The organism is Fibrobacter sp. UWR4 (assembly GCF_003149045.1).
Lineage (GTDB): Bacteria > Fibrobacterota > Fibrobacteria > Fibrobacterales > Fibrobacteraceae > Fibrobacter.
In genome coordinates, this window is the sequence record NZ_QGDU01000022.1 from 1 (window position 1) to 57,671 (window position 57,671).

Consider the following 57,671-nt stretch of genomic DNA (forward strand, 5'->3'; position numbering starts at 1 on the left):
ATTAAATTTTAGAAAATAGCCCATTTTTTGTTTAATTTAGGCGAAAGTCAACAAAAAAGGGTGGCGAAGCCACCCACACATGTTGATGAAGAGCCAATTTTTTTCTTCTTTAATCTCCTTGTCATTCATTTCGTTAACAAAAAGATCAACCTTTGAAAGATTGGCTAGGGATAATTTTTTTGCGTACAATGAGGTTTTGTGTTCTTTTGTAGTTGTATAACCTTTAATCACTCTGCGCACGCGTTCTGCGGTAATGGAATCCGCGTAATCTTCCATTTCTACAAGAATAAACTTACGATTTCCGCCATCTTGTTTATTAAGGTTTAAAACTGCGTGAGCCGTTGTTCCTGATCCAGCAAAACTGTCAAGGATAATTGAAGATTTGTCGCAAAGAAAATTCAATATATATTCTACCAATGACGGAGATTTTGGATAATTAAAGACCTTGTCTTTACCGAAAATTTGGTCAAGTTGCTTTCCGGCTTCTTCTGTTGTGTCAACTCCGACAGAGGCGTCTATTAGATTTGGAGGAACCTCTGGAGCATAATCTTGTTTTTTATAAGAAATAACGAGTTGCTTTGAACAACTAACCCTAGTTCCTGCACGAAGTTCTTCTTCTAGTTTTTCTTGCAGCCAAGTAAATCTATTTTCAAATGATATTTCATTTTTATTGACACCGTTTTCTACTATAGCATCGTTTAGGAGTTTATTTGGATATTTTTCTGTTCCATAAATGCCTGCAGAAATAATACCGTCAGGAGTGTCTTTGAAATAGATGGTTCCTGGTGCGAAGGTAAGAATCTTCATTGAGTTCTGTGGCTTTATTATCGGATCGTCGCTTTTACTTTCTTTTTTTATGCCGCGGTAAATAACATTGTTCTTTCTTTTTTCATAGGCAAGAATGTATTCAAGGTTCTTTTTTATCTTATGAGATAAGTTTGGAGGCGTTGCCGATTTAAACCAATGCCATTCACCAACAAAATTCCCTGCACCAAAGATTTCGTCACATATCAGTTTTAGATTAGCAACTTCATTGTCATCTATGCTGATGAATATTGCACCATCCTCGCAAAGTAGTTTACGTAGTAGCTTTAGACGTGGGTACATCATACAAAGCCATTTATCATGACGCGAAAAATCCTCAAATTCTTTTCCAACAACTTTGCCGAACCATTTTCGTATTTTTGGACTATTGACATCGTCATAATAAATCCAACCACCTTTTTCGGGGGATTCTCCGGTGTTATAGGGTGGATCGATGTAGATGCATTTTATCTTGCCTTCGTATTCCGGCATCAAGGCTTTGAGGGCTTCAAGGTTGTCGCCATGAATGATCTTGTTTTCAGAAGAGCCTTTTTCGCAGTTGAAGGAATCCTTCAGTTCCAGGGTCTTGTATGGAACATCCAGGTGATGATTCAGAACAGCATCTTTTCCGAGCCAGTGTAAGGAGGGCAAGGGAACCTCGGGGCAAAAGTGAAACTTGGGGCTTTGCTCCGAAATTGAAAGACTTTGAATCCGCTTTTTCGCAGAAAAGAAAAAGGTGTGGAATCGCGAGCCTTCTGCAGTTGAGGTTCTGGTAAACCCTTGCGCAAAAAGACGAAACGACCCACACCCGATGGGGTGTGAGTGTCCGTCCATAATTCTTGCGCAATAAAAATTTACCAGATTTCAACTGCAAGATTAAGGACAAATACCCTAAAATCAAACGCCCGGCATTTCTGCCAAGCTATGTCAAGGAGAATATAGTTAAACGTTTTTCTTTCCTTTGTTGCCATTGTCGAATAATGTTATTATATTTAGGTAAAGAAAGTAAGGGAAGTAAAGAATTATGGAAACAGCAAAAGTATCTTCAAAAGGACAAGTAACCATTCCCATCGAAATCCGCAAAAAACTGGGTCTTCAAGAAGGCTCCCATGTGGCTTTTGTTGAGCAAGGCAACCTGATTGTTCTTGTGAATTCATCAATGCTGGCTCTGCGTCAAGCCCAGTCTGAATTTTCCGGCATGGCAATGGCCGCCGACATAAAGTGCGAATACGATGTCACAAAGATGATCAAGGAAGAACGGGGTTAGTATTGCGAGTAATGCTCGATACCAACGTCTTGCTTTCCGCGCTTTTATTCCCCGGGCAGAAATTTGACTCGCTTCTTGAAAATGTTTTCTCTTTTCATGAACTTGTGATTTCAAATTTTCTGCTTGATGAATTGCGTAAAATCGTCAAGAAAAAGTTTCCAACAAAGATCGAAGCCTTAGAAAGATTCATCTCGGCCATATCTTTTGAATTTGTGATCATTCCGGAAAAATACGAACAAGTTGTATCAATCCGAGATCCAAATGACTATCCGGTGCTTCTGAGCGCGTTTACAGGAAATGTTGATGTTCTTGTCACGGGCGACAAGGATTTTATGGACCTGAATCTTCCAAGGCCCGAGATTCTGACACCGGCGGCGTACATAGAAAAATATGTAGCAAAATAAGGTGAGCTGGCTGACGATTTAGACTTCTCTGAATTTCTGTCACTGAGCTTCACCCACCACATGGAAATTCTTCTAAAAACATCCACGCTAGAAGAACGTGCATTTTACATCCATCAGGGGCAAATGCCCGAGAAATTAAAAGCAATTTTGCCTGATGAAAAAATGCTTTTGAGGCAATGCGAAAACAATCTTAATGTCACTCTATACGCAGAATCAGCTTTTCTTCTTGCGCTTAGGGAGCTTGGCCTTTTGACCCGCCAGGCCCTGGAAATAGAAAGTGGCGACGATGACAAGAATTGCCGCACTGTAAATTCCAGCCTTCATAAGGATGCTAGGGGCAAAGGCAAAGGTCTGGTGATTCAAAAGAACGTATAGACCAACAAGGCACAAAATCCACAGTCCCTGAATGGAAAGGGACAACCTGTAAGGGAAGAAACCAATCATGCGACGGACATAAATGTTCATCCAGACGCACTGCAGAATCTGGTAGCTCATGCTGGAAAGGGCGGCACCTGCAATACCGAGTCTTGGAATCAGCAGGTTGTTCATCCCTATGGCAAAAACCAGGGAGACGGCGTTCATCAGGAGCATGAACTTGCTCTTGCCCAAACCGTTAATCACGGGACCTGCCAACCCGAACATGCCATTGATCAAGTTCCCAATCATGAGGATACCAAGAACCGCCACCGGATTTTCCTTGGTAATAAAGGACTTGCCCGCAATCATCATGGTCTGTTCCGGGAACAGCACGATGAAAAATCCAATGGCCAGCTGGATAAGCGTCACCATGGAAACGCAATAGCTAAAGACAGGCTTCAGGTCCGTCTTGATGCGGTCAGCGCTCATGCCCGCTACCACGGGAGTGAGAATGGGGTTGTAGCTCTGGCGAATGGTCTTAAGGCCGTTGGAAATGGTTACCATCACGGCGTAAATGCCGGCGGCCTCGGGGCCAATCAGAGCCAGCACCATCCACAAGTCCATTCGCAACAGGAAGGAGGTGACCACTTCGGAAAAACCCAGCGGGAGAGAGTAGGAAAGTAATCCCGGAGGAAGTTTTTCCTTAGTGCGCCAGGGCATTTCGGGGAACTGTTTCCTGATGATGAAATAGTAGGCAACAACCCCCAGGCAGTTTGCAATCAATAGGCCGATGGGAAGCGCTAGTTTATCTGTAGCCCCCGCAAAATAAATCACCAGGGCGATCATAGGCGCCAGGGCGGACACCGCAAAATCGTTGATGAACATCTTGTATTGCGGGTGGCGATTTCCCTCGCTGGCTCCTGCAAAAATATGAAGCAGTGACCAGGGAACTAGAGACAAGATGAACAGGGAAATCTCGGCAGTCCCCAACATGGAAAGGCCGGAGCTTAGCCGTTGCAGCCCGAACTGAGCCGCAATGAGAATCACCACCGTAATGATGGCAGCAAAGAGCACCGTTCGCTTGGCGGAAGCCATGACGCCCTCGTAACGAGGGCGGCCCTGCACCAGGTTCTGGGGCAGGTAACGGTGCAAGCCCTTGTCCAGCCCGAGAACAGAAACGCGACTCATGGTCAGCACCCAAAGCTGGGTACTGACGAACACACCAAACAGGGCCTTGTCAAAAACGCGGGCCACCACAATCATAAGGACAGGCGCCAGGACTTTCAGCACCGTTCCCGCCAAATTGTAGAAAGCGCTCTTTACCAGATATTTCTGGTCCTGCTGGACAGAAGTCTGGGTACTGTTCTGAACATTTTCCTGTGAGCCGTTTTCTGCCATACCAAGGTCCTTGAGTCCGCCGAAGGGACGAACAGCAATTAGCGCGACTTTCCTGCGGAAAGAATTTCCGCAAACTTGTTCAGCTGGATTTCGATATTCTTGTGGACGTCAAAATGTCCGTACACAAATTCCTGGGCGTTCTTACCCCGACGAATCAAGCCTTCCCGATCGGAAAGCAAACGCTTCATGGCTTCGGCAAGGCCATCCACATCGGCACAGTCCACCAGGGCGCCCGTATTGTCGTTCACCACTTCGGGAATACCGGAAAGTCTGGTGCCAATGACAGGGCGGGCAAGAGCCATGGCTTCCAAGGTCACATTGGGAATGCCGTCGATGTTTCCGTCCTTATCCTGGATGGAGGGAGCGGCAAGCAAGTGTGCCTTGTTGACGCAGTTCAAGGTCGACCTATTATTGAGGGAACCTGTAAAGGTGACCCGTTCCTCCAGGTTCAAGTCTTCCACCTGATTCTTGAGGGCAGATTCCAGAGGGCCATCCCCAACGATGGTCAGATGCACCGGGAATTTTTCCCGGGCAAGTTTAGCTACTGCATCAATGAGGAAATTAAAACCCTTCTTGGGAACAAGACGCCCAATGGCAATCACCTCGGGCAACACACCGGCGGCGCCATCGCAAGGCAGGGGCGCAAATTCGGCGGGCACGGGCAAGCGGGAAAAATCCAGACCATGATAAGAAAGCCGAACCTTGTCCGCCACGTCGCCGGCAACATCCACCAGGTGGTCCGCATTGTACTTGGTGCAGGTAAACACCACTTCGGAATGACGGATCTTGTCCGGGAGAATGTTCGCATCCTTCCAGATATCAACAGCGTGCCAGGTTCCACCGTAAGTACACTTGATCATCCAGGCCAGAGCCATGGCAAGCTCCGTCTGGTAACTGCCGAAATGGGCCTGCAAGTGGCGGGTGCCGGAAGCCTTTACCTTGTGGGCAACGCTTGCCGCCGCAACCGTCATGGCCATGGCGCGCAGCTTGTGGCTAAAGTCCTTATGCTTGAACTTCATCATGCGGCAGAGTACTCGCCAGAAAGGAAGACCGCTAAAGGTTCCAACCAGCAGCCCCTTCAGGAACCACACTACGGGATTACCCAGATAGATGGTATCGTTCTTCACGATTTCCTGAATGTCCTCAGGCTGGACGCTCATGTCTCGCTTGGCACCCGCAAGTATCTGGACCCGAAGGCCCTGCCTGACCATTTCCTGAAATTCACGATGGATGAAGGTCTGGGTAGGTTCCGGAAAACCCCACATGACAAAGCGGACCCCTTCGAGACGATTCAGGGTCTGTACGCCTTCGCCCTTTTCCAACTTCTCGGAACTAGCAGAACCTGCACAAGCTTCGCACATTACTGGACGCCCTTGGCCTTCAACACGTTCACGAAATCCATCACGCGAAGTTCGTAGCAGCGCTTCACGTTATAGTAGCCTTCCTCGAACTTGTATTCGCCATTTTCATAGCGGTAGCAACCGTCCTTGCCATCAATATTCAGCAAGGAACGCTCCACACTTCCGAACAGAGCCTGCATTTCGTTGATCAGGTACTGACCATCACCCGTTTCAAAAATATCAATGGCGATGGAGCGGAAACCAAACTTGTCGGTAATGTTACGAACCATTTCAAGAACTTCGTGAGGAGGCTCGCCCCAGGCGGCAAGTCCGGAGCCGCTGGCAAATCCATGCTTACCAACCACCTTCTTATAACCCAGGAAAGTATCGCCAATGCGAATGATACGATGTTCCCAACGAACGTCGCAGAAATCCTGGCAGATCATGTAATGCTTCTGTTCTGTACCGAGAATGGGCAGCAGGTATTTTTTCTTGACCCAGCTCCAGTAAGTCTTGCCGGTAGTAAAGCCGGAAACAAACCAGCCAAAGAACTGGTTTACCAGCAGACGGGCCTGAAGCTTGTTCTTCACGATAATCACGCCACTGGAAGCAGAGCCAATGGCTCGTTTGGAAACGAAGGGATACTTGGCGGTCTTGATAAAGTCCATGGCTTCCTGACGGCTAGCCAACACCACCGTCTTGGGATGGGGAAGCTTGTAATAATCCAGCCAGTTTACCAGGGAACGCTTATTTTCGTAGAACAGGCATTCGTCAACACCAGGGTAGACAGGCTTACCCATCTGACGATTCAGGAACATGAGACGTTCGTCATACATGGCCTTGCGTTCCAGATAGTCGCAAGGGGGACGTGCCATAAAGCCATCGCAGCCACTTTCTTCACAGGCCTTCATCCAGTCCTTGCCCGTAAAATCCACAACCTCGTAATTGACGCCCAGCTTTTCACAAGCTTCTGCATAAAGCTTGTAATCCTTGTTGAAGCTCTTTAAAATACCAATCTTCATAATACCCAATATAGAAAGTAAACTATCACTCGTTTAAACGGTAACGGACAATCTTCGCCTCGTCGGTCTTTCCATTGCGAAGCTGGAGGTGCAACAGGTACTCCTGACCATTTTCCTCTATAATGTCCAGGTCTTCCATTTCCCAGAAACGGTCTCCCGGCTGGTTCCCACGATATTTGATGGAAATAAACGGAGTCTTTTCGCCTCTATTATTCAAACCGGAAACATCCAGTTCATCGGCACCATCGTCATGAATGAAAAAGGCGTGAACTCCGGTAAAAGGGTTCATGTCTGCATCCTTGACATCCAGCACATAGAAGAGCAGGCCCGACTTGGTAAAGACACCGCCCTGGTTAGGGACATTAGCCCATTGTTCTTCTTTCAAGCCACCATGTCTGTACAAGATATCATAGGAACGAACCAGCTTCAGTTCCTCCCCATTCTCAAAATCCAACGTATACTCGAGCAGTTTACGGTGAGGGCTGGAAGAATAAAGATGACCGTTTACAGGATTGATCGCAAGCCATCCTGCACCGGGCTGAATCTTTCTCGGAAACTTTCCATACTTTACAAAATTCAGTTTTTCATCAAAAACGGCCACGATGGAGCCCGACCGTTCCGAAGAGAACGGATGGGTACGCCCTGTCACGGCCACGTAAATGTACCCGTCATAATAGGACATCCCACCAAAATGTTTGTAAAATCCATCCTTCAGCAAATGCTGAATTTTCATCAAGTGATTTTCTGCGAGAATTTCCGGTGGATTGGATTTTGACAACTTATAGATTTTCCACTGAGTCGTATAGTACCAGCTATTCTCATCGTGGGTAATCCCTTGAGCCTCATCCTGGTCAACATTTCCCCATTCCCCCTCCCCAAGCTGCACTCCGGCATAGGTAAAGCTTGCCGGTATACGGATGGCCGGGAAACGTTGTTCCATTTCCTCGTGCAGTTCATGCTTCGTCGGAAGTTCATAATAGGAGCCGTCGTACAGCAATCCGTCTTCTGCGGCAGATACAGAAAGCGCAAGAAAAAGAATCGCTGCAAACAAGAATCTCATAGGGACAAAGATAGCCATCCCACAGGCTCTTTACCCTAAAAAGTCCTTTTTTTAAGACGAAGCCCCAAATTCAAATGACAAAAGGGCTATTGCTATGACAAAGCATCAGTTCGAGGGCATTACTTTATTCTGATTAACCACATATTCCCAGGCGAAAGCGGCGGCCCGAGCCTTCCTGACGGACTCTTCCGCGATGGCGGGGACGCTTGGGAGCTTGCGGTGAGATGCGAAACCTTCTACGGGACGGGAAACGTCCCAATCCGGATTCGTCATGGTGCCGAACACCGTCCAGCTGGCTTCATCTTCCATATTGACGTAGAAGGTGTAATCCTTATTGCTCATGGCCACGTCATCCATACGGAAGCCGAACACGTTGCGGAATTCCCGAGGCGCCGTAAAGCGATAGGCAGGCGCTGCGGTCTTGACGGAATCGACAGCGGCTGAATCGACGGAATCGGCCTTAGGTTCTTCATTCATTACGAGTGGTTCGAGGAGCGGCGCTCCAACAAAATGATTGGAAAGTTCAAGGCCCAAATACTTTAGAACCGTGGGTCCGATATTTACGTGAGAAACGGGTTCCGTAACCACCTGGGGCCTGATTCCTTCTCCCGCTACAATGAGGGGAACCCAAGTGTAACCATCCTGTGCGCCGCCGGTAAATTCCGTTACCCCGTGCTGAGCCTTGTTGGCAAAGGCATGGTCGCCAGTAAGCACGATCAAGGTGTTGTTTCCGCGAGGGCTCTTGGAAATTTCATCCAGCACAATGCCCAGGGCACTATCCAGGTAAACCATGGTACGGAGGTAAGCCTCTTCAGGATCCTTGGGCGTGGGGCCGTATTCGCTGGGCAGCGTAAAGGGAACGTGGGTGGAAGTGCTCATCCAGTCAAAGAACAGGGGCTTATCCTTGGGGCGTTCGTTATAGAGATCGCGGAAACGGTCGGCGATAGGAACGTCGTGCTGATTTTCCGGCTTGTATTCGGAGTAGTCGAACCAGCGTTCAAACCAGGGATTCAGATTGTCAAAGCTGGGCTCCGTTGCCGTAAGCACCATGCGATGGTAGCCCGCATCCTTCAGCATGTCCGGAAGGGCACGCATCTGGGTGTTGGGCACATCGGACAGGAAGGTGAATCGGGGGTGGCTCCACAAGCCGGTAAGGGTCCCCAGGAAACCTTCGATAGAGGGATACCCCACGCTGTGGGCGTTAGGAAAGTAAAGTCCGGATTTCGCCAGCTTGCACAAGTTGGGCAGACGCCTGCAGGTTTCAGGAACGCGGATGTCCGCAGTCCAACCGCGGAATGTTTCCACCGTAAAGAAAATCACGTCGGGCCTTTCATCCAGCGGTCGCTTCCTGAAGGATTCCAGATTCTGGGCGTCCTCGGGAACTTCATGCCAAAACGGGTATTCCCCATTAGGATTTCCGCCCAACGCCACGACGCCTTCGGCGTAATCGTCCCGCTTATCCCCGGAGGAAAACTTGTAGGCCAGTTCCTCCCCTACGTGCCATGCGAAGGGGGCTATTCTTTTCCAGCGCATCTTGCTGGGAGCAAACCAGTAACGGCTTGTAAGACCAGTGGCCGCAAGCAGTGCCAGGACCACGGCAGAAACAATCGCCTTCCTGGACCTGTCAGGAGAAGAACCCCTGAAAATCCTTACGTACAGGAAAACAACCGCGACAGAGGTAAGCAGCGCCCAGAAAAAATCCAGCGCGAAACGCCCGAGGCCCCCCACCACAATGCGTCCTACAAGACCTAAGTCAGAAGCGGCGTTGGAATACGTATCCAGGAAGCTGAGGGATAAATGCTGACCCATCCAGCGCATGGTTTCGTCATCGCAGCAGCCTGTCCAGATATAGAGGGAACCAAGAACCACAAACAGCACGCCCCAAATCTTACGGAGGCTAGCCTTCTGGATCAGGAGGGCGCCCACAAAGCCTATCAGGGCAAGGGCCATGGCAACGCCAAGTTCCGCCACCAAGCTGTGAGGGAAGAAACGGTACCAGCGATCCACAATGGGGCCGCCCGTAGGCAAATCCATAAAGTAAAGGAAACTGAGCTGGGCAAGTCTTGCAAGCCACAGCAAAAGTCCATAAACCACCCAGTAGAAACTCTTCATGAAAAGCAAATTTAGCTTTTATGGATAAAAAAATCCGGAATCCTAGGGAGGACTCCGGATAAAAGCGCGATTTTTAAGGATAAGTTGAATTAGCCCTGGAGCTTACGTTCCTGTGCAGCGCACAGATCCTTCAGCTTTGCAATTTCTGCATCCTGTGCGGAAACCTTGGCGTTCAGTTCTTCGCAGCGTGCGGCGTAAGTCTGTTCGGATTCAATGCGTTCACCAAGCTGCTTGCTGAAGCAGTCCACGGAGCTACGGAGGGAATCAATGGTTGCGTTTGCCTGGGCAAGATTTTCGTCGGCGTTAGCTGCCTTGCAACGGCTGCTGCAGACCTTCTTGCAGATCAGGGCGGAAGCGACTGCACCCACTGCCATACCAACTACAAAATTGGAAATCTTCATAGATGCTCCTTTAAAAATTAGATGTTTTCAGGAACGGATTCGTCTTCGGAAGACTTTTCTTCGGAGGATTCGTCCTGGGAATCAATGTCGCAATCATCGTCGCAGTCGCATTCATTCAGCTTCTTGGAAACAAACAAAGCAGCAACAGCGCCAACAGCCAAACCGGTGATAAAACTAGACAATTTCATGGAAAACTCCTCTAAAATGAAACATTTCCCGTATAATATCACAATAAAAGTCCCAAAAGTCAAGCAAAAATATGGGAAACGTCCCTAAAAGTGCCTTTTTTCAAGGAAACTAGTGCAAATTTTCACAAAACACAAAATTCATACTACGATTCAGGCTATTTTCAGCACGAATGAGACCCAATGCTAGTACGAATCGACATATTTCATTTTTTCCGTACTACAAGTACCCCATAAAAAGCCAAAAACATAGTACAAATACACCATTTCTCGAACATTCGTACCAGAAAACCCCCAAAAAACCCCTCCCCCTTGCAGTTCAAACGCCACCCTAGCCGATTACGAAACTTCCAGACGAAGTATTCTGCAGGCTAGCATGGGGGACTGGTGCGTAGGGCGAGAGTCGCGGCAAAGTTCACTTTGCCATGACCGAGCCCAGCATCCTGGCGCTTGCGCCGTCCAGAGGAGAACTGAGGCAACATCCCCATAAACCACTTGCAAGGGGGAAGTCCTGACGTATCGCTAGCCGACACGTTCTCTTCTAACGAAATCATCCACAGGCTAGCTGGGGCGGGAGTCCTAAATGCAAACCTGAAATGAACATCCCGAGCAACCAAGTGGCGGAGTCCTTACCCGCATACGTAGCCACTTGCAAGGAGGACTGGTGCGTAGGGCGAGAGTCGCGGCAAAGTTCACTTTGCCATGACCGAGCCCAGCATCCTGACGCTTGCGCCGTCCAGAGGGGGAACTGAGGCAACATCCCGATAAATCTCTAGCCGAGAACGTTCCAATCGGGATGAATACACCAGCAGGCTAGCATGGGGGAGTCCAGAGATGGACCTGAGTTCTTCCCCTTGCTACACCCTAGCCGAACACGAAACTTCCAGACGGAGTATTCAGCAGGCTAGCATGGGGGAGTCCAGAGGGGGAACAGAGTTCCCCCTCTGCATCTTTAACAAAAAACCCCAGATCTTTCGATCTGGGGCTTTTCAGCGGGAAGAGCGAGATTCGAACTCGCGATAGGATTAAGTCCTATACGTCCTTAGCAGGGACGCGCCTTCGGCCAGCTCGGCCATCTTCCCATCTTTGGGGCTCTAATTTTAGATATTTATCTTGATTTTTTCAAGGGGTAATCCGAAAATACCTAAATTTTACCATATATATACGGATATTTCCCATGGCCGACCATAAAAAGAAGAAAAAAGTGGCTGCAAAGACCAAGTTCTTCAGCTTTGCCACCCTCAGAAAGTTTTTCAAGATCATTGCCGCATTCGCCCTGGTAGGGCTGATTTGCTGTATCCCAGCCTATATCGTGGTATTCAAGATTCTGCCCGCCCAGGATCCTGACAACCAGTTCAATCGCGAGACCATCATGCAGGTGCTCTCCGGCGAAACCCGAGTTTTCTATAACGACGGAGACTCCCTCCTGGGTGCCTTCTTCGATGCGAACCACCGCCTGTACCTGCCCTATGGCGACATCCCCTCCGGTGTGGTAAATGCGTTGATCGCCGCCGAAGACGCCAACTACTGGAGTCATGTGGGCTTCGACTTCTCCGGCTTTACCCGCGCCATGGTCAGCAACCTTAAAAACGGCAAGATGCGTCAAGGCGGTTCTACCCTGACTCAGCAGACCGTGAAGAATATTTTCGGACGTGAAGAACGTTCCATCAAGGAAAAGTGGAAGGAACTCATCAATGCCTTGCGCATGGAGACCCACTTCTCCAAGGAAGAAATTCTGGAATTCTATCTGAACCAGTTCCATGTCTCCGGTACGGGTAAGGGTGTGGCCATCGCCGCCCAGTACTTCTTCGACAAGGATCTGTTCAACCAGAAGGATCCCAAGAACAAGTTGACTCTTGGGGAATGCGCCTTTATTGCAGGCTCCGTGAAAGGTCCTTTCAACTACGATCCCTTCATCCAGAAAAATGAAGAACGTAGACAGCGCGCTTTAAAGCGTGGCCAGGAACGTCTGCGCTATGTGCTGGGACGAATGGTGGAACAGAAGTACATCTCCCAGGAAGAAATGGATCACGAACTGAGCAAGCCCCTGGAATTCAAGCACGGCGACTTCCGCTTTACCATGAGCACCATCCTGGAACGCGTGGAAGAACGGCTGAACAGTGATTACTTTACCGAATTTTTCAAGAGCAAGGATATCGATGACTGGCACAAGGCCCAGCTCACCATCGTAACCACCGTGGACCAGAAGGCCCAGGACGCAGCCAAGCGCGCCCTGCAGGCAAACATCAGCAACCTGCAGCTCCAGCTGGGTGGCTACGTGTTCCCCAAGGCCCAGTACATGACCAAGGCCAGCAAGGCTCGCAAGGGCGATTACCTCTACGGTGCCGTGGAAAAGATTACGACCAACGCCAAGGGAAAGATCAGCTCCATCACCGTCAGCTTCGGACAGCTGAAGGGCGAAATCAACGAGGCCGCGCTGAAGAGTTTCAGCACCCAGACAGGTAGCGATGCGGACAAGGTTTTTGCAGGAAACATTTCCACCGGTACCGTTATCCTGGTAAGCATCCTGGATGAAAAGCCGGTCAACGGAGCTGTGCCCTGTAAGATTGAAACGGAGCCTGTGCTCCAGGGCGGCCTCCTGGCCATCAAGGACGGCCAGGTCATTGCAAGCCAGGGCGGTTTCCATAACACCGGTTACGACCGTAGCTTCAAGGCTCTCCGTCAGTTGGGTTCCAGCTGGAAGCCTCTGCTCTACGCCCTGGCCCTTAAGTACAACTGGAACTATCAGGACGTCCTGGAAAATGACTTCAATGTATTCCAGTTCACCAACCAGTTCTACTATCCCCGTCCGGACCACAAGAACAAGGGCGACGTCGTCAGCATCGCGTGGGCGGCCACCCGCTCCGAAAACATCGCCAGCATCTGGCTACTGGAACATTTGCTGGACAAGATTTCTCCAGAAGAATTCCTGGCTGTGGCAGAAGAGAACGGTTACGCCCAGAAACCGGATGAAGACCAGAAGGCATTCTTCATTCGACTCCGCGACAAGTTCGGCCTGACCATGAACGACAACGTCCGTCAGGAAATTGAATTCTCCAAGGCCAAGGAAAAGCTGGTTGACCAGTACAAGTCTGAAGGCAAGGATGAAGCCGCACGTACGCTCCAGAACCTCCGTTTCGGAACTTATAACGACCTGGCCCTGAAGCAGGCAAAGAAGGATCCTGAAAGGACTCGTTACATCAACCACAACTTCAAGCGTTACAGTGAAATTCTCCGTGCCCGCGAAATCAAGGAACTGGACCCGGATGTAGCGGACACCCTGCAGCCCATCAATTCCGTAATCTTGTTCAACAACTTCACTCTGGCAGACTTCAAGCGTCTGAGCATTACCATGGAGCAGGTGGACAAGGAAAAGAATTATCTGGACCCGGACAACATTCGCTACTGGCCAGACTACAGACGCTCTCTCGCAATGGCTGAGTTCGCACGTTTTGCAAAGGAAATCGGCATCCAGCAAAAACTGCAGAAAGTGTTCAGCATGCCTCTGGGCGTAAACGACATTCCGCTGTCCGATATTACCACCGCCTACCAGACTATCCTTACCGGAAAGATTTACAAGTGCAAGAGCGGTGGGGACGTCTGGACCGAGCCCTGCCTGATCAAGGAAATCAAGGACCGCAACGGCAACGTACTCTTCACCGACGAAGTTGAAAGCAAGATTGTCCTGGATGAAAATGTTACCACCCAGATGGCCGCCATGCTTCATTCCGTATTCGTGAACGGTACCGCACGCAGCCAGTACAATAGCATCGTGGTGACCGCTCCGGACAATGGCACCACCTGGCGTTATCCTGCCCTGGGAAAGACTGGTACCACCAACGATTACAAGAACGTGGCCTTCCTAGGCGCCATCCCCACTTACAACAAGGACTTGGGCGGCGCCACTACGGAATCCGTCGTCGCAATCGGTAGCTATGTGGGCTTCGACAACAACAAGCCTATGAAGGTGGGACGCACCCGCATTTCCGGCGCTTACGGCGGTCTCCCCCAGTGGGCTGCATTCGCCACCGAAGAAATCAAGGTACTGGACGCCCCCTATCAAGTGGACTTCCTGGATCTTCCGTCCCAGCTGGCAAAGGAAGTCCCGCTGATTCTGAAAAAGCAGCGCGGCGAACTGATGGTGGACCCCATGACAGGCATTGCAATCGCTGACGCAAACAGCGCAGAAAGACGCCCCATGCCCTGGCTGGATGTACCCGGATTTATTCCTCCCCAGGTTCACGAATTTGCCGCAGAAAGCGCTGCAGAAATCGGCATCATGACCAGCATGGAAATGATGGCCCCGGCAGCACCTGAACCGGTCGCCGCACCTGCAGCTGAAGAAGTCGCTCCCGCTACAGAACAGCAGCCCGCAACGGAAGCAGGCGTTCCTGCAAATGACGCCACAGCACCTGCAGCGTCCGCTACCCAGCCTGCTGAAGCAGCGCCCGTCGCAGCACAGCCTGCACCTGCCGCTCCGGCGCCTGCACCGAAGAAGGTCTCCAGCGATGACGAATGGGATCTGCCTGCGGACTTTGACGGCAAGAAGATGTTCGTTCCCATCGAAGCGGAATAAAGTTTGAAGTTAAACGGATTAGGAAACGTTAAACCGATGAACAAGATTGCAAAGAACGTGAAGAAATTTCAGGGCGCAGCAGCCCTCGCTGCGGCCACCCTGCTTAGCGCTTGCGCCGGCGGCACACCCGCTGTAAGTACCGAAGTTCCAGCACAGAACTATCCCGAGAATAACCGGACGGAAATTTCCGAAGGGACAAGCAACCCGCAGGAAATTCCCGTAGCACAGCAGAACGCCCCCGAGGCAAGCCAGGTTGCCGCTCCCGCTACAAAGCCTGCGGAAAACCAGCAGGCTACTTCCAGGAAGGAAGTTGCACAGCCGGAAACCCAACCCGTTGCAAAGACCGTCGAGACAGTTCCTTGCGAATCCAGGAATAACGAGCAGGCCGCACCCGCGGCACTAGAAGAACAGACTGCCCCGCCGGATCCTTATCAGGCCTTCCCCGCCCTTGCAAACCAGATTTTCCTTCACGCAGATACCTTGTACAAGCAAGGTAAGGTGGATGATGCCGTCGCCTACCTGCAGCGTTTCCGCATTATCAAGCCCTTGTGGAACCAGTGGGAAATGACCGCCGATTCCCTGCTCCAGGAATTTGGAAAGACCAACGCGGAACTGGCCAAGCAGTTCGAGCCGCTGGTCATGCAGATCATCAACATGAACCGCGTGCAGACCGCCTACAGCATGGTGGCGGAAACGGCCGACAGCCTGATTTCCCTGGCACCCGGCGATTCCCTGGTGCAGTTCGCCAAGGACCAGAAACGTGTCGCCTACGAGAACACCCTGAAGCGTGCCCAGAAGGAAATGACAACCATCAAGACGATGGCCGAACAGCGCGCCCAGTTTGCAGAAGCGGAACAACGCGCTCTCGATTTCCAGCTGCGTCATCGCGATTTCGAGGAACAGCTGAAGATCCAGGCCATGATCGACTACATCAGGAGTCTTGCGCAGGCAACCGATTCCGAGGCGGCCAAGTACTGGGAAAAGAACGATCCAGCCGAAGCCATGAAGAAGGCAGACGAACTGATCGCCGCCAAGAAGTACGACCAGGCAAAGGAACTTCTGAACAAGCTGAAGGCAAGCAACCTCCGCAAGGAAGCCATGGACAAGTACATCGTCCTGGCCGACGCCTACTGTAACGCCCAGCGTAAGGAAACGTCCCAGCTGTTCGCCAAGGCCCAGAAGCAAAAGGATGCCGCTAAAAAGAAGGACCTGATGAAGTCCGCCATCGCCCCGCTGGACAAGTGCCTGGGTGAATATCCCGAAAGCACCTTGAACCAGAAGGTTCTGGACAACAAGAACTTCCTGGAAAAGGAAATGGCAAAATGATCGATGCCGGCTGGTGGGAATACGGCCAGTACGCCGTATTCTTTATCCTGGGGGCCGTCGTAAGCCTCATCAACAGCATCGCAGGCGGAGGCAGTTCCTTGAGCCTCCCCATCATGATCTTTCTGGGAATGCCCCCTACAGTGGCCAACGGCACGAACCGAATCGGCCTCATTATCGGAAACATCAGCAGCGTCTATAACCTGGCTAAGCACGGCTACCTGAACAGGAAACTTTTCTGGCAGCTGTTCCTCCCCTCCCTGGTGGGCGCCCTCATTGGCGTCTTCTTTCTGGTGAGCATCGGGGACAAGGCGTTCCAGGCAGTCATCGCGGCGGCCATCTGCCTGGTGGTCATCATGAGCAGACTCCGCAAGGACATTTTCGGCAAGCCCCCTGTAACCCCTCCGGAAAAATTGACCCTAGGCGGCGCCGTCGGTTTCGCCCTGGTATCCATCTACGGATGTATCGTGCAGATTGGCGTGGGATTCGTCCAGATTTTTAGTCTCACCCGATACACAGGCCTGGACCCCATTCACGTAAACGCCCTGAAGAATTGCCTCACCACCGTCTTCCTGGTGGTAAGCACTGCGGCCCTGGCCTTCGCAGGAAAGGTGAACTGGCCCATCGCCATCGTCATGTCCGCAGGGGCCTGGTGTGGCGGATACTTCGGCAGCGCCCTCCAGCGAAAGAAAGGCAACAAGTTCATCGAGAACTTCGTCAGCGTCAGCAGTCTTGCGCTGGCAGCATACCTGATCGTCGATCTGGTGATGCAGTAATCAACCTTATGGACGAACCTTATGGACGCAGGAATCAGGCGCCCGATTTTTTCTTGCGCCTCGGCTTGAGAACTTCCGACAGACTTTCCATAAGAGATGCTTCCAACGTCTCGTCCCCAGCGGCGAGGCGTTCCTTTTCAGCACGCTTCAGCTTCTTGATTCGGGCTTCCAGGCGCAACGCCTTTTCCTTGGATTCCAGCTCGAAAGATTTCAGGATTCCCTCCGGAGGGAACGCCTTGGTAAAGCGGGCTCCCTTGCCTTCCTGATGATGTTTAAAACGGGCCAACACATCCACTGCGTAGCCCGTATAAATGCGGTTGCCTTTGCACCGCAACATGTAGACAAAATGAGGCGTTACTCTTCCTTAGCCGGCTTGGAAACCAGGCTCATGTAGATGGTGCCAAGGATTGCGGCACTGAAGCTACCCAGCAGGATACCCAGCTTTGCGGAGTCCTGACGGTCGCCCACATCGAATGCCAGGGAAGCGACGAACAAGGCCATGGTAAAGCCGATACCAGCCAGCATGCCACCGCCCCACAGAACTTTCCAGCTGTAGCTGGGCTGCTTGGAAATGCCAATCTTTACAGCCAGGAAGCTGAAAATGAAAATACCGATAGGCTTACCGAAAATCAGAGCCAGGGCCACAGCGCCCATGACCGGAACTTCCACGCCACCCAGCTTGATTTCTACACCGGCGTTAGACAGGGCGAACAGGGGCATGATGAAGAAGTTGACCCAGGGAGCCAAGGTCTTGTAAAGGCGTTCCTGCATGGAAATACTTTCGCTGGAAGCCTTCTTCAGGAGACTGAAAACGCGATACTTTTCGTTTTCGTCCTTGGTTTCTCCAGAAAGGACATGGTCCACACCGTTTACGAAACCGCGGATCTTACCGCTAGTCACCACAGCCTTGGCGGGAACGGAAAGACCCAGCAGCACGCCAGCAATAGTGGGATGGACGCCGGACTTCACGAAGAACGCCCAGACAGCCACACCAATGAGGCAGTGGAGCAGAAGGTTACGGACACCAATACGGAACAGGACATTGATCAGGACCAGAAGGGCAACGCCAGTACCGAGGGCCGCAAAGTTCAGGCCATCGCCACTGGGATAGCCAATAGCAATCACCAGGATGGCGCCAATATCGTCAGCAATAGCAAGAGTAAGGATCATGACGCGGAGAGCATGGGGAACCTTCTTGCCGAGAATGGCCATGCAGCCTACAACGAAGGCGATATCCGTTGCAGTAGGAATACCCCAACCGCGGGCGGCGTCAGTACCCGTAGCAGCGTTTACAGCAAGGAAAATCAGAGCAGGGAAAAGCATACCGCCGGCAGCAGCAAGAATAGGAAGGCTAGCAGCCTTAGGATCCCTCAGTTCGCCGTAGGTCATTTCCCCCTTCACTTCAAGACCGATGTTGAAGAAGAAGATGGTCATGAGGGCATCGTTAATGAGCCAGTGAAGATCGCCTACGCCCATCCAGTTACCGATGGTCACCGCAAAAGGCAAGTGCCAGACATGATGGTAGGTTTCCGGGGAGATATTCGCCCAGAGCAGGGCCGCTACCGTCATGATAATCAAAACGATACCGCCGGTGGTTTCCACCTGCATCAAACGTTCGATCGGGGTGAGAATCTTGCGGACCGGAGTTTCCGGGATCAAATCTTCAATCTTGTCGCTACTGGTCACTTTTGCGGACATAATTACCTATGGTTGGAGGTTTACTTCAGCCTTGTGCATTTAAAGATAATCTTTTTTCTAAAAAACGTTGAATGCTTTCACGTAGATTTTGACGAAACCGCAATATCCTAGAACAAGTGATTTTCACAAAACGAAAAACCCCGGACTCTTTCATCCGGGGCTTTTCAATCTTTGTATCGCCGCTTTCGCCGCGCAGTCCATTAGAACTGCTGAGGCGGCCAACGAGGATTCTTGGAGCTCATGTCCACCTTGTAGAAGTCGCGTTCGAAGCGGCCATCGTCCAGACCGTACATCTGCATGATGTGGCGGGCAATCCACTTGCCAAGCTTCAGGATGGTGAGCTTCTTGCGGAGACGGCCCTGACAGTCGCGATTCATGATGTCCGGGAGAGTGGAGGTCGTGAGGATTTCGTCGATGGCGGGGCTGTTCAGCTTTTCACGGGCTTCTGCACTGGTGTGGAAGTGGGTGACGCCGAAGCACACGCGGTTGGGATTACCCTTCTTGATGTGTTCGCAGCACTGCACGATGGTGGTACCGGTACGGACCATGTCATCAAAAACAATCACGTCCTTGCCTTCAATTTCGTCGATGCTAATGTCAGAAAGTTCCGGATTGAAGGTCATGGAGATTTCACGTTCGCCAGTACGAACCTTGTCCATCACCACACGCTTACATTCGGGCAACTGCAGGGCGTCGAACACAGCGTTCATGAAGGGGCGAGCACCCTTGTCCGGAGAAACAATCACCAGGTTGTTGCCATCCTTACCGCACTGTACAAAGTTGCTGTTCTTGATGTAGTGAGCATAAACGTCAGTGGGAATCAGATTGTGGAAATGGCCTTCAAAAATGTCGGCAAACAGGTTCTGAACCTTAATGGAGTGGTTGTGGCAGGTGACCACAGCGTCAACGCCGGACTTCTTCAACAATTCGGCATAAAGAAGGCTTGTGAAAGCCTGACCGTCGAACTTCTTCAGGTCGATATCCGGGCGATCCTTTTCCAGTTCGCCAATGCGATGGGGACCGCGGTCCTGTGCGGAGTAGAACAAGTCCGGTTCAACGAGAACCACACGTTCTGCACCGTTGTCCTTAGCAGCGCGAGCCAGAATCATGTTGCGCATAGCATAGTCGTTACGGCTGCGTTCGTGGTTAGACACAGAGCAAATCAGGACAATCTTGCCTTCCAGACGGCGACCAACGTGTTCAATGTCGTCGGCATCCAGCATGTAGCGGGGGCAGAATTCAGAGTTGGCGAAAGTCTTCAGGGAGACCACGTCGGAAATATCTTCACGAAGACCGATGTACTGGGCCATGTCGATGGCGAACGGATCATCGGTGAAGTTACCGGTCACGATAAAACGATCTGACATAAGATTGCCTTGTTTTAAGGTTTTTTGTTGTTTGTGGCCCAAAATATAGAATGAATTGCCCCAGGTTTCAACTTACAAATACCTTTATATTCATAATCCTATAGGGTTCATTTTTGTAACTTTATGATATGGTTAGGGTTACGAAAATATTATGCATCTTGATATGCTGTTCTGTATTATTAGGCACGGCAGGCTGCGCCTATAATTCCACTAATCCCGTCGCACGATATGCCTCCTACGGCGGCACCTATGGAGCGCTTCCAGGGCTAGCATGCTTCCTGATTGGCGGAGCCGCTGCGGGAGCCGATGACGACGATGATGACGATGGTGCCGGCGAACTCGCAATCCTAGGGTTGGCCCTCATGGGCGTAGGCTACGTAGGCGGAGTTGCCATCGGCGGAACAGTCGGACTTTTCCGATGGATGATACTGGGCGACCTAGAACCTGACAACCAGGAGGAATACGGAATCACCTCCGACCTTTACGAAGGAACCGAAGAAGTTTCAACGAACAACAAGGATTCTGAACCCGATCCCGCCAGAAAACCGCATCCCCCAGAAGACGATCCCTGGCAAAAATCGCCCTTAGCAGAATAAGAAATTATAGTATGGTTAGGATTTCAAAGATCATTTCAATTCTTCTGTGCGCCACCGTAGGCTTCTTTGAATGGCTTGAATTCAACAAGAACTACGATCCCAATAAGCACCCTTAAAAATTTGAAAACAGATTGCACGAAAAAAGCCGACGAGTAAATCGCCGGCCCTTTTAATGTCATGCTGAACTTGATTCAGCATCAGCAGTCTTAACTACAGTTCGATAATGCGATCGTTCTGGAGCATCTGTTCGAAGGATTGTCTTTCTCGGACAACCTTCATTTCGCCGTTGGTGTACATCACTTCGGCAGCGTAACGACGGCTGTTGTAGTTGCTGGACATTGCAGCACCGTAAGCGCCAGCATCGTGGAGAACCAGGAGGTCGCCCACCTTGGCCTTGGGGAGCTTGCGAGTCACGACGAAGCCTCCTTCTTCCTGAGTGAACACGTCACCGGATTCGCAGAGGGGGCCGCCAACCACAGCGTCCACAGTTTCGTTCAGTTCGCGGCCATCGCGGGCGATGACAGAAATCTGATGGTAGGAACCGTAGAAGCTGGGGCGAACGAGATCCGTAAAGCCAGCGTCAACGATGTAGAACAGGTTGTCGCCCTGCTTCTTCACAGCGCGGATTTCAGCCATGAGGTAGCCGCTTTCTGCAACCAGGTAGCGACCCGGTTCCACTTCCAGGTGAACGTCGTGACCGATGCTCTGCTGGATGTTCTTACGAGCCTTGTCCCAGATGCCGAAGTAGGCAGCCATGTCGATGTGGGAACCCTTGTTTTCTTCGTGGTATTCGATGGGCAGGCCACCGCCGGCGCTGATGGTGCGGAGGTGGGAACCGAGACGACGGCTGGCGTCGCACATGGCGTCGGCAACAGATGCCAAATGTTCAAAGTCAGAACCGGAACCGATATGCATGTGAAGACCAGTGATCCACATGCCGTTTTCCTGGGCAAGCTTCACGCAGTCCTTGATCTGTTCGTGCCAAATGCCGTGCTTGGAAAGATCGCCGCCGGTGTTGGTCTTGCGGGAATGACCGTGACCAAAGCCCGGGTTCACGCGGATGGTCAGCTCGGACTTCACACCGGCATCAGCCAGCTGCTGGATCATGTCCGGGGAACCCACGTTCACAGCGATGTTGTGTTCCTTTACCAGTTCCAGAGCATCCTTGTCGAAAATGTCGGCGGTGTAAACGATTTCAGGAACCTTACCCTTTTCGCAGCCACCCTTGTAGCCAGCCTTGAGAGCACGGACAATTTCACCGGCGCTCACAGCGTCCACCACGCAACCCTGCTTGCGGACCAGGGAGATCACGCTCAGGTTCGGGCATGCCTTCTGGGCGAAACGTACGTTATCAAAAACCTTCACTTCCTTGCAACGCTGTTCGATTGTTGCGCGGTCGTAAATCCAAAGCGGGGTGCCGAACTGAGCGGCAGCCTTCACAAACTGTTCTTCGGGGATGTTAGTATTCTTCATGTTTTCCCTTTTCTGGCGCGGCGCGCCTCATTAAATTACAGCGCGAAATTTAGAATATTTTTTTGGCTGTTGCTGGCTCGCGCCAGCCGGGCCCTTGCGCTATAAACGCCTCCGGCGTTTTTCGTTCAACCGGGTTTACGGAACATCATCCCCGCGAAAGCGGGGGTCTTACAAAAAACGTAAACCCGTTCGAATGGCTCCGCCACTTCGGTCCCTAACATTATCAGCAGCGGGTACGTTTTTTTACATCCGCCTCGACACCATCCTTCCAGGAACGATCCCTCCTTCCCTTTCGGAAATTCGTCATCATTGCGTCCTGAGCCTCGTAGCACAAGGCAATGCCTTGCTCGTCGCACATAAAGTTTGCCGCGCACTCTTCCGAAATTCCAAAGCCTCGAGCTGTTTCTACGGCGTCAATATTTGCACCTAGAAAAATGAATTCCCATCCGTACTTGGACTTTTGACGCTCCACCATTTCCTTTACCTGTTTGGCGGTGTAAATGTGACTTGCATTTTCGTAGCCGTCGGTGGTAATCACGAAGATGGTCTTTTCGGGACGATCTTCGTCGCGGGCATACTTGTGCACGTTTCCGATGTGATGAATGGCGCCACCGATGGCGTCCAGCAAAGCAGTACTTCCACGGGCATAATATTCCTTTTCAGTCATGGTAGGCACATTGGCAATAGAAATGCGGTCGTGAAGGACTTCCGTTTGATTATCGAATAGAACCGTAGAAACGAAGGCTTCGCCAGGTTCCTGCTTCTGCTTTTCGATAGTGGAGTTGAAACCGCCGATAGTATCCTTTTCCAATCCTCTCATGGAACCGCTGCGGTCCATGATGAAAACCATTTCTGTCAAACCCTGCTTCATATTTCACCTCGTTTTGTCTGGGCCGGCGGGATTGCCGTTCCCTCTTCACAAAACAAAGATACTCGTTCGCAAGGTCCACGAGGTCGCCTAGCAAGCGACAAAAAAATGCCGGTTTCCCGGCACTTTTGTTAACCTAACTGAGGTTGATGATTGTCGAACAAGGCAATATTTATTCGCGTGAGGTCATAAACATTTTTCTCAATGAACGCAGCAACAATCACGTCAGTCAGGTTAATATCCGGAGTAAATGAATAACCTGCGTGAGAAAGTAAATCCCTTGTTTCAACAACATTCAGTTTCATGCCTACGGCAAGAGCCAAAATAGTTTCGCGTTTTGGCGTCTTGATTTTATCGCTAAGGATTTTTGAAAAATGCTTACGGTCCATAAACGCAGCATTATAAACTGTAGCGGAATCAAGTCCCTTTTGTGTAATGTAATAAACGAGACGCTGACTAAAAGACTGGATCTCGAGACCTTCAATTTTTTTACTCAGGTCTTCTTCCAACTTACCCTTAAAGGAAGTGAATACTGCCTTTGTCTTTTGGGCACTCTCATCCGAAGTTTCTCTCTTACGAGGAGCTTCACAAGTCGGAGCCAGTATGTTGCAAAGCGGCTCCTCATCGGGAATTCTCAAGTTGCGATTTCTGCGCCACCGCCAGCGTTCCTCATCCGGAGAATTCATGGCAGCATATCTTTTCAGCCTGTCATCGATAGTCGCGCCTACATAGTGTTCGTCAATGTAAGCCTCCACGAAATCCGACAAGTCGGAAGTCAGTTCAAAAGACTCATTGTCGTACACGACAAGGATCACGTCCAGTTTATGCTCGCTGGTAAATTCCCTGGCAATTTCTGTAACGATATCCAGAGCCAAATCCTTGGGGAACCTGAATGCGCCTGTTGAAATCAGCGGGAAGGCAATGGACTTTGCCCTTAGGGAAACGGCCTTTGAAAGGCATTCGCGATAGCAACTGCGCAAGGCCTCGGGCTCGCCGGAATTACCATCGATCCACTTGGGACCCACCGTGTGGATCACATACTTGGCAGGAAGCCTGAATGCCGGCGTAACTTCGGCATGGCCCACCTCGATATCGCCAATCTTTTGACGGACGGCAAGCATTTCTTCGAAACCAGCAGCCTCGTAAATGGCAGCATCGGTCCTATAGCCTGCGCAAATAGGTTTAGCATTAGCCGAATTCACCAGAACATCGGCCTTGACCTTAATAATATCGTTTCGAATAATTTTAAAAGCCATACGGCTAATATAAATCAAAAAATACGACAAAAGATGACAAGAGCTCGTTTTTCAAAAAAAGAAAAGGCCCCTCCTCAGAGGAACCTTCTCAAACACGATCTGTAAAATCTACCGTGAATTATGCCTTGATGACCTTGTTGGCACCTTCGTCCCAGTACTGGCCATCGCAAACGAACTTGTATTCGTATTCGCCAGGAACGAGTTCCAGCTTGATCTTCCACATGCCGGACTTCTTGTCCTTCTTCAGCATGTCAACATCAACCATCCAGTTGTTGAAGGAACCAGCAACGGAAACGGTAGTTGCCAGCGGGCAATCAGCTTCGAGATTGACGGCAACCTTCTTGGGAGCCTTAGCAGGAGCAGCCTTCTTAGCAGCGGCCTTGGCAGGAGCCTTCTTTTCGGCAGCCGGCTTTGCAACGGTCTTCTTTTCTTCAGCCTTAGCAGCAACCTTCTTTTCAGCGGGCTTTGCAGGAGCCTTCTTTTCGGTAGCCTTGGCAGCGGGCTTTGCTGCCTTAGGAGCAGCAGCCTTCTTAGCAGCGGCCTTGGCAGGAGCCTTCTTTTCGGCAGCCGGCTTTGCAACGGTCTTCTTTTCTTCAGCCTTAGCAGCAACCTTCTTTTCAGCGGGCTTTGCAGGAGCCTTCTTTTCGGTAGCCTTGGCAGCGGGCTTTGCTGCCTTAGGAGCAGCAGCCTTCTTAGCAGCGGCCTTTGCTACAACAGTCTTAGTACCTTTGGACATGATTTTCTCCTTGTTTTAATTTGCGGACAAATCTAGTAAATAATTGTTTATCTGTCTAATCTTTTGCAAATATTATGCCAAGGCTGTATACAGACTTGCGAGTGAGCATCAAAATTTCTAACTTGCAGGTCATGAAGCAGATTATCGCACCTAGCGTATTGAACGCAAATTTCTTGGAACTGGGTAACGGCCTCAAGGCCATCGAAAACGGCGGCGCAGGCCTCGTTCACTTGGACATCATGGACGGACACTTTGTTCCGAACATCAGCTTTGGCTCGGGCATCTCCGCCTGCGTCAAGAAGGGCACCAGCCTTCCGCTGGATTGCCACTTGATGATTGCCAATCCCGAAAATTACGTAGGTGAATTTGCAAAGGCTGGCGCTCACCTCATCAGCGTCCATGCCGAAACCACCAACCATCTGGACCGTCTGCTGCACCAGATTGCAGAACTTGGCGTAAAGCCCGCCGTTGCCATCAACCCGGCAACCCCGCTCACAACCATCAAGCATGTGCTAGACATCGTGGACATGGTCCTCGTCATGTCCGTGAATCCGGGTTTCGGCGGTCAGAGCCTCATTCCTTACTGTCTGGACAAGATTCGCGAACTTCGCCAGATGAAGCCGGAACTGGATATCCAGATCGATGGCGGCGTCAAACTGGACAACATCCTCGCTTGCAAGGAAGCTGGCGCAAACGTATTCGTGGTGGGTTCCGCAATCTTCGGCAAGCCCAATCCCGAAGAAGTCTGCCGCGAATTCGTCAAGCTCGTTAACGGCTAATAGCCCACACGTCCGATCATCCCCGCCAAGCGAGAACAGACATCGGACGCGGCAATCACGTCATCCTGAGGGAACGTAGTGATCGAAGGATCCAAAAAGCATTAAACCCCGACACTTTTGTGCCGGGGCTTTTTCTATTAAAGCAATCGCCGTGCAGTGGCTTTATCCCAAAACGGCACAGAGCCGTATCTTATTCACAAAGATTAGCTCTACTGATTAAATCTTTTGTTATTACATATGTGTATAATTGCTTTTCCGCATTACCCACCTTTATGGGATTACCAGCTTTATCATAGGAGTTCAAAACCCGGACGTCAATCAATTCATCCTGCACGTCCCCCGAAAAAATCAAGCATTTTTGCGGATTAGATTTAAACAATATTTTCACATCAATAAGAGGTGAGTCACATCCTGCCATACGGAGGCCACAACTATACCCCGGAATACTGACCGCTCTATTTTCATCAAGATAAACAAACTCTTGTCCATCATTCAATTCAATTGATAAAGCAGAATCTAAATCAAATGTCAGCTCGACTTCAACACCAGAAAGATTCTTTACGCTATAAGGTTCATCGATTGTATAAGAATTGCAATCCTCACAATCATAACACCCCCAAAATGCAGCTGCTATTAGAATCAATATTTTTTTCATTTTGATCCTTATAAATTTATCCAGTAGTTAAACAGTTTGTCCAAATCAGAAGGAGAAACCCATCAATGATTTCGTCTTGAAAACAGCATTTTCAACATCAACTAAAGAAAATCCAGAAACATAATCTAACACACTTTTTCCATCTGCCGATTTACCATTATCCTCATTAGGGGAATCTATCAGATTTTGAATCAACCCAGTATAATCATGAAAATAGTCAACATATGATTTACCATAACGATTCTTTTGAAAAAACCATTCTACACCTCGCGTATACGTATTCCGAAAACCATATGGCAGCGTAAAGAAATCTGAAAGAGATTTTGATGTATTCCAATAGTGTGAAGTATGAGCTATTTCATGAATGGTTCCAGCGTAAACGCCCGCAAAAGAACGGCCATATGCTAAAACACATATTTGTTCATGACCAAGGGATGCTTGAAAAATACGAGCGAAGTATCGTATTGCTTCAACGCCCTTTCGCCCTGCTTGCCCTTGGCAAGGAATCTAACGTACAAATAGTTCGGTTCAAGAGAAAGAGCCTCTACACCTGCAGAATCCTCTAGGGACTTGCTTTTTGCAAGCACAGTCTTTTTTAAGGCTATATTCATGTTCTCTACAGAATATGGATCGTAGGCAAGATCACTGACCACAGCAGATGTCATCACTGTAGTTTTTTGTGCTGACCATCTGAATCATCCGATAAGGCTTGAGTTGAATTTTCCGCGCAGCCTAAAAAAATTGCCACTACGGCACAAACGTAAATTATTTTTTTATCCATCCTCCTTTAACAAAATAACCCACACAAATTAAATATAATATCTTTTCGCAATCTTCGGCAAGCCCAATCCCGAAGAAGTCTGCCGCCAGTTCGTCGAACTGGTCAACGGCTAATTGGCCACACGTCACGCTGCACGTCATGCTGACGAAAGTAGTGACAGCCGCGTCATCCTGAGGAAACTCACTTGCGTCATCCTGAGCGAAGCGAAGGATCCAAAAAACTTAAAACCCCGACACTTTTGTGCCGGAGATTTTTTTACTTCACCATTTCCCCGTTCACACGGAATAGTTTGTTGTTGGGTGAACCGTCCACACCGCGATCATTTTGCAAACCGCCACGACCATCGCGGACCTGAATTTTCCGGCCAGCACGCTCCACACGAACTCCGCGGAATCCATTATTACGTAAAACAGGTGAAAAAATCGCTAGAGTATTTCCGTTGCGCATATTCACGACACTGTCCACATAGTCTGATTGAGGAACAGGAAGTTCACCTACATTAGTAAATGCTGGCTGAGAAGAACCATCCAACGACCGTCTATAAGAATACATGAAGAAATAACCAATGTCAAATGTAACGCTATCCAAAGCGGGCTGCAAATCCCTTTTCAAAATGAATTCAATGGAATCCATGCCCGTTTCCGTCGCAACGATTAAACCACAATCATGGTAATGTCTAAATTCATCCATAATCACGTCAAGGATCGAATGCGTGGCATCAGAGAGATGGTAGAAATATCCATTGGCTTCAGAAGTCCAAGCTTGGCTCCAATAAAAAAACACACTGGAGTCCAACAAACTTTGGCACACGACGTTCTCTCTATTGAAGCATCCTAGACTGTCATCTGCATTTTCCAAACGCAGATAGGTTTGACAATCTTCAGTACGGCTATATTCTTCAAAATTCCATAATTCACGAGGAAAAACAGCATCCACCCCTCGATCAATCTTGACCTGGGCAAATAGGCTTGCAGCGATGACTAAAATTACAAGTAAGATTTTTTTCATAAATCAATCCCTATAAGCGATAGCACTACTACTCAACGGATTAAAAACAACGTTTATCACACGAGAATACTGATGAACAGACAAACCATTTCCCAAAAACTGACCATACAAAGATTTATATTGCGTCTGTCCAAGAATCAACTTCGCATTTGGAGCAATAATCGTACCTCCCCAAGAACCTTCAACAAAGAAACGCTCCGTTCCATAATAATATAATTTGAAACCCCTTGCTATAGAAACAATATTTGCTTTTGGGTCAAATTTTCCACGCCAGATGAAACCGGAACTTGATATCCAAATCGATGGCGGTGTCAAGCTGGACAACATCCTCGCTTGCAAGGAAGCCGGCGCCAACGTATTCGTGGTGGGTTCCGCCATCTTTGGCAAGCCCAATCCCGAAGAAGTCTGCCGCCAGTTCGTCGAACTGGTCAACGGCTAATAGCCCACACGTCCGATCATCCCCGCCAAGCGAGAACAGACATCGGACACAACAATCACGTCATCCTGAGGGAACGTAGTGACCGAAGGATCCAAAAAGCATTAAACCCCGACACTTTTGTGCCGGGGTATTTATTATTAAATCCATCGTTGACTTTTTTTACTTCACCACTTTTCCATTCACACGGAAAATTTTATTGTCGAAGTGTTCACCGCCACGAACCTTGATTTGGTAATCATCGCGGAAAATCATAGGCTGGTTATTGTGGCGACGATCGTTCCGCACAATAGGTTTTGCAATAGCCTCAATCACTTCGCCCGGATCAGCTGTCAAGCGCACCGCCACAATGGACTTTGCAGGCACTTCGAGAGCCACCGTACCAGCAGCAACATCAACAGTTGCAGCGCCCTTCTTCAATGCATTGCTTTCGTGAGAAACGAAAGTTTCACCGCTGATTTCTGTCAATGTCAAAGTTTCTGCAGAGGCTCCAACATTCTTCAAGCCCTTCACATTTAAGGTCACGCTTTGTGCATCCTTTTCTGCGCGGTTCACAAGAATCACCGTCATGGAATCTCTTGCGTTGCTTACAGAGGAATAGGCGGAAAGCAAGGAATCGTTGCTGGATTCAGACTGCACTCGGAATTCCCCGTTATAGCGACTAAAGAGGTGCAGCACTTCGTACATGCCATCGCCCCATGTCCAGGGAGTGAAAATTTCCACACCGTGATCCATAAAGGTTCCAAGCCAGGATGCATAGGAAATCGCCGTGGTCATGGGATCTTTCTCGTCAATAATGGAAGTTTCGGTAAGGCCCAAGGTAATGCCGTGACCTTTACCGAAGTACTGATCCAGCCAACCATTCACACGTTCGAAAATATATTCCTTGGTCTGGTTGTTATCCCACTTGCCGCTGACCAACTTAATACCATTAGCACCAGAATAATTGTAGGTGGTATCAAAGAAAACTCGGTGCCAGTTTACACGTTCTGCGTAAGTCTTTTCCGAGGGATACCAATGCATGTCAAACACATCAAGCATGCGTACGCCAGACTTTTTCTGTTCTTCGGCAAGGCGCTTGATAAAGTATTCAAGCCAGCAATAATTACGGTCTTCGCCCTTGCCCAGACCGGACTTTCCTTCGGACGCACCCGTAGTACACCACTGCCATTCGTTTGCAACCACAGGACCAGTCAACTTGATTTCGGGCCATACGGCACGGGCCTTCTTGGCCACATCAACATAACGTTCCACCAAGAAATCCGGATCCATATCCAAGGGCAAGTCGCCGTGGGTGCCGTTCCAGATTTCCATTTCATTGTCCATGCTCCAATACTGGAGTCTGGACATGTCGTACTTCAATTCTTTTGCCCAGTGGTCAATAATTCCAACAGTGGAATCGGCGGGCCAAGGCTCGCAATACAAGCTGTAATCACCAGCCTTGATGAGAGTCTCTCCATCGTCGGCAACTTCGCCACCGCCAGCCAAGTCAAGGGTTGCCTTGGCCCAGGTATCGTTATGAGCCTTGTAGAAAGTCCAATCTGCAAAGTTGTATTCGTTGGTGGCGGCCGCATAACCTGTCAGCTGGAAAGCATACATGGCATCTGTTCGAGGCATGTTGTCCAGGATTTTCTTGGCTGTAATATCCCAGTCTACGGCGTGAACATTGTTATACCAGTCCGGATGAACAGTCAACTTTTTTCGCCAGTTGTAGCGGGTAGAATTGTTGCCGTAGTTTGCACGGATAAAACGGATGCCGGCCTCGTTCATCGTATTGATGGAAGTCTTGTCCTCATCACTAAGGCGGGCGCTATCGGCACTGACCTTATCAATGTTTCGGCCATAGAGGTAAGGTGAAATTTTCTTGACGCCGGCAGATGCATCCACCGTTACAGAAATTTCCGCCTGGGCAGAAGTTCCGAGGAACGCCACCAGAGAAAGCGCAGGAACCAAACTTCCCGCAAACCCAAACAACTTTTTCATAACACCACCTTTTTTTGTCGGCGCCACCCGACTTTTATTTCACGGCTTTTCCATTCGCACGGAACAGCTTATCGCCCGACCCGTCGCGATTTTTGCCAAGTGCGTTTGAACGACTGCGACCATCGCGGACCTGGATTTTCTGGTCGGCGCGTTCCACGCGGGTTTGCAACTTCGCTTCGCCGCGAGTTCTGAACTTAACGTCAATGCTCTCGGTCTTACGGCTGTCGTACACAAAGGATCCAAGGTATAAAGGCGCAAGGTTCGGATAAGATCCAAAGGGAGTCTTGCTTCCATTGTTGGCAAAGGTCACTCCCTCAACAGCAAGATAGAGATCGTTCTTTCCATGAACCATGGGGAGCGTTTCTTCCAAATCAATTTCGTTGATTCCATCAAAGGTCATGGTAGTATCACCATTGGAAACTTCAATTTTTCGGCTGTGAACATTTCTGAAATCTAGAGATGTCAACCGAATAGTATCGATTGCTGGTTCCACAGCAAGTCCGCCAAAATCCCTTTCGCTCTCTTCGACAATCAAATACACCTTCGCATCTTTTGTCAGGTTACCAAAGCCAACGTTCTGGATTTTCAATTTTGCACGCAAAGTCTTGCCGGTCCCAACAGTATCCGGCAACCAGGATTCTCGCAGCACAAAGCGATAACCCAGATGGTCGTCAATGTACTTGAAGCCAGTCAGCGTATCAATCTTGGAGCCGTCATATTCGTAGTCCTTGCCTGCAAAGTGGGCGGCCTTCCAGCGAGCAATGACTTTATCGTTCCAATGAAGATTCAGGTAGCTGGTGTGAGTACGGAAGCCTTCGTGGGCCAAGAACTCCGGCGTGTTAATGACCTGATAGCCGCTGGCGGTTTCAACAGCCTCGCCACCGTAGGGCGTATTGATGCTTTACTTTTCCAGCCAGGCAACGCCTTCCTCGCGGCAGATGGAAGTCTTGCAATCCGCACCCCAGGTGCCGTAATCGTATTGCGTTCCCAGGTAGCCATCGTTGAACATTCCCACGCGGTACATGGTGTCGCCCTTGGCCTCGGCAATCTTCTTGAACACATCGCTATCAATGTTGAAATCAACGCCCCAGTTTTCAAAGCCAAGAACCGCGGCAGAGTAATTTCCCGTGCGGGTAAGAATCTTAAGTTCCGGAGGAGTCAGGCGCAGCATCTTGTTCACGGCCTCCGCAACTCGCGGGTAAGTAATCGCCGTATCGGAATGCATTTCACCGAAGGCACCATGCATGCCCATTTCAAGAGCCACGATGATGTCTACGTTCTTTGTCAGAAGCGGGGCCAGCTGTTCAATGTGGCGCAGCACCCACTCGTGTTCCGCGGTAGTGTTGGAGTGCCCATCAAACCACGGGTCGTAACAGAATCGCACAATAACCTTGCTACCATACTTGCGAATGTTATCGAAAGACGTCTGCAAGACATTCAATGCATCTTCCGTCAAATCCTGGGACTTGCCCCAAGTGGTATCGCGCCGTCCCCCGGTAGTATCAATCTTCAGCCATGCGCGGCTGCTGAATTCCGCAAGGTCTGCACGAAGGTGAACCAGCTTACCGTATGGCTTTTCAATAGGCTTGGAACCTTCCACCTTAACGTGGAGGGCCTGGGAATAATAAAAGCCACGATCGTAATTGGGCAAAGTCTGCAGATGGTCCGTGTAATCCAAATCCTGAAGCACCAGACCCGCATTAACCGACGACGGATCCGGCGACGCTGCCGGCGAAGCAGCCTGCGAAGGAGTCTGCGCAAAAACGCAACCTACTAAAAAAGCAAAACCTAAAACACTCTTCCTGAACATGTTTTCCTCCACCCCATAATATAATCTCAAAAAAATGAAAAGGCACCCAGCTTGCGCCAGGTGCCCTCCCATAACCAAATTTTTAGTCCGCTAGATTCCGCCCTTCTTGCTGAAAATGGTATTGGCGTAAACCGCACCATTCTGCATCAGGCGCAAAATGTAGGTTCCGTTCTCCACAGCGCTAATATCCACGTTGAAGGAGGATTCGCCGGCCTTCAGCACATGAGCCTGCACCACTCGGCCATCCATAGAGTAAATCTTCAGCGAAACGTTGCCCTGCAGGGGGGCGCCTGCTTCCAGTTGCAAGATGTTCTGGCTGGCGCGGGCACGGAACTTGGCTACAGCGGCAGCGACACCCGCAGCGGGGCGAACAGCCAAAGTAGAATCCGTCTTGGTCGTATCTTCTACGACAGGTTCTGGCTTCGGCTTGTTACGAAGTAGACGTACTCCGAAGATACCGCCCACCATTCCGGTGCTTGCCTGGAACTTCACGGTAATCACCTTCTTGCCCTTCACCATGTTGTCGGGAATAGGATACTTCACGTTGACGAATTCATCCTTCTTCCACTTGTTGGAAATATTTTCGCTGGCAAGTTTCTTATCATCGATCATGATGTCGAATGCGCGGTTGCAGCCTTCGTTACCCCAGTAACGCACCATCAGGTCCAAGGAATCTTCGCTGTTGGTTTCCAGCTCGTAGCTAATGAATCCGCCGCTGCCGCCGGAACACTGGCCCGCATCGCGGTAGAATTCACCCTGATGATTTCCGGTAGAAGAATTTTCCTTCTGCATGCGGTGATCCGCTTCAGGCTGCTGTTCACCCGGCGACACCTTGTCCACTGTCTTTTCGTCAAGAGCCAACGCCTCGGCCTGTTCCTTCTTCAGCTTTTCAAGAATTGCAGGATCCGTCAGCACCATCCAATACATCATGTAGCGGGCGTCGTGTACTTCGTAGAACGGTTCCAACAACAGGTTCGCATCCTTCTGGGCGGCAAACAAGTAGGGAGCCTTGAAGTGGAGCGGTTCGCCCTTCACCGGAGTCACCTTGGAAGGAATGTCCTTCTTTTCGCTAGCCAGCATGGGAGCACCATCCAGAGACTGCAAGGCGCCACCTGCAATATGGCTCCAGCGGCCATCATCAGCCACCAGGCCGGAGAGGCCTTCGGTACCTGTCTTTGCGCTGAGCACAATGGGTCCGTGGAGCAGCGCCACGTAATCGCTCATGCCACGCAGCTCCTCGATATGAGTGTGCATGGGGTAAAGAACTTCCACCACGTCGCCAGCCTTCACGGTGCCAGCAGAAACGTAGCTGGATACATCAGACTTGCTCACAACCGTATCGCCATTGACCACAACCTTGAACTCGTCGGCTGCAACCCAGTAGGGGTGACGCAACATCATCTTGAAGGAGCCAGCACCGCTCACCGTGAACTTGGAAGATTCACCCTTGGGGAACGACGTCTCCTGCTTGATCTTAATGCCCTTTTCAGACCAGTTCAATTCGGTGGCGGCATACAAATTCACATACAGTGCGCCATTTTCCTTGGTATAGATGAACTGGGCGTACTTACCCGGATTTTCCATGCCGGAGCCAACGCAGCACCACATACCTGCATTCACCTTGGAATACACGCGGTAATGACGGGGACGTGCCGGAGTAAAGTAGCAGTAGCCGCCGTGCTTCGGGTGGATTGTAGACAAGATATGGTTGAACAAGGCACGTTCATAGAAATCCGCATACTTGGCGCTGGGCGTCATGTGGAACAAGCGTTCCGTCAGCTTCAGCATGTTGTATGTATTGCAGGATTCAGGTCCTTCACGTTCCTCGATGTACTTGTTGTACTTGTCGTAATCCGGGAAGTGTTCCGAAATGCTGTTGCCGCCAATGGCAATACTACGCTTGTTCACCACGATGTCCCAGAAGGTTTCGGCGCCGGCCTTGTAAGTCTTGTCACCACTCAGTTCCGCCACGCGGGCAAAGCCCACCACTTTCGGCACCTGGGTATTGGCATGACGATTGCTCAAGTTGTCATTACCCGAAGCCATGGCGTTCAAGAGCCACTTGTGGCTCCACTTCTTTGCCGCATCCAGGTACTTGGAATTCTTGGTGATTTCGTAAGCGTCGGCGTACACTTCGTTCATGCCGCCATATTCCGTACCCATCATGGATTCCATCTTGGAATCGTTAAGGCCGTTGGTAATGGTAATGCCCCAGTCGCAAAGGGCAAGGAACATATCCTTGGCGCGGGTCACACCGCCGTACATCCAGGCGTCACGCAAGCCTGCGTAAGTCTTGTGAATGTTGTACCAGGGCACCCAATAGCCGTTCTGTGCGCCGGCATCGCCGTTCTTGAACTTGAGCCACATGGCCTTGCCATTAGGCACGCCGCTGATGTAGCCCACAAAGTTTGCATCCTTGGAATTCTGCTTCTGGATGATTTCCAGCTCGTCCACCACATATTCCATGCGGGCCTTGATCTGAGCGTCACCCGTTGCAGCATAATGCATGGCCAAGGCACTCAGGTAGTGGCCAAGAACGTGGCCATCCAAACCAGCCCAGTTGCTGAACTTGGTTGCCTTGGGGCGCATGCCCGCCTCTTCGTAGAAAGGCGCAATCAACTTATCCGTATCATAAGCAAGCAGCGTCTCGCCATTTAGCTCCTGGCGATCCTGCAGGGGGCCAGCCAAAAGCTTCACCGCAGACAGCGGAAACATTTCAGGATACAACTGATCCTGAGCAAAACCAACGCCCGCCGCAATTCCAAGCGACAAGGCAACAACGCGAATCGTACCGCGAAAACCAACTCCGAACATAATTTGTCCCTCATGTTATTCTACGTACACACACCAAGGGTACTTCCCTATCCTAAAAATTACGTCCGAAAAAAGCCAATATTCCCCCCCCTACAGCAAACAGTTTTGCAATTATTGCAATAGCAAAAACCAGGACCCCAACACAAAAAAGGCCCCGCAAAAAGCGAGACCTTTTCAACACTTCAATCCTATCGGTTCCTTTAAAGGAACCTCCATGATAAACTAACTACTTCACAGAAGCAGCCTTCTGTCCCAGGTAAATAGCCTGCATGCAGCCAGCCACATAAGCCAGGGGAGCGTTCCAGTTAATGGCCACTTCGTTGGTTGCGTAGCTGCAACGGTTGTCGATGTAGGCAAGAGCCGGCTTGTCTGCAGAAGCGTAGTTGGGGCACTTCCACATTTCCTTGCCGTCCAGGTTAATGTCCTGCTTGCCCAGGTGGGGGCCACCTACCAGCATGCCAGGCACCGGATCGTCAACCCAGTCGCCTTCACTGGGGCGATGATGGGGATTGCGGGCGCTACGGTAACCAAAGCCAGTGACGTAGGAAATTTCCATGGGGTTCTTACCCAGGAGATAGTCAAGCACCTGCTGGGCGCCGTCCACATAGCTCTTGTCGCCAGTCAAATAATAGGCGTGGAGCAATACCATGGCGTTGTTTGCCATCGCACTATTGGAACCCCAGTTCCAGCTCCAGGGGAAGGCAGGCAGGTGATAGCCGCTAGTATCGCCAACAGCACGGAGGTTGTTTGCTTCGTCCATCACCACCTTCTTTGCAGCCTTGTTCAGGTCGGCCCCGAAAGTCTTTGCGTCCTTGGCCACGCGGAATGCAGCAAGCATGTTCACGTTGCCCCACCAGGCGCCATCGGGAGTAAACGGGTTCTTCTTCAGGTCAGCGAGATAGCCGTTTGCAGCCTTGTCCTTCTGGCCGGCCACCACCTTGGCGCGGTAAAGTTCGGTTGCTGCCCAGCGGAATTCGTCCTTGCCGTTTTCGTCGCCAGGAGCGTAGCTACCGGTCTGCACATCTTCCGGCTGCTTGTAGAACTGCTTGGGGAACTTCTTTGCCCAGGCGTAGGCCTTTTCGGCAGCCTTCAGGCACTGTTCCGCAAATGCAGGATCCACCTTCTTGTAGACTACGGAAGCCTGGGCCATGACAGCGGCAAAGTCAAGAGTAGCAATGGTATTCTTGATAATGGCATAGCGGGGAGCGCCATCCAGTTCCGGCATGACGGAACCGCCAAACATCAGGGTTGTCACCTTATGATAGACGCCGCCGTCGGCATCCTGCATGGTAAGCATCCAGTCCAGGTTATACTTTACTTCTTCCAGAATCAGCGGGTAGTTCTTCAACTCGCGGGGAATGTTCCAGGAGAGGGTATCCATGTAGGAGGGGAAATCTTCGTACATTTCCAGCAAGGTGAACACGGTAATGCCGGAATTCACAATATACTTGCCGTAGTCACCAGCGTCATACCAACCCTTGGAAGAATTGATGATCACGTTCTGGCCGGCCTTGGGATGTTTCTTGCCAACGGACTTCTGATAGCCCGCTGCAGTACGTTCGTCGGTACCGTAAACAATCACCTTGTCATCCGGATGACCCGCGGCACGGACCCACTTGCCACCGTACTGGGCCTCGATGGGCATGCTGGCACGCTGGTAGTAGAACCACTTGATGGCAGCCTTTGCCAGGTCTTCGTAAACGTTGTTACCGATAACCACAGGATTGCCCAAATATTCGCCACCGCGATAAAGGCGGTAAGTGCCGGGAGTCTTTACTGCAGAAAAGTCATAAGTCTGGACTTCCTCTCCACTATAGTCCCAGTCGTAGACCATGGGAGCATCCAGCTTCAACACAGTCTTGCCATTCAAATCGCGAACTTCAAATTCGTTAGCGTCGCTACCAGGAATGACAGCCAACTTTTCGGATTCGGGGGTAAAGCCAAGCTGATTGATCAGGAGGGGGCCAGCAAAGGTGCTTGCAAGGGCACCTGCAGAAAGAACAGTAGTAAGTACAGTATTAAACTTCGTCATACCCTGAATATACTTATAAATGCGCAACTTGTACTAAAAGCTTGTATTTTTTGTGTTTTCAAAAAGAACCAACGCACCACAGGGCTTTCCATCATGACTGAGCTGCAGGGATTTGGCTTGAAAAGCAAAATCCCCGGCGCCACTTGCGTGGAACCGGGGATTTTCAATGCCTAAGCACTAGTTTCGTCGGTAGACCTCAGAATCAAAAAATCAATCTTCCTACTGTCTACCGTCTACTTCCTACTACTTCTTGGAACGACGGCTGTTCTTGATCCATTCAGTCTTGTGGACTTCCGGAATATCGTCCAGCAGCTTCAGGGTGTGCGGTTCGTTGGTGTTATCCAACACTTCTGCAGGGGTACCCTGGTTCACGATCTTACCATCGTGCATGATGAAGATACGGTCAGAAACGTAGTTTGCAAGACCGATATCATGGGTCACGAACACCACGGTCATCTTCAGTTCGTCTTTCAACTTACGAAGATAGTCAAGGATGTTTGCACGAACGCAGGCGTCCACCATGGAGGTAGCTTCGTCAGCGATCAGAACCTTCGGACGGAGAGCGAAGATACGGGCAAGGAGCATACGCTGCATCTGACCACCGGACAGTTCGAACGGATACTTACCTTCGATGTCTTCGGGCTTGACGTTCACAGCCATGAGGCCTTCGTCCACGCGGCGGCGGATTTCGTCCTTGGAGGGCTTGTCCTTCAGGATGTTCAGGGCGTCTTCCAGCTGGCTACGGATGGTAAAGAACTGGTTGAAGCAGCCGAACGGATCCTGGAACACGGACTGGACTTCGTTCCAGTGGTCCTTCAGGTTCTTGATGGGCTTGTCGCGATAGAGGAACTGACCGCGAGTGGGTTCGTACAGGCCAAGCATGATCTTGGCGAGAACGGACTTACCGCAACCAGAACCACCCACGATGGAGATGAATTCTTCGTCGTAAATGTCGAAGGAAACATCCTTCACAGCAGACTTCAGATTCTTACCGGCACCGAAGTCCTTGCTGATGCGCTTAGCGGAAAATACAACGGGCTTATTAGACAGCATAATCGCACCTCACTTGACGACCGCCAACAATGCGGATGTTCTGGGTATTCTTCTTGCAATCCGGGCATGCCTTCTTGCAGCGCGGGGCGAAGCGGCAACCCACGATCTTGTTCTTGAGGCTGGGAGGAGCACCTTCGATAGCTTCCGGATGGCGAGTACGCTGGGAAGCTTCGGTAGAGAGCATTGCGCCCATAAGAGCCTGGGTGTAGGGATGACGAGGATCCTTAACCACCTGTTCTGCAGTACCCATTTCAACGATTTCGCCGGCGTACATGATGGCGATGTTGTCAGCCACATGGTACAGGAGCGGAAGTTCGTGGGTAATGAAGATCATGGTGCTGAAGATGCCCTTGTCCAGAAGATCGAAGATCATGGAGATCACTTCCTTCTGGGTGGAAACGTCCAGAGCGGAAGTCGGTTCGTCAGCAATCACCATCTGCGGGTTGAGCAAGGTGGAGATACCGATCACGGAACGCTGGCGTTCGCCTGCGGTCAGCTGGATCGGATAGGAGTTCAGAACGCGCTGGGTGTCCATGCCGAACAGGTCGAAACGGTCACAGAGGCGCTTGTAGATTTCAGCAGCGTCCATCTTCTTGCCGGGCTGCTGGTGAGCAGCGATCACGTCAGCAGCGATGTCCTTGATCTTACGAACCGGATTCAGAGCGTTGAATGCACCCTGAGGAATCATGGAGACCTTCTGAGCCAGAACGTTGGCACGAACGTCTTCGATGGAACGGTTCATGAGGGATTCCATCTTGTCGCCGGACTTCACACGGACATCACCCTTTTCAGGATAGAGAGGGGGAATGCACATGCCCATAAGGCCGGACACGAGAGTGGACTTACCGCAACCAGATTCACCAGCGATACCGAGGATTTCGCCCTGCTTCATGGAGAAGGACACATCGGTAACTGCGTGAGTCTTGTCGCCGAAACGACCCAAGTAATAGAGGCCGAGGTTTTCTACTTCAAATACATTTTCAGACATTTCGTTACCTCTTACTTACGCAGACGCGGGTTGAAGACGCCTTCCATAGAAGTATTGATCAGGTACAGGGAGAACACGGTCAGGGTGACGACCAGAGTTGCCGGCAGGAATGCGATCCAGATGGAGTCGGCAAGAGCGCCGTTGTCCTTAGCCTGGTTCAGGATGATACCCAGAGAAGTGGTATCCACAGGGCCAAGACCGATCATGGAAATGGAAGCTTCGGAAAGAATACCGGAACCCACCTGCATGATGAACACCATGAACACGTAGGAGAGCAAGTACGGGAGCACATGCTTGATCACGATGGTCAGGGTGCTTGCACCGTTAATGCGGGCAAGGGAGATGTGGTCGCGGCTACGCAGAGAAGAAGCCTGTGCACGGACTGCACGAGCAGACCAGCTCCAAGCGGTAAGACCAATCACCACACCGATCAGGGTCAGGGAACGGCCATCCTTGAAAGCAGAGCTGATGAGCACGAGGATCACGAACTGCGGGATAACGATGAACAGGTTGGTGAACATGTTCAGGACTTCGTCAATCCAGCCGCCGCGGAAACCGCCGAACAGACCAATAAGAACACCGAGTGTAGTAGCGATGATACCGGCGAGGAAACCCACATAGAGGGAGTTGCCCAGGCCTTCGATCAGCAGGGAGACATAGTCACGACCCAGGTGGTCGGTGCCAAGCAGGTGAGCAGAGCTGGAGCCAGCATAAGGACCAGCAAGGATGTCACGAGCATGAGTGTCCACGCTGTAGAAGATCGGTCCGAAGACAGCGATCAACAGGGTGAGCACGAAAATAGAGATACCGACGACGAACATCGGAGACTTGAGAAGGTTTCTAAAGAGCTTTCCCATGATTACTTACCTCCCATCTGGAGACCGGCCTTAACGCGCGGGTCAAAGACTGCGATCAGGACGTCAACAGCGAAGTTTGCAACGAGAACGCAGGTAGAGATCATCAAGGTACAACCCTGGATGGTAGCGTAGTCCTGCTTGTTAATGGCGTCGAGCATAGCCATGCCGAGGCCCGGGTAAGAGAAGATCATTTCGGTAATGAGTGCACCACCCACCATTGCACCGAGAGACTGGGCAAGACCGGTGAGCTGCGGGAGCATAGCATTACGGAACACATAGCTAATGATCTTGCCTTCACGGAGACCAAGCCACTTAGCATACTTCATGTAGTCGGTACCAAGTTCATAGATGGACATGGAACGCATACCAGTAGCCTGACCGGAAAGAAGAATCGGGAAGCAGGAGAAGAACGGAAGGATGTAGTACCAGCCCACGCTCTTCAAGCAAGTCCAGGAGAAGGTGAACTCGGAAATATCCGGGCTCATGTTACCCACAGCCGGGAACCAGCCGAGAGTGATGGAGAACAATGCCACCAGGAGCATACCGAACACGAAGTACGGCACACCGTTGAGGAACATTGCAACCGGGAAGAACACCTTGTCGAAGATGCCGCGCTTGTAAGCAGCGAAGGCACCCAGGAGGTTACCGATGATCCAGCCAAGGAGAATGGTCGGAGCCTGGATGAGGAGGGTCCAGGGAAGAGCATTCTTGATGATGGTGGTAACTTCAGTGTTGTTGGTGTAGGACTTGCCAAGGTCGCCCTTGAACACGTTGCCAATGTAAGCAAAGAACTGAGAAATAGCAGATGCGCGCTTGGGTTCGGTCTTCATCACGACTTCGTCCACCATGATGGTGTCGATCTGTTCGTGTTCAGACTGAACCTTTTCCATGACGGCGATCTTTTCGACCTGAGCGACCTTCTTCTTGGTCTTCTTGTCCTTGATCATGACCGGCTTGCCCTTCTTGTTCAGGACAGGCTTTTCTTCAAAAACGGCTTCGCCATTTTCGTCCAGCTTCTGGCGTTCAACCATCACCGGATTGCCTTCGGCGTCAACGTCCTTGACGATAGACTTCTTTACGACGGGCTGACCGTTTTCGTCCATCTTGGCAACCTTCTTGGTAACCATCTGGCCGTTAGCGTCCAGTTCCGGTTCGTAAACAGCGTTACCCTGTTCGTCCAGTTCGGCCATGCCGAAGGACACCAGGAGTTCAGCCTTCTTCAACTGAGCTTCAGTGGGAGAAAGGCCCTTACCGGCCTGACCCATAATGATGTCGACCGGGTCGCTACCGCCCACGCGGGGCAGAGCAAAGTTCAATGCCACTGCAAAGACGAAGGTCAGGAGATACCAGAACCCCTTCTGCAGGACATAGCGTAGCATAGGATATTGTTTAAGCATTTGTATTCCTTTTAACCTTTATTTTGCAAGCTTCAAGTTCCAGAGAATCTTGGTACCGGATGCAACCCAGGGGAGCTGGGCGGGAGCATACGGATTTTCAGCGGTGGGCCAGTTGGTCCATACACGGTCGCTGAATTCGTAGAACTGTTCCGGCAGGTAAACCAGCGGAATGGACGGCTGATCTTCCATAAAGATCTTATTCAGTTCGCGGTAAGCCTTTGCGATTTCGGTGGAGTCAGTCATCAGAGGAATTGCAGACAAAAGCTGGTCCACTTCCGGACGGTATTCAGGAGAACCCGGCTTGTTGTAACGGCCGATGTTCACGCCTGCCCAGCCACCAAGCGGCTGCCAGTCACGAGAAGACATGATTTCGTTGAAGCGGCTCCAGGGCAGAGACGGAGTAACATCAGCCACCGGCTTGTGCATCACCAGGTCGAAGTTGCCAAGACCCATAGCCGGCCAGTAAGCACCGCCATCTACGAAGCCTTCGCGAATATCGATACCGGCCTTACGCATACCATCGACAGCGATGGTGACCATAGCTTCCCAGTCGGTCCAACCAGCAGGGGAAGTAATGGACAGAGTCGGCAGGCGTTCGCCCTTGTTGTTTTCCATGTGGTCCAGAGAACCATCGGCATTGAATACGGACTTGAAGCCAGCTTCGGAGAGCATCTGCTTCACAGTTTCAAGACGCTTAGCGTCGTCTGCGATTTCCAGATCCACGCCGTACTTCGGCAGGTCTTCGTCAACAATGTACTTGCCTTCCAGGTCGGTGGGCATGATGAGGCCAGCCTTCAGGGTGGAAGTATAGTTGGACACAGCGAACTGGCGGAGAGCGTTGTAGTCGATAGCTGCAGCAAGTGCACGACGGAAACGCTTGTCATTCAGAGGTTCCTTAGTGGTGTTGATCACGAGCATGGGCATTGCACCCGGACGGAAGTAAGGCGGTTCGTTCCACCAGGTGTGGACGCCTGCGGAAGCCTTACGATTGATACGCGGGATGAAGCTCTGGGAAGCATCCAGGTTGCCTTCACGCATTGCAATGGTGTTATGTTCGTTGTTCTTGTAAATCGGGTGAACGATGTACTTCGGAGCAGGCAGCTGGCCATTGTGAAGGGCAGCGTTGCCCCAGTAGTCGTCACGACGAACCAGGATAATCTTGGATTCGTTAGCAGACTGCAGACCATACGGACCGGAAACGATGGGGCTCTGGTCCATGGGCATCTTCTTCACTTCGTCCAGACCCTTTTCCTTGATCATAGGTTCGAAAACGTGAGACGGTGCGATACGGGTAGCCTGGAGCATGTCACGAACGGTAAGCGGGTTGTTACGAGCCTGCTTGTTCACCATGAAGGAGAGACGTTCGGTAACCTGACCTTCCGGTCCATTCTTCAGGGTGTCTACGTGAATAGCGGAAATCTGTTCAGCAGTGTTCAGGGAACCACGGAGGAACATGAAGGTCACGTCGGTAGAGGTCACCGGCTTGCCATCGCTCCACTTTGCGGCGGGGTTCAAGTCAACAACGATGCTGTCGTTATTGGAGAGTTCTTCAACCAGATGGCCCAGAAGGTCTTCAATCTGACCATTCAGGGAGTTGTACGTAATCAGCGGTTCGTACATCAGGTTGAAGCGGCCACCTACCGGCCAGGATGCTGCCCAGCTTTCAGCCAGGGGGTTGAAGGAACCCGGAGCAGAAGTCTGCTGACCAGACAGGTAAAGTGTTTCCTGACGGGGCAGAGCGCCGCCAGCCAGTCCGCCTTCCGAAGATGCGTCGCCGCAACCGGAAAGGAGCGCACCAGTTGCCGTAAGCGCAAGCGCCGTCTTGGCAATCGATTTCAATCCAATCATTGTGTCCTCTTTAAGTAAGCTATATCAAGCTTGTGTGAAAAAATTCTTTCGTAATATAGTTTATGAAGTCAATATTGTTTTCACGACAATGAGAAAATGCGTTTACAAAGGCAACAACCCCCCAAAGCCCTCCACATAAGCCTTACAGCCCGGTCTTAGGTTTACTAAAGTTTACAAATACGTCGTAGAATGGTTCATCCCGAGTTTAAAGGCACTAGGGACAGACATTTAGTCATACCGAACAACATCCCCTGAACCCAGTCATGCTGATGAATATCAGCATCGGCAGTACATCACCATCACGTCATGCTGACGAAGGTCAGCATCGGCTTTTATAAAATTAACTTGTATACAAAATTCAAGACAAGCTAATCTAATTCGTATAAAAAAAAAGAAAGCCCCGACCTAAGTCGGAGCTCTCTTTAAGTTTTTCTCTAAGAGAGATTACTTAGCCTTGCAAGCCTTCTTGGCGCAAGCCTTCTTAGCAGCCGGCTTTGCAGCCTTGACAGCCTTGCGAGGATCGCCAGCGTACTTTGCAGCCTTGCCAAGTTCTTCTTCGATGCGGAGGAGGCGGTTGTACTTGCAGACGCGGTCGGTACGAGAGAGAGAACCGGTCTTGATCTGGCCAGCAGCGGTACCAACAGCGAGGTCAGCAATGAAGGTGTCTTCGGTTTCGCCGGAACGGTGAGAAACGATCGGAGCATAACCAACTTCCTGAGCACGCTTGATAGCAGCGATGGTTTCAGAAACGGAACCAACCTGGTTCACCTTGATAAGGATAGCGTTGGCAATGCCAGCTTCGATACCCTGGTTGAAGATGGTCGGGTTGGTAACGAACAGGTCGTCACCCACGAGGTTGAGCTTGGAACCGAGCTTGTCGGTCATAACCTTCCAACCTGCCCAGTCAGCTTCATCCAGACCGTCTTCGATGGAGAAGATGGAATACTTGTCGATGAGCTTTTCATAGAGCTTCACCATGTCAGCAGACTTGAGGGTCTTCTTGGTGGACTTCTTGAAGGTGTAGGTTTCCGGCTTGCCAGCCTTGGTGTTCTTGTCGCAGAATTCAGAAGAAGCAACGTCAAGAGCGATCTTGATGTCGGTGCCGAACTTGTAACCAGCATTGGTGGTTGCAGTCTTCAGAGCGTCGAGAGCCTTTTCGAGGGTCATCACGCCAGTGATTTCGTAACCGAACTTGTTCTTAGCCGGCTTGATGCTTACGCCAGGAGCGAAGCCACCTTCGTCACCAACGGTGGTGTCGAAGCCACCCTTCTTAAGGACAGCCTTAAGAGCGTGGAAGATTTCGGTCACCATCTGGAGACCCTTGGAGAAAGTCTTAGCGCCAACCGGAGCGATCATGAATTCCTGGAAGTCGATCGGAGCGGAAGAGTGAGCACCACCGTTGATCACGTTGCACATCGGGCAAGGAAGGGTCATGTCAGCTTCCTTAGTGCCGGAGATCTTAGCGATGTACTTGTAAAGAGGCATCTTAGCGTCCTTAGCAGCAGCAACGCAAACAGCCATGGAAACGCCGAGGATAGCGTTTGCACCCAGCTTGTTCTTGAGCATACGGTCGCCATCGAGAGCGATCATAGCGTCATCAACTTCAACCTGCTTGGAAGGATCCATACCGATGATCTTCTTAGCGATCTTGGTGTTGACATTCTTAACAGCGGTAAGGGTGCCCTTGCCGAGGTAGGTCTTCTTGTCACCGTCGCGGAGTTCGCAAGCTTCGCGTTCACCGGTGGAAGCACCGCTCGGAACTGCAGCGTGACCGGTCACACCGTTTTCGAGGGTAACATCAACTTCGAGGGAGGGATTGCCGCGAGAGTCGAGAATCTGGCGGGCAACAACGGACTTAATTTTAGAAGCCATTTTATTTGACCTTTGGTTAGAGTGAAAAAATTAGCTGCGAGAAATATAGGAATAAGTAGGAAGTAGGAAGTAGACAGTAGACAGAAAATGTGGGGAAATCACTTACCCATTTGAGTCCCTCCCCAACGAACAAACAAACCTACAGCCCAATCTTTATTCGTATAGCGGAGGGATGTTCCCAAATCAATGTATGATGTAGATCTTCTTTCATTTTTTTTATAAACATAACGCAAACCGACATTCTCTACATAGCCCCACTCATCACTCCAAAACCAGCTCACCACATGGTGATAGTCAAACAAACCAAACTGACCATTATCAGTAAGGCTCCAATAGTTATTCCCCGTAATAATTTCAAGCAGGACTACAAAAGGGATTGCCGCATTTTCATGGATGGCTCCAGCGATTGCGGACAATAATCCAACGGGCGCCACGAAGAAAAGGAACTCGTCAGAAATTACCTGATCTGTTTTAAAATTCAATTCAAAGCGAATGGGACTGCCTCCTATTCCCACCCATCTCTTATCTAAGAAGTTCCCGTACAGATTACTATCAAATCCACTTATGACTCCAAGCAAATCGATATCAAGTATTGCAACATTATCTATGGTAGCAATGTAGCTAAACCCGTAATGAAATCCTCCAGGCCACCAAGAATCACTAGCAGTTTTCATTCCGCTGGAAATATGCGGTTCCTCTTCCTGGGCTATTGCAGCCTGCGTACATGCAACAAGCAACATTATCGTAAAAAATCGGGTCATACAAATTAGAATGTAGATAAATTAAAACGTACCACACATACCTAGAACCATCCAATGATTTCATTTTTTACTACGCACCAGGATCCGTTCTCTTTTCGTAGGTAAAATCTATCCATCGTAATAGAATAGCCCTCAACAAGAGCCAAGTCTCTATTTTCATTCACATATATTCCAGTCACCTTAAGTAGTCCCTCATTTCCATACATCGGAACGCCATTAGGAGTCAGGTCGCTAACAGGCATAATGTTGCCTAGAAACTTCTTTTTCAGGAGATTGCTTTCGTAACTCCAGGGAGACTCAAGCTCCATAAATACATCCAAAGCATACTTATCGGTCTCGGTCATCAAGAGTCTATTCAGATTCAAGGAATCTGCTACAACACACAGATTGCTCGCCACTGGACATTTTTCATAATGACAATCAATCTTTTTAACGTAAGCCTCTAATTCCTCAAAACCTCCAGCAGGAATTACTTTGTACACAACATCTACTTGTTCTGCAAAGTACAAAGAGAATTGCGCGTTTTGGTCAGAACACTCACCTGGTTTATACAGAGCCAAGTAAATAGCCCTTAACTCGTCTGCAACGGGCCCCTGGGCAGCAGATGCAGCGCAGGTCAAATCAGAGCGCTGTTTCCATTTTTCAAAGAAAGGACGAGCAAGCAATTCCACGCTATCGTTAAAAGCCAGATCTTCATCTTCAGGCAAGTTGAACCTGTAGAGTTCGTAGGCCTTATTCAGCAAGGCGTAGGTGGAGTCAGCATCCAGTCCATCCTTCGTCTGTTGGAACAAGGCTCGCTTGTGTAGGCGATCTTTCTCCACAGACTTTTCATGAGCCTCGTAGGCACGCCTTTCGGGCGACTTGCAGCATCCCGAAAAAAGCATGGATAACAGTAAAAATAGAATGGAGCTCGTTAAAATTTTCATCATCTTTTTTTAGCCTGAAGCAATCACCAATATACGAAAAACCTAAACAAAACAATTCCGATATCAGATACCAGCAACATGCGACACTTACCTTACGTGCTACTCTAGGATACTACAAAAGAAAAGGTTCCACTTTTCAGTGGAACCTTTTCTTCTAGGATATTCTTTACTATCGCAAGAATTAGAAACGGAAGTGAGCGAAAGCCTTGTTGGCTTCGGCCATCTTGTGGGTATCGTTCTTCTTACGAACAGCGTTACCTTCACCGTTCTTAGCAGCAACGAGTTCTGCAGAGAGACGCTGAGCCATGTTCGGTTCGTTGCGCTTGCGAGCTGCGTCCAGCAACCAGCGGAGAGCGAGAGCCTTGGCGCGGTCCGGTGCGACTTCCATCGGAACCTGGTAGTTTGCACCACCGATACGGCGGGACTTGACTTCCAGCTTCGGCTTGATGTTGTCGAGGCACATTTCGAACTTTTCGAGAGCGGATTCAGAACCTTCGATCTTCTTGTCCAGAGTTTCGAGGGTGGTGTAAACGATCTGTTCAGCGATGGTCTTCTTGCCCTGCTTCAGGACGACACCGACCAGTTCGGTAACGAGAGTGGACTTGTAACGCGGATCCGGGAGGATAGAGCGATGGAGAGCCTTTCTTCTTCTAGACATGTTTTACCTTCCTTTCCTTATTACTTCTTTGCAGGAGCGGCGCCCTTCTTCTTGACACCGTACTTGGAGCGACCGTTCTGACGACCGTTAACAGCCTGGGTATCCAGGGTGCCACGGATGATGTGGTAACGAACACCCGGAACGTCCTTCACACGACCACCGCGGATGAGCACGATGGAGTGTTCCTGGAGGTTGTGGCCTTCGCCGGGGATGTAAGCGGTAACTTCCATCTTGTTGGAAAGGCGTACACGAGCGATCTTACGAAGAGCGGAGTTCGGCTTCTTCGGGGTGCTGGTATAAACACGGGTGCAAACGCCGCGCTTCTGGGGGCAGGACTTCAAGGCCACGGAAGCGGTCTTGTTGCTGATCTGTTCACGTCCGTTGCGGACGAGCTGTTGAATAGTAGGCACTTTTTAATCTCCTAGATTTTTGGAGTGCAAATATAGTTCATATTTCCAATTATTTCAAGTACTTAGCGCAAATTACTCGGAATCATCCTCGTCGGAGGAGCCAACTTCGTTATCCAGCATCTGGATATCGCCGGCGTTATAATCCTCGAAAGTTGCGGAAGCACTTGTCGGCCGAGCAGCTGCTTCTGCTTCAGCATCGGCATCAACCACCTGGACGTTCCTCAGATGGCGGGCACCGGTACCACACGGAATCAGACGACCCATAATCACGTTTTCCTTAAGGCCCATGAGCGGGTCTACGCTACCTTCGATGGAAGCGCGGGTAAGGATCTTAGTGGTTTCCTGGAAGGAGCAGGCAGAGATGAAGCTGTCTGTTGCCAAGGAAGCCTTCGTGATACCAAGGAGCATCGGCGTGAAGGTCGCCGGAGTCTTACCGACTGCAACCAGCTGATCGTTGATTGCGCGGAGACGGGCCTTGGAAATTTCTTCGCCCGGGAGCAGTTCGGAATCACCGGAAGTCTCGATTCGGACCTTACGCATCATCTGGCGAACGATACATTCGATGTGCTTATCTGCGATAGCCACACCCTGCAGGCGGTACACTGCCTGGATTTCGTTAACCAAGTGGCGCTGGACTTCTTCAGGACCGATATCCTTGAGAGCAAGAATATCGCGGGGATCCACGCTACCTTCGCTGATCTTCTGACCAGCACGGACACGGTCACCTTCGTTGACCGCCAGATGAATACCGCGAGGAACCAGCACTTTCTCTTCGGTTTCACCCATAGTAATACGTACAACCTGGTTGTTGCGGACATCTTCGATGGGGCCAACCAAGCCGTCAATGGGGGCAATGTATGCCCTGTTCTTCGGAGTACGAGCTTCGAAAAGTTCTGCGACGCGGGGAAGACCACCGGTAATGTCTCGGGTCTTACCAGCTGCACGCGGGAGCTTAGCAACGGTCTGACCGACAGTCACCATGTCACCGGACTTCACAGTCAGGATGGCGCCATCAGGCAGCATGTAGTTACCCAGCTTGGTGTTGGAACCATCCACAACCGTCACTGCCGGATGGAGGTCCTTCTTACCGTGCTGCTTGTCGCTAATAACGATCCAGGTTTCGTTGCCAGTGACTTCGTCGGTTTCCACACGGTAGGTGCGGTTTTCGACCATGTCAGTAAGAACAACCTTACCGGAAACGTTAGAGATAATCGGGCTGTTATACGGATCCCATTCGAACATGACGTCACCCTTCTTGACGGTTGCGCCATTTTCGACGTAGACGATTGCGCCGTACGGGATCTGGTAACGACCCTTGTTAATACCTGTGGTATCGTAGATAACGAGTTCTGCCATGCGGCTGGTAACAACCTTCTGGCCTTCGTGAACAACGGTTTCCAGCTGTTCGAGTTCTACGTGGCCGTCCACAGAGGCCTTCTTGTTGTTTTCAACGGTCAAACGGGAAGATGCACCACCGATATGGAAGGTACGGAGGGTCAGCTGAGTACCCGGTTCACCGATGGACTGTGCAGCGAGCACGCCAACAGCTTCGCCGAGGTCAACCGGACGACCGGAAGCCAGCATACGGCCGTAGCACTTGGAGCAGACGCCAGTGCGAGAGTCGCAAGTAAGCACGGAACGCATCTTGATGTGTTCAAGACCAGTTGCGCTAATCTTAGCAAGGTCACGTTCCTGAACCAGGTCACCAGCCTTGACGATCACTTCGCCAGTCACCGGATGAACGATGTCGTTCACAGGTGCGCGACCCAGGAGACGTTCTTCCAGAGCGATGATGGTGTCATCACCGTCCTTAAAGGCAGACATGTCAATACCGTTGGTGGTACCGCAGTCTTCTTCGGTAATCACCAGGTCCTGACCAACGTCAACCAGACGACGGGTAAGGTAACCAGCGTCAGCAGTCTTCAGAGCGGTATCAGCAAGACCCTTACGAGCACCGTGAGAGGAAATGAAGTATTCCATCACGTTCAGGCCTTCACGGAAGCAGGACTTAATCGGGTTTTCAATAACTTCCTGACCACCCAGCTGCTTGATAGGCTTCTGCATCAGACCACGCATACCGGACAGCTGCTTAATCTGTTCGCGGCTACCACGAGCGCCGGAGTCGGCCATCATGTAGACGGGGTTGAAACCGTCACGGTCGTTGGAGAGAAGTTCCCACTGCTTAGCAGCCACTTCGGATGTAGTCTTGGACCACACGTCAATGGTCTGGTTATAACGTTCACCGTCAGTAATCACACCGTCTTCATAGAGGCTACGAATGTTGGAAACAGCTTCTGCAGCCTTGTCCAGCATTTCCTGCTTTTCCTTGGGGATCACCATTTCGGCGATAGCCACAGAGGAACCAGCGCGAGTAGCCCACTTATAACCATTGGCCTTCAGGTCATCCAGGTAGTCAACCGTTACGCGGTTGCCGGTACGACGGTACAGGTCATCGATAGACTTTGCAATTACCTTCTTGCCGAAGGTTTCGTTTGCGTAACCCAGGGCATTCGGTACAAATTCGTTGAAGATGATACGGCCGACGGTAGTCTTGATCACGTTCTCTTCCTTGAGGGTGAGGAACTTGATCTTTTCACCGGCCTTCACTTCGACTTCGAGAACGCCATTGTCATCAGCTTCTTCGCGGACCATGGTGCAAGCCTTTTCGACGGCACCCATGTAAATCTTGCGGCCCTTGGGGAGCTTCAGGTAAACGTAAGCGTTCAGGTCGACCACACCGTTTTCGTAAGCGCGGATTGCTTCGGCGGGGTCAAAGAAGTGCATGCCTTCGCCCTTGCGACCCGGACGGGGCTTGGTCAGGTAGTACAGACCCAGCACGATGTCCTGGCCCGGCACAGCGATCGGCTGACCGGAAGCGGGGTGAAGAATGTTGTTGGAAGACAGCATGAGCACGCGGCATTCCAACTGAGTTTCGAAAGACAGCGGGAGGTGGCAAGCCATCTGGTCACCGTCGAAGTCTGCGTTAAATGCGGTACAGACGAGGGGGTGCAGGCGGATTGCATTACCTTCGATGAGCTTCGGATAGAAGGCCTGGATACCGAGGCGGTGCAGAGTAGGAGCACGGTTCAGCATCACCGGATGGTCTTCGATAATCTGTTCGAGAATGTCCCAAACTTCAGGACGTTCTGCGTCCACATACTTCTTAGCGGACTTCAGGGTGTAAACGATGCCTTCTTCTTCCAAGCGCTGGATAATGAACGGCTTGTAAAGTTCCAAGGCCATACGCTTCGGGAGACCGCACTGGTGCATACGGAGTTCCGGACCGACCACAATAACGGAACGGCCAGAGTAGTCCACACGCTTACCGAGGAGGTTCATACGGAAGCGACCCTGCTTACCCTTCAGGAGTTCTGCAAGGCTCTTCATCGGGCGAGCAGAACCTGCACGGGCGGTACGGCGCGGGCTGTCGAACAGCTGGTCCACAGCTTCCTGCAGCATACGCTTTTCGTTGCAGAGAATGACGTTAGGGGCACGGATATCAACCAGCTTCTTCAAGCGGTTGTTACGGTTGATCACGCGACGATAGAGTTCGTTCAGGTCGGAAGTTGCAAAACGGCCACCTTCCAGGGGAACGAGAGGACGCAGATCGGGGGGGATCACCGGAAGGACGTCGAGAATCATCCAGGACGGCTGGTTAGCCAGCAGGCGGGATTCGGACGGATAGCGGTGACGGAAAGCTTCGTAGGCTTCGGCCAGGACGAACTTTTCAACCTTGCCATCGTAGTCAGCCTTGAATTCAGCGACGGCTTCAGCGAGGCCCTTGAGCCAGGGCTGCTTGGCATCCTGTTCGCGAGCTGCTTCCGGATTTTCGTAGTAGGACTTGAAGCTGTCCATCTGAGACTTGCGGAAGGAGTCCACAATCTTCAGACGCTTCAGGGCTTCGTCCTTCTTGGTCTTGGAAGTAGAGGTAGCCTGGATGCGGAGATCATTGGAAAGAGCAGTCAGGTCAACACGGTCAAGCAGCTGCTTGATAGCGGATGCACCCATCTTGGCGTCAAACTGACGGCCTTCGTTGGTGAGGTCCTGATACTGAGCTTCGTCGATCAGGGTGTTGGGTTCCAGATCGGTGGTACCCGGGTCGATCACTACGTACTTTTCGTAGTAGATGATGTTGTCCAGGTCCTTAGTGGAAAGGTTAAGGAGGGCACCGATGACGCAGGGCTGGTTACGGACGAACCAGGTGTGAGTCAGAGGAATAGCCAGTTCGATGTGGCCCATGTACTTACGGCGTACGTTGGAGTGGGTAACTTCCACACCGCAACGGTCACAAACGACACCCTTGTAACGGATACGCTTGAACTTACCGCAGTTACATTCCCAGTTCTTCACAGGTCCGAAAATCTTTTCGCAGAAAAGACCATCCTTTTCGGGCTTGAAGGAACGGTAGTTAATGGTTTCCGGCTTGGTCACTTCACCATGAGACCAGCTGCGGATCATGTCCGGTGCAGCCAGGTGAATCGAAATGTCACCAGAATTTTCAAACTGTTCTGTCATTTCTTCAGCCATATTACTTCTCTCCATTGGTCTGAATATTGAGACCCAAAGAACGAACTTCGCGAATCATAACGTTAAAGGATTCAGGTACACCCGGGCGAGGAGTGTTCTGACCACGGACGATGGCGTCATAGACCTTGGAACGGCCCTGGACATCGTCAGACTTGACGGTGAGGAGTTCCTGCAGGGTGTATGCTGCACCGTAAGCTTCCATAGCCCACACTTCCATTTCACCGAAGCGCTGACCACCGAACTGGCTCTTACCGCCAAGAGGCTGCTGAGTAACCAGTGCGTAGGAACCGATAGAACGAGCATGGATCTTGTCGTCTACCAAGTGGCCCAGCTTCAGGTAGTACATGTAACCGATGGTAACCGGGTTCAGGAATGCTTCACCGGTCTTGCCGTCATAAAGCTTTGCCTTACCAATGATCTTGCCATTGTCCGGATCCATTTCGTAGTTAACGATGGGGTTCTTTTCGTAAGCCTTCTTCAGTTCTTCACAAATGTCTTCGAACTTGGCACCGTCGAACACGGGGGTAGTCACCTTGAAGCCGAGAGTCTTGGCAGCCCAGCCCAAGTGCACTTCGAGCACCTGACCGATGTTCATACGAGAAGGCACGCCCAGGGGGTTCAGAAGGATCTGCAGCGGACGACCGTCTTCAGTGAATGGCATGTCTTCCACCGGCACGATCTTGGAGACCACACCCTTGTTACCATGGCGACCTGCCATCTTGTCACCGATGGAGAGGCAACGCTTCTTGGCAATGTAGACCTTGACGCACTTGAGAACGCCGGGCTTCAGTTCGTCGCCCTTGGTCACCTTGTCAATTTCCTTTTCCATGGTACGGGTCAGGGTATCCAGGTTGTCGCGTGCAACCAGCACGAGAGTGAGAACTCTTTCCTGAAGTTCGTCGTCGCCGACAACGAAGGTAGAAGCCGGAGAAACCTTGGTCACGTCGATGGCGCGGAGGTTCTGTTCGGTGTAGGTCTGGCCTTCGCGAATCAGGAGTTCATGAGTTTCGTTGTCCATCACCTTGCCAGCAGCCTTACCGCCCAGCAATTCGAACAGGTGTTCAGAGCAGGATTCCTTGATCTTATCAATCTGAACCTGGAAGTTTGCACGAATTTCGGCAATAGTTTCCTGGTCCTTTTCCTTGCTATTCTTGTCAGCCTTGTCCTTCTTGCTGAAGACGCGGGTTTCGAGCACAATGCCCTTCATTCCCGGAGGAGCCTTCAGGGAGGTGTCACGTACATCACCGGCCTTTTCGCCGAAGATTGCACGGAGCAAACGTTCTTCCGGAGACAGTTCAGTTTCGCCCTTCGGAGTAACCTTACCGACGAGGATATCGTCAGCGGTAACTTCAGCACCGACGCGAACCACACCATTTTCGTCCAGGTTGCGAAGAGCATCTTCGCCGACGTTGGGGATTTCGCGAGTCAGTTCTTCCGGACCGCGCTTGGTGTCGCGGACTTCCATTTCGTATTCTTCGATATGGATGGAAGTGAAGGTGTCCTTGATTGCCAGTTCTTCGGAAATGATAACGGCGTCTTCGTAGTTATAACCATTCCACGGGAGGAAGCCGATCAAAATGTTCTTACCGAGAGCCAGTTCACCGTGGTCGGTGGACACGCCGTCAGCCAGCACGTCGCCAGCCTTGACGAAGTCACCCACGTTAACGATGGGCTTCTGGTTAATGCAGGAATCCTGGTTACTACGTTCGAACTTACGCAGAACATATTCGTCAATAGGATCCTTGCCGAGGAATTCGTAGTTTTCGCCGAGACCGGTGAGAGGCACGAAGTTGCCGTCAACCATGTCGCCGCGTTCAACAACAACGTTACGAGCGTCAACGAACTTCACGCGACCGTCGTGCTTTGCACGAACAACGGTACCGGAGTCGAGAGCGGCGCGACGTTCCAGGCCAGTGCCAACCACGGGGGCTTCTGCACGGAGCAGAGGCACAGCCTGACGCTGCATGTTGGAACCCATCAATGCACGGTTAGCATCGTCATGTTCGAGGAACGGGATAAGACCAGCTGCCACGGACACGATCTGCATGGGAGCAACGTCCATGAGGTCGATACGTTCGGTTTCGAAGTCATCCAGGGCAATGGAATCCTGACGCATGACGTGGGGATATTCGCTCTTGTCGCGGACGATGACGTAGCCGTCCATGTCGCCCTTGAAGCGGTTGTCGTCGGTGAGTTCGGTAGAAGCCGGAGCCACCTTGAACTCATCTTCTTCGTCAGCGGTGAGGAAGATGATGTAGTCGGAAACGATCTGTTCAACGGTGTTGCCAACCTGTTCGTAGTCGGGCTTGCCGCTGAAGTCTTCAACAGTGAGACCGTTACGGTAGTAGGTCACTTCGCCATCAGCGTCCTTGAATGCGAATACTTTGTTCACAAAGCCTTCGAAGAGGTCACGCTGCTTGTTGTCCAGGTTCATACGAACAGAATCGATCTGCTTCTTGGTCAGTTCCAGTTCCAGGAACAGGTGCGGATCGTGGACGAAAGCCTTGAAGATACCGTAGTGCCACTTGGACACAGGAGCCTTCACGATGTTGCCCTGGGCGTCCTTGAAGTCTACGAGACCCACGATACGGTACGGGGTTTCGATGAAGCCGTACTGGTTAACGACTGCAAAGGAAGCGAGGGAGTTGATAAGACCGATGTTCGGGCCTTCCGGAGTTTCGATCGGGCAGAGACGGCCGTAGTGAGTGTAGTGCACGTCACGGACTTCGAAGCCTGCACGTTCGCGGGAAAGACCACCAGGACCGAGAGCGGAGAGACGACGCTTATGAGTAAGTTCGGAAAGCGGGTTCATCTGGTCCATGAACTGGGACAGCTGGCTGGAGCCGAAGAAGGCCTGCACAACGGTGGACACCATACGAGTGTTGACCAGTTCACGAGGAGTAGTCTGTTCGTCTTCGCCGTGGAGAGTGAGGTTTTCACGGATCACACGGGACATACGGGAAAGGCCTACAGAGATCTGGTTAGCGAGAAGTTCGCCAACGGACCTGGTACGGCGGTTGCCCAAGTGGTCGATATCATCGAGGGAGTAACCATCGGTACCATTGTAGAGACCAACCATGTATTCGATCATGGCAAGGAAGTCTGCCTTGCTCATGGTCATGGTCTGGTTGGACGGAATCTTGAATTCAGGACCGAGTTCAGCGAGGACTTCGCGGATTTCAGCCTTGTTGTAAATCTTTGCGTTCAGACGGTTACGACCCACTTCGCCAAGATCATACTTGTGGGGGTCGGTCAAGAACTGGCTGTCGAAGTAAAGTTCGGCAGTGCGCATGTCAGGAGCTTCATCCTGCTGCTGGTGGGTCACGGAGTAGATAGCCTTGAGAGCTTCTTCGCGGGACTTGGTCTTGTCTGCAGCCAGGGTGTAGTGCATGAGAAGATTGTCTTCATCCTTGGAGAGAAGAACAATTTCTTCGACATCGCTCTGGTCGAGAGCAGCGAGCTTCTTGTCGTCAAGAACAGTGTTGGCATAGACGATCACTTCACCGGTGCTGGTGTCGACCACGTCTTCAAATACGATACGGTCAGTCAGGACGCTCACGCCGTTATCATCGAGCTGAGCGAACATTTCCTTGAAGTTGACCTTGTCAGTCTTCTTGTAGAAGAGCTTCAGGATTTCCTGAGTAGTTTCGAAACCGATGCAACGAAGCATTGCGGTTGCGGCAAGCTTCTTCTTACGGTCGATGATGAGGTAAAGGACGTCGCCTTCGGTGTTGAATTCCACCCAAGCACCGCGGTGCGGGATAATGCGGCTCTTGTAGTCAGTACGGCCGGTGGGCTGGAGTTCGTCAGAGAAGCTAACGCCATAAGAACGGTGCAACTGGGAAACGACAACGCGTTCAGCGCCATTGACGATGAACGTTCCGTTTTCAGTCATAATCGGGAGTTCGCAAACGAGAACGTCATTCTTGACTTCTTCCTTGAGCTTGCGATCTTCGCCATCTTCTTCGAAAATCTGGAGAGACAGAGTTGCGAAGAGTTCCATGGAATACGTGAGGCCGCGTTCACGGCACTCGGGGATGCTGTATTTCGGGATACCGAAATAATATCCTTCGTAGTTCAGGGAGAAAAGACCCTTAACATCAGTAATCGGGAAGATATCCTTAAACACGCGCTGCAGACCAACGGTCAGGCGCTTTTCTTGGGGGATATCCTTCTGAAGGAATTGCTCGTACGAAGCCTTCTGGACTTCGATCAGGTACGGGAGTTCCAGCTGGAACTTGTTGGAGGAATAGCTTTTTCGCTCCGTCGTCATTTGAAATACCTCATCCGGTAGAGAGCTTAATGTTGGCACCAAAGGTAGAAAAATATTAAGAATGACTATCTTCTTGACCTTGTTGCCTGGGCTTTTTTCGGTAGAAAAAGCAGAAAATCTTTATACACCAAAAGCCCACACATTAAGTGCAGGCGTTTGGCGTATTAAAGATTTTAATGAAGTGAAAGCATTACTTCAGAGCGACCTTTGCTCCGAGATCTTCCAGTTCCTTCTTGAGCTTTTCAGCGTCAGCCTTCGGCATTGCTTCCTTAACGACGCTGTTGGCCTTTTCGACGAGGTCCTTAGCTTCCTTGAGGCCGAGACCGGTGATAGCGCGGACAGCCTTGAGGACGTCCATCTTCTTAGCACCGCATTCGACGAGGATAACGTCGAATTCAGACTTAGCTTCTTCAGCAGGAGCTGCAGCAGCAGCCATAACTACAGCACCACCAGCAGCAGCTTCGATGCCATGAGTTTCCTTGAGGTAGTCAGCGAGAGCCTTAGCTTCGAGAAGAGTGAGAGCAACAATCTGATCGCCCAATGCCTTAATATCAGTTGCCATAATGTGTATCTCCAATTATTCCGTTTAAATGTTTGGATTTGTGGTTTGTTAATTAAGCTTCCGGAGCGGCTTCTGCAGCCGGAGCTTCGGAGGAACCCTCTTCCAGCTTTTCCTGGAGAGTCTTGATCTGACCGGCGATCGTGGAACCCGGGCCCAGAGCCATGGAGACGATCATTGCGATCATGCCCTTGCGATCCGGAATCTTTGCCAGGTTGACGACTT

Annotated in this window: 45 protein-coding genes and 1 tRNA gene (1 of these 46 running past the window's edge); 8 read left to right on the plus strand and 38 right to left on the minus strand. The window is 50.8% G+C overall.

Annotated features, from left to right (window positions below):
• Nucleotides 1-36: 36 nt before the first annotated feature.
• Nucleotides 37-1,455, minus strand: a complete 1,419-nt coding sequence (locus BGX12_RS10055) for a site-specific DNA-methyltransferase (protein ID WP_370245669.1) — start codon at nt 1,453-1,455, stop codon at nt 37-39.
• Nucleotides 1,456-1,828: 373 nt separating this feature from the next.
• Between BGX12_RS10055 and BGX12_RS10060 the strand changes: the two genes are divergently transcribed.
• Entirely contained in the window at nt 1,829-2,071 is a 243-nt protein-coding gene (locus tag BGX12_RS10060; protein WP_109735939.1) for an AbrB/MazE/SpoVT family DNA-binding domain-containing protein, read from the plus strand.
• An 11-nt stretch (nt 2,072-2,082) separates the two neighbouring features.
• Nucleotides 2,083-2,475 carry a putative toxin-antitoxin system toxin component, PIN family gene (locus BGX12_RS10065; RefSeq protein WP_109735940.1) on the plus strand — a complete coding sequence of 131 codons (393 nt, stop codon included), beginning with the start codon at nt 2,083-2,085 and terminating at the stop codon, nt 2,473-2,475.
• Between the two features lie 213 nt (nt 2,476-2,688).
• Here the strand turns inward: BGX12_RS10065 and BGX12_RS10075 are convergent, their stop codons facing one another.
• The 8 genes from BGX12_RS10075 to BGX12_RS10105 all read right to left on the minus strand — a co-directional run bounded on the left by BGX12_RS10075 (nt 2,689) and on the right by BGX12_RS10105 (nt 11,432).
• Nucleotides 2,689-4,230, minus strand: coding sequence for a polysaccharide biosynthesis C-terminal domain-containing protein (locus BGX12_RS10075; protein ID WP_109735941.1), 1,542 nt, complete (start codon nt 4,228-4,230; stop codon nt 2,689-2,691).
• 38 nt (nt 4,231-4,268) lie between these two features.
• Nucleotides 4,269-5,591: a glycosyltransferase gene (locus tag BGX12_RS10080; protein ID WP_109735942.1), complete on the minus strand. Its 1,323-nt coding sequence runs from the start codon at nt 5,589-5,591 to the stop codon at nt 4,269-4,271.
• Entirely contained in the window at nt 5,591-6,592 is a 1,002-nt protein-coding gene (locus BGX12_RS10085) for a RimK family alpha-L-glutamate ligase (RefSeq protein ID WP_109735943.1), read from the minus strand. Before BGX12_RS10085 ends, BGX12_RS10080 begins: the two co-directional genes overlap by 1 nt.
• 25 nt (nt 6,593-6,617) lie before the next feature.
• Nucleotides 6,618-7,652, minus strand: a complete 1,035-nt coding sequence (locus tag BGX12_RS10090; protein WP_146196308.1) for a hypothetical protein — start codon at nt 7,650-7,652, stop codon at nt 6,618-6,620.
• 105 nt (nt 7,653-7,757) lie between these two features.
• Complete coding sequence (locus tag BGX12_RS10095) at nt 7,758-9,764, minus strand: LTA synthase family protein (protein ID WP_109735945.1); 2,007 nt, start codon at nt 9,762-9,764, stop codon at nt 7,758-7,760.
• 89 nt (nt 9,765-9,853) lie between these two features.
• Nucleotides 9,854-10,165: a hypothetical protein gene (locus BGX12_RS10100; RefSeq protein ID WP_109735946.1), complete on the minus strand. Its 312-nt coding sequence runs from the start codon at nt 10,163-10,165 to the stop codon at nt 9,854-9,856.
• Nucleotides 10,166-10,182: 17 nt separating this feature from the next.
• Nucleotides 10,183-10,353: a hypothetical protein gene (locus tag BGX12_RS15530; protein WP_158278221.1), complete on the minus strand. Its 171-nt coding sequence runs from the start codon at nt 10,351-10,353 to the stop codon at nt 10,183-10,185.
• Between the two features lie 990 nt (nt 10,354-11,343).
• Nucleotides 11,344-11,432 (minus strand) — tRNA-Ser (locus BGX12_RS10105).
• A 95-nt stretch (nt 11,433-11,527) separates the two neighbouring features.
• On the opposite strand from BGX12_RS10105, the gene BGX12_RS10110 reads away from it, so the two are divergent.
• The 3 genes from BGX12_RS10110 to BGX12_RS10120 are packed head-to-tail and all read left to right on the plus strand — an operon-like array spanning nt 11,528 to nt 17,025.
• A complete protein-coding gene (locus BGX12_RS10110; protein ID WP_109735947.1) occupies nt 11,528-14,926 on the plus strand; it encodes a transglycosylase domain-containing protein in 3,399 nt (1,132 codons plus the stop codon).
• Between the two features lie 36 nt (nt 14,927-14,962).
• A complete protein-coding gene (locus tag BGX12_RS10115; protein WP_109735948.1) occupies nt 14,963-16,252 on the plus strand; it encodes a hypothetical protein in 1,290 nt (429 codons plus the stop codon).
• Nucleotides 16,249-17,025: a sulfite exporter TauE/SafE family protein gene (locus BGX12_RS10120; protein WP_109735949.1), complete on the plus strand. Its 777-nt coding sequence runs from the start codon at nt 16,249-16,251 to the stop codon at nt 17,023-17,025. The genes BGX12_RS10115 and BGX12_RS10120 overlap by 4 nt, the downstream gene beginning before the upstream one ends.
• Before the next feature lie 34 nt (nt 17,026-17,059).
• On the opposite strand, the gene BGX12_RS10125 is transcribed toward BGX12_RS10120, so the two are convergent.
• The 3 genes from BGX12_RS10125 to BGX12_RS10135 form a co-directional block, all read right to left on the minus strand.
• Nucleotides 17,060-17,362, minus strand: coding sequence for a GIY-YIG nuclease family protein (locus BGX12_RS10125; protein ID WP_109735950.1), 303 nt, complete (start codon nt 17,360-17,362; stop codon nt 17,060-17,062).
• A gap of 17 nt (nt 17,363-17,379) precedes the next feature.
• The gene (nhaA, locus tag BGX12_RS10130) at nt 17,380-18,723 is read right to left on the minus strand and encodes a Na+/H+ antiporter NhaA (RefSeq protein ID WP_109735951.1); all 1,344 of its coding nucleotides are present in this window, start codon (nt 18,721-18,723) and stop codon (nt 17,380-17,382) included.
• A gap of 200 nt (nt 18,724-18,923) precedes the next feature.
• A complete protein-coding gene (locus tag BGX12_RS10135) occupies nt 18,924-20,090 on the minus strand; it encodes a ribose-phosphate pyrophosphokinase (RefSeq protein ID WP_109735952.1) in 1,167 nt (388 codons plus the stop codon).
• A gap of 158 nt (nt 20,091-20,248) precedes the next feature.
• Between BGX12_RS10135 and BGX12_RS10140 the strand changes: the two genes are divergently transcribed.
• Complete coding sequence (locus tag BGX12_RS10140; RefSeq protein WP_109735953.1) at nt 20,249-20,686, plus strand: hypothetical protein; 438 nt, start codon at nt 20,249-20,251, stop codon at nt 20,684-20,686.
• A gap of 210 nt (nt 20,687-20,896) precedes the next feature.
• Here the strand turns inward: BGX12_RS10140 and lysA are convergent, their stop codons facing one another.
• The 4 genes from lysA to BGX12_RS10160 all read right to left on the minus strand — a co-directional run bounded on the left by lysA (nt 20,897) and on the right by BGX12_RS10160 (nt 25,019).
• The gene (gene lysA / locus BGX12_RS10145; protein WP_109735954.1) at nt 20,897-22,159 is read right to left on the minus strand and encodes a diaminopimelate decarboxylase; all 1,263 of its coding nucleotides are present in this window, start codon (nt 22,157-22,159) and stop codon (nt 20,897-20,899) included.
• 223 nt (nt 22,160-22,382) lie between these two features.
• A complete protein-coding gene (locus BGX12_RS10150; RefSeq protein ID WP_109735955.1) occupies nt 22,383-23,030 on the minus strand; it encodes a vWA domain-containing protein in 648 nt (215 codons plus the stop codon).
• A gap of 128 nt (nt 23,031-23,158) precedes the next feature.
• The gene (locus tag BGX12_RS10155) at nt 23,159-24,283 is read right to left on the minus strand and encodes a macro domain-containing protein (RefSeq protein WP_146196309.1); all 1,125 of its coding nucleotides are present in this window, start codon (nt 24,281-24,283) and stop codon (nt 23,159-23,161) included.
• Nucleotides 24,284-24,401: 118 nt separating this feature from the next.
• Nucleotides 24,402-25,019 (minus strand): glycogen-binding domain-containing protein, encoded by a 618-nt coding sequence (locus BGX12_RS10160; protein WP_109735957.1) that lies wholly within the window; start codon nt 25,017-25,019, stop codon nt 24,402-24,404.
• Between the two features lie 131 nt (nt 25,020-25,150).
• Here BGX12_RS10160 and rpe point away from each other — a divergent pair, with 131 nt between their 5' ends.
• Nucleotides 25,151-25,798: a ribulose-phosphate 3-epimerase gene (gene rpe, locus BGX12_RS10165; protein WP_199220759.1), complete on the plus strand. Its 648-nt coding sequence runs from the start codon at nt 25,151-25,153 to the stop codon at nt 25,796-25,798.
• Nucleotides 25,799-25,988: 190 nt separating this feature from the next.
• On the opposite strand, the gene BGX12_RS10170 is transcribed toward rpe, so the two are convergent.
• The 3 genes from BGX12_RS10170 to BGX12_RS10180 all read right to left on the minus strand — a co-directional run bounded on the left by BGX12_RS10170 (nt 25,989) and on the right by BGX12_RS10180 (nt 28,242).
• The gene (locus BGX12_RS10170; RefSeq protein WP_109735959.1) at nt 25,989-26,453 is read right to left on the minus strand and encodes a hypothetical protein; all 465 of its coding nucleotides are present in this window, start codon (nt 26,451-26,453) and stop codon (nt 25,989-25,991) included.
• Nucleotides 26,454-26,857: 404 nt separating this feature from the next.
• On the minus strand, nt 26,858-27,121 hold the full coding sequence (locus BGX12_RS10175) for a hypothetical protein (RefSeq protein WP_146196310.1): 264 nt from the start codon (nt 27,119-27,121) through the stop codon (nt 26,858-26,860).
• Between the two features lie 368 nt (nt 27,122-27,489).
• Entirely contained in the window at nt 27,490-28,242 is a 753-nt protein-coding gene (locus BGX12_RS10180; RefSeq protein WP_109735961.1) for a hypothetical protein, read from the minus strand.
• A 274-nt stretch (nt 28,243-28,516) separates the two neighbouring features.
• Between BGX12_RS10180 and BGX12_RS10185 the strand changes: the two genes are divergently transcribed.
• On the plus strand, nt 28,517-28,681 hold the full coding sequence (locus BGX12_RS10185; RefSeq protein ID WP_233246356.1) for a hypothetical protein: 165 nt from the start codon (nt 28,517-28,519) through the stop codon (nt 28,679-28,681).
• A 159-nt stretch (nt 28,682-28,840) separates the two neighbouring features.
• Here BGX12_RS10185 and BGX12_RS10190 read toward each other — a convergent pair whose 3' ends face one another.
• The 19 genes from BGX12_RS10190 to rplJ all read right to left on the minus strand — a co-directional run.
• On the minus strand, nt 28,841-30,661 hold the full coding sequence (locus BGX12_RS10190; RefSeq protein ID WP_109735962.1) for a glycoside hydrolase family 44 protein: 1,821 nt from the start codon (nt 30,659-30,661) through the stop codon (nt 28,841-28,843).
• Nucleotides 30,662-30,695: 34 nt separating this feature from the next.
• A complete protein-coding gene (locus BGX12_RS15805) occupies nt 30,696-31,559 on the minus strand; it encodes a DUF4832 domain-containing protein (protein ID WP_255416877.1) in 864 nt (287 codons plus the stop codon).
• A gap of 3 nt (nt 31,560-31,562) precedes the next feature.
• Nucleotides 31,563-32,471, minus strand: a complete 909-nt coding sequence (locus BGX12_RS15810; protein WP_233246357.1) for a DUF4874 domain-containing protein — start codon at nt 32,469-32,471, stop codon at nt 31,563-31,565.
• Nucleotides 32,472-32,561: 90 nt separating this feature from the next.
• A complete protein-coding gene (locus BGX12_RS10200; protein ID WP_109735963.1) occupies nt 32,562-35,285 on the minus strand; it encodes a beta-L-arabinofuranosidase domain-containing protein in 2,724 nt (907 codons plus the stop codon).
• Nucleotides 35,286-35,511: 226 nt separating this feature from the next.
• The gene (locus BGX12_RS10205) at nt 35,512-37,317 is read right to left on the minus strand and encodes a glycoside hydrolase family 9 protein (RefSeq protein WP_109735980.1); all 1,806 of its coding nucleotides are present in this window, start codon (nt 37,315-37,317) and stop codon (nt 35,512-35,514) included.
• Between the two features lie 243 nt (nt 37,318-37,560).
• Complete coding sequence (locus BGX12_RS10210; RefSeq protein WP_109735964.1) at nt 37,561-38,370, minus strand: ABC transporter ATP-binding protein; 810 nt, start codon at nt 38,368-38,370, stop codon at nt 37,561-37,563.
• Nucleotides 38,360-39,358, minus strand: coding sequence for an ABC transporter ATP-binding protein (locus BGX12_RS10215; protein ID WP_109735965.1), 999 nt, complete (start codon nt 39,356-39,358; stop codon nt 38,360-38,362). The genes BGX12_RS10210 and BGX12_RS10215 overlap by 11 nt, the downstream gene beginning before the upstream one ends.
• Nucleotides 39,359-39,369: 11 nt before the next feature.
• On the minus strand, nt 39,370-40,215 hold the full coding sequence (locus BGX12_RS10220) for an ABC transporter permease (protein WP_109735966.1): 846 nt from the start codon (nt 40,213-40,215) through the stop codon (nt 39,370-39,372).
• Between the two features lie 2 nt (nt 40,216-40,217).
• On the minus strand, nt 40,218-41,612 hold the full coding sequence (locus tag BGX12_RS10225; RefSeq protein WP_109735967.1) for an ABC transporter permease: 1,395 nt from the start codon (nt 41,610-41,612) through the stop codon (nt 40,218-40,220).
• Nucleotides 41,613-41,630: 18 nt separating this feature from the next.
• Complete coding sequence (locus BGX12_RS10230; RefSeq protein ID WP_109735968.1) at nt 41,631-43,460, minus strand: ABC transporter substrate-binding protein; 1,830 nt, start codon at nt 43,458-43,460, stop codon at nt 41,631-41,633.
• 444 nt (nt 43,461-43,904) lie between these two features.
• Nucleotides 43,905-45,332: a phosphopyruvate hydratase gene (gene eno / locus BGX12_RS10235; RefSeq protein WP_109735969.1), complete on the minus strand. Its 1,428-nt coding sequence runs from the start codon at nt 45,330-45,332 to the stop codon at nt 43,905-43,907.
• A gap of 98 nt (nt 45,333-45,430) precedes the next feature.
• Nucleotides 45,431-46,072 carry a hypothetical protein gene (locus BGX12_RS10240; RefSeq protein WP_146196311.1) on the minus strand — a complete coding sequence of 214 codons (642 nt, stop codon included), beginning with the start codon at nt 46,070-46,072 and terminating at the stop codon, nt 45,431-45,433.
• A gap of 62 nt (nt 46,073-46,134) precedes the next feature.
• Complete coding sequence (locus BGX12_RS10245) at nt 46,135-46,914, minus strand: hypothetical protein (RefSeq protein WP_146196312.1); 780 nt, start codon at nt 46,912-46,914, stop codon at nt 46,135-46,137.
• 286 nt (nt 46,915-47,200) lie between these two features.
• Nucleotides 47,201-47,677, minus strand: a complete 477-nt coding sequence (rpsG, locus tag BGX12_RS10250) for a 30S ribosomal protein S7 (RefSeq protein ID WP_109735972.1) — start codon at nt 47,675-47,677, stop codon at nt 47,201-47,203.
• Nucleotides 47,678-47,697: 20 nt separating this feature from the next.
• Entirely contained in the window at nt 47,698-48,087 is a 390-nt protein-coding gene (gene rpsL / locus BGX12_RS10255) for a 30S ribosomal protein S12 (RefSeq protein ID WP_072980597.1), read from the minus strand.
• A 72-nt stretch (nt 48,088-48,159) separates the two neighbouring features.
• Nucleotides 48,160-52,614 carry a DNA-directed RNA polymerase subunit beta' gene (gene rpoC / locus BGX12_RS10260; protein ID WP_109735973.1) on the minus strand — a complete coding sequence of 1,485 codons (4,455 nt, stop codon included), beginning with the start codon at nt 52,612-52,614 and terminating at the stop codon, nt 48,160-48,162.
• Between the two features lies 1 nt (nt 52,615).
• The gene (gene rpoB, locus BGX12_RS10265) at nt 52,616-56,887 is read right to left on the minus strand and encodes a DNA-directed RNA polymerase subunit beta (protein ID WP_109735974.1); all 4,272 of its coding nucleotides are present in this window, start codon (nt 56,885-56,887) and stop codon (nt 52,616-52,618) included.
• A gap of 190 nt (nt 56,888-57,077) precedes the next feature.
• The gene (rplL, locus tag BGX12_RS10270) at nt 57,078-57,449 is read right to left on the minus strand and encodes a 50S ribosomal protein L7/L12 (RefSeq protein WP_109735975.1); all 372 of its coding nucleotides are present in this window, start codon (nt 57,447-57,449) and stop codon (nt 57,078-57,080) included.
• A 52-nt stretch (nt 57,450-57,501) separates the two neighbouring features.
• On the minus strand, nt 57,502-57,671 hold the 3' portion of the coding sequence (gene rplJ / locus BGX12_RS10275) for a 50S ribosomal protein L10 (RefSeq protein ID WP_109735976.1). The gene runs 367 nt beyond the window's last position; 170 of the gene's 537 nt are visible here — the last part of the coding sequence; its start codon lies beyond the right edge, outside the window; the stop codon is at nt 57,502-57,504.

Excerpts from the sequence above, each read along its gene's own strand:
- BGX12_RS10060 (WP_109735939.1), top strand. The coding sequence starts at position 1,829 with ATGGAAACAGCAAAAGTATCTTCAAAAGGACAAGTAACCATTCCCATC.
- BGX12_RS10065 (WP_109735940.1), top strand. The coding sequence starts at position 2,083 with ATGCTCGATACCAACGTCTTGCTTTCCGCGCTTTTATTCCCCGGGCAG.
- BGX12_RS10075 (WP_109735941.1), bottom strand. The coding sequence starts at position 4,230 with ATGGCAGAAAACGGCTCACAGGAAAATGTTCAGAACAGTACCCAGACT.
- BGX12_RS10080 (WP_109735942.1), bottom strand. The coding sequence starts at position 5,591 with ATGTGCGAAGCTTGTGCAGGTTCTGCTAGTTCCGAGAAGTTGGAAAAG.
- BGX12_RS10085 (WP_109735943.1), bottom strand. The coding sequence starts at position 6,592 with ATGAAGATTGGTATTTTAAAGAGCTTCAACAAGGATTACAAGCTTTAT.
- BGX12_RS10090 (WP_146196308.1), bottom strand. The coding sequence starts at position 7,652 with ATGAGATTCTTGTTTGCAGCGATTCTTTTTCTTGCGCTTTCTGTATCT.
- BGX12_RS10095 (WP_109735945.1), bottom strand. The coding sequence starts at position 9,764 with ATGAAGAGTTTCTACTGGGTGGTTTATGGACTTTTGCTGTGGCTTGCA.
- BGX12_RS10100 (WP_109735946.1), bottom strand. The coding sequence starts at position 10,165 with ATGAAGATTTCCAATTTTGTAGTTGGTATGGCAGTGGGTGCAGTCGCT.
- BGX12_RS15530 (WP_158278221.1), bottom strand. The coding sequence starts at position 10,353 with ATGAAATTGTCTAGTTTTATCACCGGTTTGGCTGTTGGCGCTGTTGCT.
- BGX12_RS10110 (WP_109735947.1), top strand. The coding sequence starts at position 11,528 with ATGGCCGACCATAAAAAGAAGAAAAAAGTGGCTGCAAAGACCAAGTTC.
- BGX12_RS10115 (WP_109735948.1), top strand. The coding sequence starts at position 14,963 with ATGAACAAGATTGCAAAGAACGTGAAGAAATTTCAGGGCGCAGCAGCC.
- BGX12_RS10120 (WP_109735949.1), top strand. The coding sequence starts at position 16,249 with ATGATCGATGCCGGCTGGTGGGAATACGGCCAGTACGCCGTATTCTTT.
- BGX12_RS10125 (WP_109735950.1), bottom strand. The coding sequence starts at position 17,362 with ATGTTGCGGTGCAAAGGCAACCGCATTTATACGGGCTACGCAGTGGAT.
- nhaA (WP_109735951.1), bottom strand. The coding sequence starts at position 18,723 with ATGTCCGCAAAAGTGACCAGTAGCGACAAGATTGAAGATTTGATCCCG.
- BGX12_RS10135 (WP_109735952.1), bottom strand. The coding sequence starts at position 20,090 with ATGTCAGATCGTTTTATCGTGACCGGTAACTTCACCGATGATCCGTTC.
- lysA (WP_109735954.1), bottom strand. The coding sequence starts at position 22,159 with ATGAAGAATACTAACATCCCCGAAGAACAGTTTGTGAAGGCTGCCGCT.
- BGX12_RS10150 (WP_109735955.1), bottom strand. The coding sequence starts at position 23,030 with ATGAAGCAGGGTTTGACAGAAATGGTTTTCATCATGGACCGCAGCGGT.
- BGX12_RS10155 (WP_146196309.1), bottom strand. The coding sequence starts at position 24,283 with ATGGCTTTTAAAATTATTCGAAACGATATTATTAAGGTCAAGGCCGAT.
- BGX12_RS10160 (WP_109735957.1), bottom strand. The coding sequence starts at position 25,019 with ATGTCCAAAGGTACTAAGACTGTTGTAGCAAAGGCCGCTGCTAAGAAG.
- rpe (WP_199220759.1), top strand. The coding sequence starts at position 25,151 with ATGAAGCAGATTATCGCACCTAGCGTATTGAACGCAAATTTCTTGGAA.
- BGX12_RS10170 (WP_109735959.1), bottom strand. The coding sequence starts at position 26,453 with ATGAAAAAAATATTGATTCTAATAGCAGCTGCATTTTGGGGGTGTTAT.
- BGX12_RS10180 (WP_109735961.1), bottom strand. The coding sequence starts at position 28,242 with ATGAAAAAAATCTTACTTGTAATTTTAGTCATCGCTGCAAGCCTATTT.
- BGX12_RS10185 (WP_233246356.1), top strand. The coding sequence starts at position 28,517 with ATGAAACCGGAACTTGATATCCAAATCGATGGCGGTGTCAAGCTGGAC.
- BGX12_RS10190 (WP_109735962.1), bottom strand. The coding sequence starts at position 30,661 with ATGAAAAAGTTGTTTGGGTTTGCGGGAAGTTTGGTTCCTGCGCTTTCT.
- BGX12_RS15810 (WP_233246357.1), bottom strand. The coding sequence starts at position 32,471 with ATGTTCAGGAAGAGTGTTTTAGGTTTTGCTTTTTTAGTAGGTTGCGTT.
- BGX12_RS10200 (WP_109735963.1), bottom strand. The coding sequence starts at position 35,285 with ATGTTCGGAGTTGGTTTTCGCGGTACGATTCGCGTTGTTGCCTTGTCG.
- BGX12_RS10205 (WP_109735980.1), bottom strand. The coding sequence starts at position 37,317 with ATGACGAAGTTTAATACTGTACTTACTACTGTTCTTTCTGCAGGTGCC.
- BGX12_RS10210 (WP_109735964.1), bottom strand. The coding sequence starts at position 38,370 with ATGCTGTCTAATAAGCCCGTTGTATTTTCCGCTAAGCGCATCAGCAAG.
- BGX12_RS10215 (WP_109735965.1), bottom strand. The coding sequence starts at position 39,358 with ATGTCTGAAAATGTATTTGAAGTAGAAAACCTCGGCCTCTATTACTTG.
- BGX12_RS10220 (WP_109735966.1), bottom strand. The coding sequence starts at position 40,215 with ATGGGAAAGCTCTTTAGAAACCTTCTCAAGTCTCCGATGTTCGTCGTC.
- BGX12_RS10225 (WP_109735967.1), bottom strand. The coding sequence starts at position 41,612 with ATGCTTAAACAATATCCTATGCTACGCTATGTCCTGCAGAAGGGGTTC.
- BGX12_RS10230 (WP_109735968.1), bottom strand. The coding sequence starts at position 43,460 with ATGATTGGATTGAAATCGATTGCCAAGACGGCGCTTGCGCTTACGGCA.
- eno (WP_109735969.1), bottom strand. The coding sequence starts at position 45,332 with ATGGCTTCTAAAATTAAGTCCGTTGTTGCCCGCCAGATTCTCGACTCT.
- BGX12_RS10240 (WP_146196311.1), bottom strand. The coding sequence starts at position 46,072 with ATGTTGCTTGTTGCATGTACGCAGGCTGCAATAGCCCAGGAAGAGGAA.
- rpsG (WP_109735972.1), bottom strand. The coding sequence starts at position 47,677 with ATGTCTAGAAGAAGAAAGGCTCTCCATCGCTCTATCCTCCCGGATCCG.
- rpoC (WP_109735973.1), bottom strand. The coding sequence starts at position 52,614 with ATGGCTGAAGAAATGACAGAACAGTTTGAAAATTCTGGTGACATTTCG.
- rpoB (WP_109735974.1), bottom strand. The coding sequence starts at position 56,887 with ATGACGACGGAGCGAAAAAGCTATTCCTCCAACAAGTTCCAGCTGGAA.
- rplL (WP_109735975.1), bottom strand. The coding sequence starts at position 57,449 with ATGGCAACTGATATTAAGGCATTGGGCGATCAGATTGTTGCTCTCACT.